Here is a 57,671-nt window from a genome sequence, read left to right as displayed (position 1 = left end):
AGAGACCTTAGCTTAATTTTATAAGCTTTGGTTTTTTCTTTTCTCCTTTGACATCTGTTATGAAAACGGTTATAATTATCACAAAATAACCTTTAAATGAGTCCAGAGAGACTTAAAAGGTCGGACAGTTTGAAACAGCAGGGTTCTCCTGTGATTTTTTGTGCGACCTTGCCATGTGGCGAGGTTTTTTTGATGACATTTTACAGTTTAGAAAGGGTTGTCATGATTTTAGTTGAAGATTTAACCATTGTGAGTCAGCGTGAGATTGCACCTCGTATTTTCGAGATGGTGCTTAAGGGAGAGATGGTTGCGGATATGCAGATTGGACAGTTCGTCCACCTCAAGGTGCCAGACCCAAGTAAGCTCCTTCGTCGTCCGATTTCTATCTCAGAGATTGACTACGACAAGAAAGAGGCGACTATTGTCTATCGTGTGGAACGTGAGGGGACAGCCATTCTGTCTAAGATGGTAGCTGGTCAAACAATTGATACCATGGGGCCTCAGGGAAATGGTTTTGATATTTCCGTTGTCGATGTTGGGCAGAAAGCCCTCCTTGTTGGTGGTGGTATTGGTGTGCCACCTTTGGTTGAGACGGCTAAACAGTTGAAGGCTAAGGGTGTAGAAGTCGTGTCTGTGATTGGTTTTGCTAATAAGGATGCCGTCATCTTGGAGGACAAGCTCAAAGCTTGCGGTGATGTCTATGTGACAACCGATGACGGTTCATACGGTATCAAGGGTTACGTTTCGACGGTTATTGATGGTTTCGACTGGACTCCAGATGCCGTTTACAGTTGCGGAGCGCCAGGTATGCTTAAATATGTCGATAGCAAGTTTGAAAATCATCCTCATGCCTATGTTTCTATGGAAGCTCGTATGGCTTGTGGTATGGGTGCTTGCTATGCCTGTGTGGTCCACGTAAAAGGAGAATCAGATGCCAAAAATCTTCGTGTTTGCGAGGAAGGGCCAGTCTTCCCAACCGGAAAAGTCATCGTCTAGGAGGTTACCATGTCAGAGATTAAATCGGAAAATCGTTTAGCTATTAGCCTTCCAGGGCTCGACTTGAAAAATCCTATTATCCCAGCCTCAGGTTGCTTTGGTTTTGGTCAAGAGTATGCCAAGTATTATGATTTGGACAAACTTGGGTCCATCATGATTAAGGCAACGACTGCTAACCCTCGTTTTGGTAACCCAACGCCCCGTGTGGCAGAGACACCATCAGGCATGCTTAATGCCATTGGACTGCAAAATCCAGGTGTAGATGCTGTCTTGTCTGAAAAACTCCCTTGGTTGCAGGAGCATTATCCAGAGCTTCCCATCATTGCAAATGTAGCTGGATTTTCAAACGAAGAATATGCAGAAGTCTCTCACAAGATTTCCAAAGCCAGCAACGTCAAGGCTATCGAGCTCAATATCTCCTGTCCAAACGTGGACCATGGGAATAACGGACTCCTCATCGGACAAGTCCCAGAGCTTGCCTATGCGGCAGTAAAAGCCAGTGTCTCTCACTCTGATGTGCCCGTCTATGTCAAACTGACACCGAGTGTGGCTGACATCACGAGTGTCGCCAAAGCAGTCGAAGATGCCGGTGCGACTGGTTTTACCATGATTAACACCTTGGTCGGTACACGCTATGACTTGGCTACTCGCAAACCAATTATTGCCAACGGTCAAGGTGGCATGTCAGGGCCAGCTGTCTTCCCAGTAGCCCTTAAACTCATCCGTCAAGTTGCTCTAGCATCAGACCTTCCAATCATCGGTATGGGTGGCGTCGACAGTGCCGAAGCGGCTATCGAAATGTTTATCGCTGGTGCCTCAGCCATCGGTGTCGGAACAGCCAACTTCGCAGATCCATATGCCTGCCCTAAAATCATTGACCGACTCCCTGAAGTCATGGACAAGTATGGCATCACAACACTCGAAGACTTACGTAAAGAAGTTCGAACAGACTTGTTGGGGAAATAGAAGATAAATAGCATTTTTAAGGAATTTAACAAAGGTATAATTACTTTCATCCCCGTTTGACAATCCCATATAAAAGCGCTATAATAGAACAAATTAAACTGAACCTTTAATCGAGTCCAGAGAGGCGAGAAAGGTGTACTGAGATGCTACGGCATCACTAAAGGGTAGGGACTGCCCTGTTTTCGTGCAACCTTCGCTGACTGGCGGAGGTTTTTTGTGTGAAAGGATATAAGAAATGAGAGAAAATCGTCCTGTTATTGCCCTTGATTTCCCTACTTTTGAGGATGTCAAGGCATTCCTTGCTAAGTTTCCTGCTGATGAAAAGCTCTATGTGAAGATTGGTATGGAACTTTACTATGCGGCTGGTCCAGAGATTGTTCGCTATGTTAAAGAGCTTGGCCATAGTGTTTTCCTTGACCTTAAGCTGCACGATATTCCAAATACTGTCAAATCAGCCATGCGTGTTTTGTCTAATCTTGGCGTTGATATGACTAATGTGCATGCGGCTGGTGGTGTGGAAATGATGAAGGCTGCGCGTGAAGGTTTGGGAGATGGTCCAATCTTGATTGCAGTGACACAGTTGACCTCTACCTCTGAGGAACAAATGCGTGATTTCCAAAATATCCAAACGACACTTCAAGAATCAGTGATTCATTATGCTAAGAAGACGGCTGAAGCAGGTCTTGATGGTGTTGTTTGCTCAGCACACGAAGTCGCCAAAATCAAAGAAGCAACAAATGAAGATTTCGTTTGTTTGACACCTGGTATTCGCCCAGCAGGAGCAGCGGTTGGTGACCAAAAACGTGTTATGACACCTGCCGATGCTCGCCAAATTGGTTCAGATTACATTGTTGTTGGTCGTCCAATTACGCAAGCTGATGATCCAGTGGCAGCTTATCACGACATCAAGGCCCAATGGAACGGTCAATAAATTTTCAAAAAGACCTTATTTCATAGGAAAATAGATTGAATTAGGTTATAATAAAGAGTAGAAAACGCTTTACGGAGGATAATAATTATGACATTAGCATCACAAATCGCTTCAGACTTGCTAGATATCAAAGCGGTTTACCTTAAACCTGAAGAGCCATTTACATGGGCGTCTGGTATTAAATCACCAATCTATACGGATAACCGTATTACCTTGTCTTACCCTGAAACACGTACCTTGATTGAAAATGGTTTTGTGGAAAAGATTAAGGAAGAATTTCCAGAAGTAGAAGTGATTGCTGGTACTGCAACTGCTGGTATTCCTCACGGTGCTATCATCGCTGACAAGATGAACCTTCCATTTGCCTATATTCGTAGCAAACCAAAAGATCACGGTGCTGGTAACCAAATCGAAGGTCGTGTGGTTAAGGGCGAAAAGATGGTTGTTGTTGAAGATTTGATTTCAACTGGTGGCTCTGTCCTTGATGCTGTAGCAGCTGCAGAGCGTGAAGGGGCTGATGTTATCGGTGTTGTGGCTATCTTTACTTACGAATTGCCAAAAGCTGAGAAAAACTTTGCGGATGCCGGTGTTAAATTAGTTACTCTTTCAAACTACAGTGAGTTGATTAAAGTTGCTAAGGTTCAAGGATACATCACTGCAGACGGACTCAATCTTTTGAGAAAATTTAAAGAAAATCAAGAAACTTGGCAAGACTAATTCCCAGATTTCAGGCGGAACGTTTCAGGCGTTTCGCTTTTTTTAGTATAATTGATTACAGATTACCTGTAGGGAGAGTATGCGATGTTAATAAATGAATGGTCGGATGCGACAGCAATGGCTGAAGCAGTACGAAATAAGACAGTCAGTCCTCGTGAATTAGTAGAGACCACTATCCGTGAAGCAGAGATGACGAATCCCAAAATTAATGCTATCGTCAGTCAACGCTATGAGAAAGCTTTGGTAGAAGCGGATACAAAAAGTTTTTCAGATAAACCTTTTGCTGGGGTTCCAATTTTTCTCAAGGACCTAGGTCAAGATCAGGCTGGTGAACCTTCGACTGCAGGTTCTCGCTTATTTACAGACTTTCGACCTAAGGAAACGGATAACTATGTTAAGAAACTGGAGGACCTTGGCTTTCTCATCTTGGGGCGTACCAATACGCCTGAGTTTGGTTTCAAAAATATTAGTGATGCCAAGATTCATGGTTCTGTCAATCTTCCTGATGATGTAACACGCAATGCTGGGGGGTCGAGTGGTGGTGCAGCTGCACTTGTAAATTCAGGCATTTCGCCTTTGGCTCCAGCTAGTGATGGTGGAGGCTCTATCCGTATTCCAGCCTCCTTTAACGGCCTCATCGGTCTTAAGCCAACTAGAGGACGTATTCCTGTCGGTCCTGACTCTTTCCGTGGATGGCAGGGAGCTTCTGTCCAATTTGCTTTGACAAAGACTGTTCAAGATACTAAACGGTTGCTTTACCACATGCAGACTTGTCAGATGGAAAGTCCATTTATCTTACCCAAGCTAAGCAAGCAAGCTTTAGACCAGCCAATTAAGCCTTTGAAAATTGCATTCTCGACAGTCTCTCCAATTGGTGGTAAGGTTTCAGAATCTGCTATAAAGGCAACTAAAAAAGCTGTTAGAGCACTGGAAAAGCTAGGACACCAAGTCCACGAATTGACGGAACAGCCCTTAAATGGTATTGAGGCCATGCAGTCTTATTACGTTATGAATAGCGTTGAGACGGCTGCCATGTTCGATGGCATTGAAGCTGCTCTGGGCCGTCAGATGACGCTTGATGATATGGAATTGATGACTTGGGCTATTTTTCAATCTGGACAAAAGATTCCAGCTAAAGTTTACTCCCAAGTCCTCGCTCAGTGGGACCAGTATAGCCATCAGATGGCGAATTTTCATGAGTCTTACGATATTCTTCTGACTCCTACAGTTGCGGATGTGGCACCTAAGCATGGGCAGTTTGCTCTTTCAGAAAGCTTGAATACGAAACTTAAGCACATAGCTGATTACAAGTGGGAAAAGCAACAGGAGCTTATCTGGGACATGTTTGCGGATAGTCTAGATTGGACGCCTTTCACGCAACAGGCTAACCTGACCGGACAACCTTCAATTTCTTTGCCTGTTTATCGTGATGAGCAAGGACTTGCGCTTGGCGTTCAACTGACGGCTGCCAAGGGACGTGAAGACCTTTTGGTACAAATTGCTCAAGAAATGGAAGAAGCTTCGATTTTTAGTTAGAAAATTTTTTCTCAGTTCAATTTTTTGTAAAACCCTTTCAAATAGTGTAGGCTTGTATTATAAGTTTTTAACTTACCTCAATTTTTATTTTTAAGGAGAAAGATATAGATGAAAAAGAAATTTTTCGCCGTTATTAGCCTAGCATTGGCTGCGGTCTTTTTGGTCGCTTGTTCGTCACAAAGTTCAGGCGAGAAGAACTGGGAAAAGATTGAAAAACGTGGGACTATCAAGGTTGCGACTGCAGGAACCCTCTACCCACAAACTTACCATGATGACAAGAATAATTTGACTGGTTACGATGTTGAGATTCTTAAGGAAGTTGGAAAACGCCTCAAGTTGAAGATTGATTTCACTGAAATGGGTGTAGACGGAATGCTTACAGCTGTAAATAGTGGTCAAGTAGACATTGCCAACTACTCACTTGAAGATGACAATAAGAACGTTAAAAAATTCTTGCGTTCTGAACCATACAAGTATTCCTTTACTTCAATGGTAGTCCGTGACTCTGATAACTCAGGCATCTCTTCATGGAAAGATCTCAAAGGTAAAAAAGCAGCTGGTGCCGCAAGTACCAAATACATGAAGATTGCTAAGAAGATGGGGGCTGAACTCGTTGTTTATGACAATGTTACTAACGATGTTTACATGCAAGACTTGGTAAATGGTCGTACAGACGTTATTGTCAACGATTACTACTTGCAAAAGATGGCCGTAGCTGCGGTTAAAGATAAATACCCTGTAAAAATCAACGATGGCATTTACAGTAACCCATATTCAACTAGCTTTACTTTCTCTTTGAAGAATAAAGTCCTTCAAGAAAAAGTTAATAAAGCCATTAAAGACATGAAAAAAGACGGTACTCTTACCAAGATTTCAAAGAAATTCTTTGCTGGTCAAGATGTTACAAAGAAAACTAAAGTAAACTACACTAATATTGATATCTCTGATGTCGAATAATATAAGCGATCCATTAGGGTCGCTTATTTGCTAAAGAAATGTTTAGAAAGATAGACTTATGATTATTGATTTTCAGCTGATTTTTAAAAGTATTCCCTACGTTCTATCAGGATTGCCCTACACTTTAGGAATTTCCATTTTGAGTTTTATCGTTGGGAACTTATTTGCGATTCTCCTTGCCTTTATGCGGATGTCGCAAAAGTCATGGTTAAGATACCCTGCCCGGATTTACATTTCCATCATGCGTGGTGTCCCCATGTTGGTGTCCAGTTGCCCGCTCTGCTTTGTGCCTTTATCGGTTTCTCCAGTGTAAGTGCTGCCTATATGGCTGAGATTCTCCGTTCATCTATTTCTGCTGTAGATAAGGGACAATGGGAAGCTGCTCGCTCCTTGGGACTGCCAAAGAAGTCTATTATTCGTCACATCATCTTACCTCAGGCCATGCGTATTGCAGTAGCACCACTTGGAAATGTCATCATAGATATGGTTAAAAGTTCTTCATTGGCTGCTATGATTACAGTACCAGACATTTTCCAAAATGCTAAGATTATCGGGGGTCGTGAGTATGACTACATGTCTATGTATATCCTGATTGCCTTCATTTATTGGACCTTGAGCTTCACATTGGAATTGCTTCAAAATCATCTTGAAAAACGCTTGGCAACTTACTAATTATTGAGACATAACGATTGAATTTCTAATCAAATAGTGAAAAATATTTAATTCTAATCTTATAATATGTGGTATAATAAAAACGATTTAACATCAGAAAGGTATTTTGGAATGAAGAAGAAAACTGTCGTTGCAACGACTCTCTCAACCTTACTCGTCTCAACTGCAATCTTGGCAAATGCTGTCCAAGCTGACGAGGTAGAAACGAATGCAAATGCTACAACTCCAAGCACAGAAGTAGTAGCTACACCAGCCACTACAAATGCAGCATCGACAGCAGACTCAACTGCATCAAGTGAGTCTGCCGCTCCACTTGTTAGCGCAACATCGACACTTGCAACTCCAACAAGTGAACCTAGTGTATCAGCAGTTCCTAGTGCAAGTGAAACAGCGACATCAACTGCAGCTGCTACACCAGCAACAGAAACAGTGACAAATGCTAGCACAAGTACTAATAATGATACGGTCACAGTCCTTCACACCAACGATGTCCATGGTCGTATGGTGGAGGATGACCGAAATGGTGTTATTGGTGATGCGCTCTTGTCTGGCATCGTCAATGATTATCGCTCAAAAGGAACAACACTTGTCTTTGATTCTGGAGACTCTTTCCAAGGTCTTCCTATTTCAAATAGTTCTAAGGGTGAGGATATGGCTACAGTCATGAATGCGGTCGGCTATGACGCTATGACCGTTGGTAACCATGAATTTGACTTTGGACTTGACCAATTGCGCCGTTTGAGCAAACAGATTAATTTCCCAATCATCACATCTAACGTCTATGTCAATGGTGTTCGTCTTTTCCAACCATCTACAATCGTTGATAAAACACCTGGTGTTGATGGTGATGAAGTCGTTGTTATTGGTGTCACTACCCCTGAAACAGCCACTAAAACACACCCTCGAAACATTGTTGGTGTGACTTTTAAAGATCCTATTTCAGAAGTCGAAGCTGTTATTGATCAAGTCGAATCAAATGCTCGTGCCGAAGGTAAGGATTACAAAACTTACATTGTTCTTGCTCACTTAGGTATTGATACAACAACTCCTGTTGAGTGGCGTGGTTCAACTTTGGCGGAAGCACTTTCAAATTATGCACCACTTAAGGGTAAACGTGTACTTGTTCTCGATGGGCACTCACACACCCTTCATACAGCAACTTACGGCGATAACGTCACTTACAATCAAACAGGTAGCTACCTTAATAATGTCGGCCGTGTTGTCTATAATTCTGACCGTATTTTGTCACATGGAGTGATTACACATGACGAAGCCAAGAAGAATTATCAAGTTAACCCTAAGATTAAAGCAATGCTTGATGATATCCAAGATAAATACAAAGCTGATTCGTCAAAAGTTGTTATTGAAAACAGCCCTGTCAAACTGAGTGGTGACCGAATGGATGTCCGTGTTCGTGAAACCAATCTTGGTAATGTTGTCGCAGATGCTCTCTTGGATTACGGTCAATCTGGTTTTAGCCACAAATCTAATCTTGCAGTGACTAACGGCGGTGGTCTTCGTGAAACGATTGCCAAAGATAAACCTGTGACAAAGGGCGATATTATTGCTGTTCTGCCATTTGGTAACTCTGTTGCTCAAATTCAGGTTACTGGTCAAAACATCTATGATATGTTCGTCAAGTCTCTTGGTTCTATTCTTCAAGTTGATGAAAGTGGTAAAAATGTTCTTGATGAAAATGGTCAACCTTTACTTGAACCTTCAGGTGGTTTCCTTCAAGTAGCAGGAGCTCGTGTTTATTATGACACTACACTTCCTACAGAAAAACGTATCCTTTCTATTGACATTTTAGATCCAGAAACTAAAGCCTACAAACCTCTCGACAAAACTGAAACCTACTATCTTGTAACCAATGATTTCTTGGCTGCCGGTGGTGATGGCTACACAATGCTAGGTGGGCCACGTGAAGAAGGGCCTTCAATGGATTCTATCTTTGCTGATTATTTGGCAACTGCAGACCTTTCTAAATATGCTGTCATTAATCCAAATTCACGTACCATTTCAATTTCAAGCGCTAATTATGCTGCATTGACTAAGAAAGATGAAGCAGAGCAACCTACGCTTAATCCATTAAGTCCAGTTACTCCATCGGATGTTGCTAAAGAACTAACAACAACTAAACCTGTGGTTTCTAAAGTAGTAACGACACCAAACGGTAAAGTCTTCTTTGTGTCAACAACAAATGATGCCCTTAAAGAAACAGAAAAAGTAACCGAAGCTTCAGCTCAAGGCGAAGTTCTTCCTACAACAGGTGACAAGAGCTCACATGCTGGTCTCCTTGGCCTTGGTATGTTACTTACTATCTTTGGACTAAGTGGTAAACACAGAGGTAAAGCGAAAAACTAAGCCAGTAAACATGACAAGAAAAGTAATGGGCTAATTACAGTTGTGAACTTGTCTTTCTTAACACTGTCAAACACCTGAAACCAAGTGTTTCAGGTGTTTTTATATGGTCGAAAACTATTCCAACAATCATAACACCCTATTATAAATGGAATAGTTTGGTTTTATATTAACGTAACTAAAATTATGTAAAACTTCACCATAAAAAGAAAAAGATAACGGAGTATCTTTTTACATAAATTTAGTTATGTCTATTTTCCTAAACAGAATTGACTAAAGAGTTGCGTAATGAGTTCATCTGGAGCAGCATCACCAGTAATTTCACCAAGAATTTCCCAAGTACGTGTCATATCAACCTGTAGTAGGTCAACCGGCATTCCTAATTCAAGACCTTGATTAACGGCTTCAAGACTCTCAAGAGCTTTTTCAATGAGTGAAATGTGACGGGCATTTGAAAGATAGGTAGCATCTTTCTCAACCAAACCAGCATTATCAAAGAAGAGTTGATTGATGCGTTCTTCAATCTTATCAATGTTTTCATTTTTCAAGACTGAAATTGGAATGACATCTTCGGGAAGTTCTTCAAGTTGGATAGCTTGAGGAAGGTCAGTCTTATTTAGGAGAATAATGCGATTGCTATTTTGGCTGATGTCAAGGAGGGTACGGTCTTGCTCAGTTAATGGCTCGGAGTTATTAAGGACAAGAAGAACCAAATCAGCTTCTTCTAGGGCCTTTTTAGAACGTTCTACACCGATTTTTTCGACAACATCGTCAGTATCTCGAATACCAGCCGTATCGATTAACTTAAGTGGAACACCCTTGATATTAACGTATTCTTCAATAACATCACGAGTGGTCCCTTCAATGTCTGTCACGATAGCTTTTTCCTCACGTAGGAGGTTGTTGAGAAGACTTGATTTTCCGACATTTGGACGACCAATAATTGCCGTTGAAAGACCTTCTCGTAGGATTTTTCCTCGTTTGGCAGTGGCAAGAAGATTTTCTAAAAGTACTTGGAACTCTTGCGTTTTTTCGCGGACAAGATTTGTGGTAACCTCTTCAACATCATCATACTCAGGATAATCAATATTAACTTCCACCTGAGCTAAAGTATTAAGGATTTCTTGGCGGGTATTGTTAATGAGATTCTTGAGTGAGCCATCAAGTTGCGAGACAGCAACTGCCATAGCCTTATCAGTCTTGGCGCGAATCAAATCCATTACAGCTTCAGCCTGAGTTAAGTCCACACGGCCATTTAGGAAGGCACGCTTGGTAAATTCACCAGGTTCAGCCATACGAGCTCCAGAACGGATAAGGAGTTGCAGAATTTCATTAGTTACCGCAACTCCGCCGTGTGTGTTGATTTCTACCACATCCTCACGGGTAAAGGTTTTGGGAGCACGCATGACACTGACCATGACTTCATCAATGATGTCATCATTTTCCACGATATGACCATAGTTGATGGTATGAGAATCAACGGTTTCAAGATTCTTCCCTTTGAAAACCTTATTAGCAATGGCAATAGCATCTGTTCCTGATAAGCGAACAATACCGATAGCCCCTTCGCCTAAAGGGGTTGAAATAGCTGTAATAGTATCAAATTCTTTGGTAATTGACATGTTTTATCCTTTGAATATTTCTTTATTTGTGTTAAAACGAATTTATTTCATTGTAACGCAAATAAGCAGTAGTCGCAAGAATTGGCGCTGATAAAGACAAGAAAAAAGAGCCTGAGCTCTTTTCATTATTTATGACGTTCAAAATATGATTTGGTCTCTTTGATAATGATTGGTGAGAGGACCAGAAGGGCAATCAAGTTAGGTAATGCCATCAAGCCGTTTACGATGTCCGCAATTTTCCAAACAACATCGAGTGTTAGGTAGCCACCAAGAGCAACCATGATTACAAAGACAAGACGATAGAATGAGAGGAATTTGGTAGATTTGAAGATAAATTCGAAACAACGTTCCCCATAGTAAGACCAACCTAGAACTGTCGTAAAGGCAAACAAGACTAAAGAAAGTGTTAGGGCAATTTCTCCAAAAGTTCCGAAAACAGAAGAGAAGGCCGCTTGTGTCATTGGTGCACCTTCTAAGCTACCAGACCATTGTCCAGTTACGAGAATAGCAAGTCCGGTAAGGGTACAAATGATGATAGTATCGATGAAGGTACCTGTCATAGAAATCAAACCTTGTTCAACAGGTTCCTCAGTCTTGGCAGCAGCAGCGGCGATAGGGGCAGAACCAAGACCTGATTCATTAGAAAATACCCCACGCGCAATACCAAGTCGCATTGCGACCATAACAGTTGCTCCAGCAAAACCTCCGACAGCAGCTTTACCAGTAAAGGCTGATTGGAAAACCATTTCAAGCACAGGGAACAGCTGATTGAAGTTAGCAAAGATGACAATAAGTGCAGCAATGATGTAAAGACCAGCCATAAATGGCACAACTTTTTCAGATACTTTTGAAATAGATTGAATACCACCGAAAATAATAGCAGCAGTGATAAGGGCTAAGATCACACTGACAATTTTTGGTGACCAATCAAAGCTGTTTTGAAGAGATGCTGTGATTGAGTTAACTTGTGAGAAGGTACCAATACCCAACCATGCGACAAGCACACCGGCAAAGGCAAAGAAGTAGGCCAAAGGCTTAGCGATTGTTTGCCATTTCCCTTTAAAGCCATTGGTAATATAGTACATTGGACCTCCAGAGACATTCCCCTGATCGTCAAGTGTACGGAATTTGATAGCTAAAAGTCCTTCGGCATATTTAGTTGCCATACCGAAGAAGGCAGCAATCCACATCCAGAAAAGGGCACCAGGTCCACCAGTCTTAATGGCTGTTGCAACCCCGACAATATTACCAGTACCGACAGTTGCGGCAAGAGCTGTCGCAAGGGCTGCAAAACTAGAAATATCACCTTCCCCTTTATCTTCAGCAAAGATAAGTTTAAAGGCTTTAGGCAGACGAATGATTTGCAAAAGTCCTAGACGGATTGTAAGGTAGATACCAGTTCCTACAAGAAGGACAAGAAGGGGAGGTCCCCATACAAAGTCATCAATGGAAGTGAAAAAGTCTAACATAAGTTTAGAATCTCCTTAAACCGAGACGCCAAAAAAGAGGTTTGGCTTAACCAGACCTCTGAAAATACAAAGCTATTCATACAAGTTAAAAACTTGCAATGCTTTCTGTCCTTTTACCTGAGAGTTTCGGGTGTTATCCCTTGCCCCTTCGGTGTCTTGTAAACAGCAGTAGCTGCTTCAAGCTCTCTCCAGAAGTCCGTCAATCACCAGTCATCCTGATGATGTCATTCGGTTAATATTTTATTGTGACTATATCTTACCGAAAAAACCGAACACTGTCAATACCTATTTTCTTAATTAGCCCAAAGAATCCGAATATTACGTTTTCATTATTGCACAAGAACAAGTAAATCTCACATAGCTTAGCTATCATATCAAGAATGTCTAGCAAATATCCTAGTTTGAAACAAGCAACTCAAGTTTAGAGAATTTGATGACAATCATGACTACAGTCTGCATTTTCATCGGAAAAATGATAAAATAGTAGAGCTTATTTTTGAGAATGGAGAACATGATGAACCCATTATTAAACGGTATGAATGATAAACAATCAGAAGCAGTTCAAACGACTGAAGGACCTCTTTTGATTATGGCTGGTGCAGGTTCCGGTAAGACACGAGTGCTTACCCACCGCATTGCTTACCTAATTGACGAAAAAATGGTCAATCCTTGGAATATTTTGGCCATCACCTTTACCAATAAAGCAGCTCGTGAGATGCGTGAACGTGCTATGGCTTTAAATCCAGCAACTTCAGAAACTTTGATTGCGACCTTCCATAGTATGTGCGTGCGAATTCTTCGTCGTGAAGCGGACCATATTGGCTATAACCGAAACTTCACTATCGTGGATCCTGGAGAACAACGCACTCTGATGAAGCGTATTCTCAAGAATCTTAATCTTGATCCTAAAAAATGGAATGAGCGTGCTATTTTAGGGACGATTTCCAACGCTAAAAACGACCTTTTAGATGAAGTGGCATATGAACATCAGGCTGGCGACATGTACACCCAAATCGTTGCTAAATGTTACAAAGCCTATCAAGAAGAGCTTCGTCGTAGTGAGGCCATGGATTTCGACGATTTGATTATGATGACTTTGCGTCTCTTTGATAAAAATCCAGATGTTCTTGCTTATTATCAGCAACGTTATCAGTACATTCATGTGGATGAGTACCAAGATACTAACCATGCTCAATATCAGTTAGTGAAACTCTTGGCTTCTCGCTTTAAGAATATCTGTGTCGTGGGTGATGCAGACCAATCAATCTACGGTTGGCGTGGGGCTGATATGCAAAATATTCTTGATTTTGAGAAAGACTATCCCGAAGCCAAGGTAGTTCTCCTGGAAGAAAACTACCGTTCGACTAAGAAAATTCTCCAAGCGGCCAACGAGGTGATTAAGAACAACCGCAACCGCCGTCCTAAAAAACTTTGGACTCAAAATGATGACGGAGAACAAATCGTTTATTACCGTGCTAATGACGAGCGGGATGAAGCTGTTTTCGTAGCTTCAACGATTAATAACGTCGTTCGTGAAGAAGGTAAGAACTTTAAAGACTTTGCAGTCCTCTACCGTACCAACGCCCAATCTCGTACCATTGAAGAAGCCTTGCTCAAGTCTAATATTCCTTATACCATGGTTGGAGGTACCAAGTTCTACAGTCGTAAAGAAATTCGTGACGTCATTTCTTATCTGAACTTGATTGCCAATCCTGCGGATAATATTAGCTTTGAACGTGTCGTGAATGAACCGAAACGTGGGGTCGGTCCTGGTACTCTTGAAAAGATTCGTACCTTTGCCTACGAGCAGGATATGAGTCTTCTAGATGCTTCCGCTAATATTATGTTGTCACCGATTAAAGGGAAAGCAGCTCAAGGCGTTTATGACTTTGCTAATGTTATTCTGAATCTACGTGACCAGCTAGATGACTTAAGTATTACCGAAGTTGTTGAAGCCGTCTTGGACCAATCTGGTTACCTAGACGCTCTTTCTATGCAACAAACGCTTGAAAGTCAGGCACGTATTGAAAATATCGAAGAATTCATGTCTGTAACCAAGAATTTCGACGAAACCAATACAGATGAGACCGAAGACGAGACGGGTATTGACCGTTTAGGACGTTTCTTGAACGATCTGGCTTTGATTGCTGACACGGACGATGGTGATGTCGAAGCAGCAGAAGTAACCTTAATGACCCTCCACGCTGCCAAAGGGCTTGAATTTCCAGTTGTCTTCTTGATTGGTATGGAAGAAGGTGTCTTCCCCTTATCACGTGCTTCAGAAGAGCCAGATGAGCTTGAAGAAGAGCGTCGCTTGGCTTACGTAGGAATTACTCGTGCTGAAGAGATTCTTTTCTTAACTAATGCTAATACTCGAACCCTTTTTGGTAAGACTAATTACAATCGTCCTAGTCGTTTCCTGCGAGAAATTTCAGATGATTTATTACAATATCAAGGTCTTGCACGTCCTGCTAATTCATCTTTTGGCGTTCGTTTTACGAAGGATGAACCGACACAATTTGGTCAAGGAATGAGCTTACAACAAGCGCTTCAGACCAGAAAAGCCAATGCACAACCGCAAAGACGTACTGGCGCTCAGCCATTTTCAAAAGCTACCGGAGGGCTACCATTTGGAAAAACGTCTGACTCAAGCAAGACAGCAACAGACTGGGAAATTGGCGACATCGCCCATCACAAGAAGTGGGGAGACGGAACTGTTCTAGAAGTGACTGGTAGTGGTAAAACCCAAGAACTTAAGATTAAATTCCCAGAGGTGGGACTTAAAAAAGTTCTAGCAAGTGTTGCACCCATTGAAAAGAAATAAAAGGACCGAATGGTTCTTTTTATAAACCCTATCTATCACTCTGATAAGAAATTTCTATTAGACAGCTTGACTTGCTAGGTGTAGAATGAAGGCAACTTTTGTTTTGGAGGAAACACATATGACACGAGAATTTTCATTTGAAACCCTACAATTGCATGCTGGACAAGCCCCTGATAAGGAAGCTAAATCACGTGCGGTTCCTATTTACCAAACAACTTCATACGTTTTTGATAATGCTCAAGAAGGTGAAGATCTCTTTGCCCTTAGAAAACCTGGTAACATTTACACTCGTATTACCAACCCTACTGTAGCAGTCCTTGAAGACCGTATTGCTGCACTAGAAGGTGGTGTTGGTGCCTTGGCAACTGCTTCAGGTATGGCTGCTATCACTTATGTAGTACTTGGTTTGGCACACGCCGGAGATCATGTTGTTGCTGCAACAACGCTTTATGGTGGAACTTTTAACCTCTTGAAAGAAACACTCCCACGTTATGGTGTCACAACAACTTTTGTTGACGTCAACAATCCTGAAGAAGTAGAAGCTGCAATCAAAGACAATACAAAACTTGTCTTGATTGAGTCTTTGGGTAACCCACTTATCAACATTCCAGATTTTGAAAAGATTGCTGACATCGCTCACAGTCATAAGATTCCATTGGTGGCTGACAATACATTCGGTACACCTTGTCTTATTAACGTTATTTCTCATGGTGTAGATATCGTGGTTCACTCTGCGACTAAATTTATCGGTGGACATGGGACAACTATCGGAGGCCTTATCGTCGATTCTGGTAAATTTGATTGGGAAGCTTCAGGTAAATTCCCACAATTGGTGGATGAAGATCCTTCTTACCACAATATCAGTTATACACGTGATGTCGGTGCAGCAGCGTTTATTACTGCCCTCCGTACACAACTTTTGCGTGATACAGGTGCAGCCTTGGCACCTTTCAATGCCTTCTTGCTCTTGCAAGGCCTTGAAACCCTCTCACTTCGTGTAGAACGCCACGTCGAAAATACGAAAAAAATCGTAGATTTCTTGGAAAACCATCCAAAAGTTGAGAAAGTAAACTATCCTGGATTGCCATCAAGTCCTTACTATGACTTGGCACAAAAATACTTCCCTAAAGGACCAGGTTCTATTTTCACTTTCCATGTTAAGGGCGGACAAGATGAAGCTCGTACAGTCATTGATAACCTTGAAATCTTCTCAGACCTTGCCAACGTTGCCGATGCAAAATCATTGGTTGTTCACCCTGCAACAACAACCCATCAACAATTGGCAGAAGAAGATTTGCTTGCCTGCGGTGTCACTCCAAATCAAATTCGAATATCTGTCGGTTTGGAAAATGCAGATGATTTGATTGAAGATTTGAAACTTGCCTTGGAAAAAATCTAAAAGTATTATAATACGAATGGACTCGGCATTTAGCTGGGTCTTTTTCAGATAGCTTGAATCGCATTTTAAATTAGTCTATAACATCGCATTCTTAAAGGATTTAAGCAGCAAACATCTCAACATTTTTAAAATCAAACTATCGATAAATGGTGGTATTATAGTACAACACTTCTATGATAAAGCTCCTCAAAAGTAATTAAATACATGCTTATTATGAAAGCAAGTTAGCAGATAGATATATCTTCTGTGATTATGAAATGTTCTTTGTTAAAAATTTATAAGCAAATGGCTAGTCATGTTCTAGCATTTAAAGTACAATAAAGAAAAACTATTGGAGGAATATTATGCCAACATTTATCGGAAAACCAGTTACAGTAGCTGAAGACAAACAACTTCAAGTAGGAGATACTTTGCGTGATTTTACATTGACTACAACAGATTTAAGTCAAAAATCACTATCAGATTTCGATGGAAAGAAAAAAGTTATCTCTATTGTTCCATCTATTGATACAGGTATCTGCTCAACGCAAACACGTACTTTTAACAAAGAGTTATCAGAACTAGATGATACTGTGGTAATTACTATCTCTGTAGACTTACCATTTGCACAAGCTCGTTGGTGCGGTGCTGAGGGACTTGAAAATGCTATTATGCTTTCTGACTACTACGATAATCACTTCGGAAGAGCGTATGGTGTTCTTATTGAAGAATGGCACCTATTAGCGCGTGCTGTTTTAGTAGCTGATGCTGATAACAAGATTACTTACGTGGAATACCTGGAAAATATTAATACAGATCCAAACTATGAAGCAGCAGTAGCAGCTGTTAAGAGCTTGTAATTAAGAGACCTAGTCTCTTTTTTTATTTTACATTTATTGCAGTTTTTACTTGCAAAAGTATTAGCTTCTTGCTATTATTGTATAACAATACTCATTAAGGATACTCGAATATAAGAAAGGAGATTCAATGACTGAAAAAGAAAGACCTCAATTGATTGTCAATTATGAAGCTAATACTGATAAGCTTATTCGTTTAGGTGATGTTGTTGACCAGTTCAAAGGCAAAGCTGTCCCTGCTAAAGCTGAACCAGGAGAATTTGCTGTTATTAATTTATCCGATATGACACCAAGCGGTATTTCATATAAAGACCTTAAAACTTTTTCTGAAGAACGTCGTAAGCTCTTACGGTTTTTGCTAGAGGATGGTGATGTCCTCATTGCTTCAAAAGGGACAGTGCAAAAAGTAGCTGTTTTTGAGGATCAAGGTAAACGTGAGGTGGTTGCCTCGTCAAATATTACAGTTCTTCGTCCTAAAGAAAAACTTCGTGGGTTCTACATCAAATTTTTCCTTGAGACTGAGATTGGATGTACTTATTTAGATTATGCTGATAAGGGTAAGGCCGTCCTTAACTTATCGACTGCTGACCTCTTGGATATTAAAATCCCTGAGATACCAATTGTTAAGCAAGATTATCAGATTGCCGCTTATTTACGTGGCCGCGCTGATTTCCATCGTAAGATGGTTCGTGCAGAGCAAGAGTGGGAGAATATCCAACATAATGTTACGGAAGCTCTATTTGGAAACTAATTAAAGGCACAGACTCAGGTTTGTTGGCCTTTTTTCATTATTCTCGTGTATAATGGTAGTAGTAAATATGTTATTAGGAGGTCACTATGACAACCAACACTATAGATTTATCACAACCAGTCGCAACCATCATTAAAGAGCATCCAGAGGTTAAGGAGTTACTGATTGATCTCGGTTTCAAGCCCTTGTCCAACCCTGCTATGTTAAATACTGTCGGTAAGGTAACCAGTCTAAAAGCTGGCTCTAAGTTAGCTAATATTCCCCTAGATAAAATTAAGCAAACCTTACTATTCAATGGATATGATGTCATCGGAGACTGATATGGAAAACAATCGTATTCAAATACTCAAAGAAATTCTACTAGATTTGCACCATGGAGCCAGTCCTGAAAGTGTTCAAGAGCGCTTCAATCAACACTTCAAGGGAGTTTCTGCCCTTGAAATCTCTATGATGGAACATGAACTGATGGCATCTGAAGAAGGAGTTACCTTTGAAGATGTCATGAGCCTCTGTAATGTACATGCTAACCTCTTTAAAGGAGCCATTGCAGATGTGGAGGTAGCAGACGCTGATCAAGAAGGCCACCCAGTTTATGTGTTTAAACAAGAGAATTTAGCCCTACGTTCAGCTATTCTCCGTATTCGACGTATCATAGAAAATATCAGTAAGCCTGAAAATGAAGAGTTTAAATCTGACCTAGTAAATGGGCTTAAGCATCAGATGTCATTACTTGGTCAATTCCATAATCATTACACACGTAAAGAAAAGCTCTTCTTTCCAATTATGGAGCGTTACGGTCATGACTCCCCGCCAAAAGTGATGTGGGGTGTAGACGATGACATCCGAAAACTTTTTAGAGTAGCAGAAGCTAAACTCAAAGCACTTCCAGAAAGTACTTTAGAAGAGTTTTCAAAAGCATTTGAAGCCTTTTCGGAAGAGTTTGAAGCTATGATTTTCAAGGAAGAAGCCATCCTACTTATGATTCTGCTAGAAACCTTCACGCAGGATGATTGGCTTTCCATTGCTGAGGAGAGCGATGCCTATGGCTATGCTATTATAAAGCCTACAGCTATCTGGAAGCCTAAGCGAGAGCGTTTTGATGATACTGTACTAGAAGAAAAGTCTAGTCCGAAAGCTGATGAGAATATCGGCAATACTCGTGTCATAGATACCCCTGAAGGGCAATTCACCATCAGCTTCACATCGAAACCAAAGGCTGAAACTGTCGTAGATAGAGAAACCACACAGCCTTTTGGCAATGGTTATCTCTCTGTTGAACAGGCCAATCTCATCCTCAATCATCTCCCTTTGGAAATCACTTTCGTTAATAAAGATGATATTTTCCAATACTATAACGACAATGTTCCAGCCAATGAAATGGTCTTTAAACGAACACCTAGTCAAATTGGACGGAATGTTGAACTTTGTCATCCGCCAAAAGTCCTTGACAAGGTCAAGAAAATCTTTGACTTACTCAGAAGTGGTGAGCGTGACCAAGTACCAATGTGGTTCAAATCTGAACGTCTAGGAAAATTCGTCTACGTCACCTATGCTGCTGTACGAGACGATAAAGGAGACTTTCAGGGCGTCCTAGAGTATGTCCAAGATATCCAGCCTTTCTTTGAGCTAGATAGCGACCTCAAAAGGGATATTGATTAAAAAGAAGAAGTAAATGTGACGTTATAAACATCTGAAGAGGCTAGAGAATTTACTCTTGGCCTCTTTATGTTTCTACCTAGCTCTTTAGGCTTGCTTTTGATATAATTAAAAGTATGATTTCGGGAATTATTAATCTAAAAAAAGAAGCTGGAATGACCAGTCACGATGCAGTATTTAAACTGCGCAAAATTTTACATGAAAAGAAAATCGGACACGGTGGAACCCTAGATCCTGATGTTACTGGTGTTTTACCTATAGCAGTTGGAAAGGCTACTCGTGTCATTGAATACATGACTGAAGCTGGCAAGGTCTATGAGGGTGAAATTACCATTGGCTTTTCGACAACGACCGAAGATGCTAGCGGTGACGTCGTCCAAACAACACCTTTAACAGAGCTGGATGAAGAATCTGTTGATAAAGCCATGTCTAGTTTTGAGGGCCAAATCACACAAACCCCACCGATGTACTCAGCAGTTAAAGTCAATGGGAAAAAACTTTATGAATATGCACGCGCCGGCCAAGAAGTCGAACGTCCACAACGCCAAGTGACAATTACCGAGTTTGTTCGTACCTCACCTATTAAACTTGAAAACGGCACTGCAAGATTTACCTTCCGTGTTGCTTGTAGCAAAGGAACTTATGTCCGTACCTTATCTGTCGACTTAGGTGCTAAACTTGGTTATGCTAGCCACATGTCTGCTTTGCGTCGAACAGCTTCAGCAGGGTTAACGTTAGATTTAGCCCTAACCCTCTCACAAATTTCAGAAATGGTAGAAGCAGGGGATGAGTCTTTCTTACTCCCTATCGAATTTGGTGTTCAGGACCTACCGGCTGTGCAAGTCACTGAAGAAGATGCCAAAGAAATCTCATTTGGTCGCTTTATTTCCTTAGAGAGCCAAGAACCTCTGGTAGCTGCCTTTTTGGGTGACAAGGTTCTAGCCATCATGGAAAAGCGACATCACGTCTATAAACCTAGAAAAGTATTAATCCAATGAAAGTAACGTCTATTAATGATTATAAAGATATCCATCAGGAGAAGGAAACAGTCCTTGTCTTAGGCTATTTCGATGCGCTTCACCGTGGTCATAAAGTCCTGTTTGATAAGGCACGTCAGATTGCTGATGAGAAACAGCTTGAAGTAGCTGTCCTTACCTTTAACGAGAGTCCGCAACTGACATTCCAACGCTATACAGATGACCTCCTTCTTCATATCACTGCACCTCAAAGACGTTGTAATCTTTTTGAAGCTTACGGAACAGATCAACTTTATTTAACAGATTTCAATAGTGATTTCGCCCGAACCAGTTCTGATGACTTCATTGATCGTTATATTAAGCGTTTGAAGGCTCAAGAGATTGTTGTGGGATTTGATTACAAGTTTGGACACCATCGAACGGATGCAGACTATTTAGCTCGAAATTTTTCCGGAAGGGTACATGTCATTGAAGAGCAACAAAGTGATGGTGAAAAAATTTCATCAACTCGTGTTCGCCAGTTGATTAGAGAAGGTAAGGTTAAAGAGGCAAATGACCTCTTGGGACATGAATTCTCTACACGAGGTATTGTGGTCCACGGAGATGCGCGTGGACGCACTATTGGTTTTCCAACGGCCAATCTAGCACCAATTGATAGAACCTTTCTACCAGCTGATGGGGTTTACGTTGCTGACGTCGTCATTGATGGAAAACGCTATCGTTCTATGACCAGCTTGGGTAAAAATGTCACCTTTGGAGGGACAGAACTGCGTCTTGAAGCCAACATCTTTGATTTTGAAGGCGACATCTATGGGAAAACGATTGAAGTCTTCTGGCTAGAATATATCCGTGATATGGTTAAGTTTAATAGCATAGATGAACTTTGTGGACAATTGAATGCAGACAAAAAAAATCGCAGAAAATTTTAAGAAAGCGTAGCCAAAACTATACAAATATTGTATAATAATTAGGAATGTTAAAGTGAAAGGGGCGTTTGCATGGTAACTTTATTTTTATCACCTAGCTGCACCAGCTGTAGGAAAGCAAGAGCCTGGTTGACCAATCATGAAGTTGCTTTTAACGAACACAATATTATCACAAGCCCATTAACCCACGATGAGTTGATGAGGATTTTGTCTTATACAGAAAATGGTACAGAGGATATCATTTCAACCCGTTCAAAAGTCTTTCAAAAATTAAACATCGATGTAGATGATTTAACTATCAAGGAACTTATTCAATTGATTTCTGAATATCCAAATCTTCTTCGTCGACCTATCATTATGGATAACAAACGCATGCAAATTGGGTTTAATGAAGATGAAATTCGTGCTTTTTTGCCTCGTGACTATAGAAAGCAAGAACTACGTCAAGCGACCATTCGTGCTGAAATTGAGGGTAACAATGACTAAAGGAAATTATTCCTACCCACTCGATCCATCGTGGAGCACTGAGGAAATTACCACAGTGCTTCATTTTTTGAGTCAGGTAGAAAAAGCATACGAAAGCAAGGTTGATCGTGATCAACTCTTGCAAGCCTATAAAGCATTTAAGATTGTTGTCCCCGGAAAGGCACCTGAAAAGCAACTCGACAAGGCTTTTGAAGAAGCTAGCGGTTTTTCAACCTACCAAGCTATCAAAGCCGCCAAAGCACAAGATAAAGGATTAATCTCACTTGGAAAATAAATTGAGTTTCGCAAAAGAAATCATAAAAGAAGCTGGAGATTTTATTAAAGACAGTTTGTCAAAAACGATAACAGTCGAAGAAAAGACAGCTTTTGATGATTTAGTAACTAATATTGATAAGCAAACACAAGATTTACTCGTTGCTAGGATTCAATCTGCTTTCCCTACGGATCATATTTTTGCAGAAGAAAATGGCCTAGTTCATGATATAAAAGATGGTAATGTCTGGGTCTTGGATCCTATTGATGGAACAGTCAATTTTATTGTTCAACAAGAAAATTTTTGTGTCATGATTGCTTACTACGAAGAGGGCCAAGGAAAATTCGGCCTCATTTATAACGTCATGGCTGATGAGCTTTTCTATGGTGGTGGCCAATTCGATGTTTATTGTAATGATAAGTTACTTCCAGTATATCAAGATCGTCCTTTAAATCGATGTCTAGTTGCTAGTAATGCAGCCATGTTTGCTAAAAATTTTCATGGCCTCCAAAGCTTTATTAATAAAACCTTGGGCGTACGTGTTTATGGTGGTGCCGGTTTAAGTATGTCAAAAGTCCTATCTGGTCAAATTTTAGCCTATTTTTCTATCATTTACCCGTGGGACTATGCTGCAGCAAGTATTATGGGTGAAAAATTAGGTTATCAGCTTGAGACCATTAACGGAGAAGCTCTTGATTACTCTAGTCGTCAAGCGGTAATGCTTGTTCCTAAAGCAAAGCTCAATGACATTAAAACCATTATGAGCTCTAAAGATTAATTGAATAAGTATACTGGACAAATCAGGACCATAAGTCCTCTTGGTTGGTCCAGTTTTTTAATAGAAAGGAAACTATGGAATTTCCATTAGATTTTGTAGAAAAATACACTAACTTATTAGGTAAAGAAGCAGATAACTTCTTCGCATCTTTTGACCAGGAAGCCGTATCTGCCTATCGCACAAATCCTCTTAAAAAGCAGCAGAAAAACTATCCTGATGCTATTCCTGAAACACCTTGGGGTCATTACGGGAAAATTTCTGGGAAATCTTCTGACCATGCGACTGGTTTAGTCTATTCTCAGGAACCTGCAGCTCAAATGGTCGCTCAAGTTGCAGCTCCAACTAAGGGAAGTCGTGTCTTAGATTTAGCAGCTGCTCCAGGCGGAAAATCTACCCATCTTCTAAGCTATCTAGACAATACAGGACTGCTCGTTAGCAATGAAATCAATCCCAAACGTAGCAAGATTTTAGTTGAAAATATTGAACGTTTTGGTGCTAGAAATGTCGTGGTGACTAATACGTCAGCCGATAAACTAGCTAAAGTTTTCAAAAATTACTTTGATACGATTGTCTTTGATGGACCATGTTCTGGTGAAGGGATGTTCCGCAAAGACCCTGATGCAATCCAATATTGGCACAAGGACTATCCGAGTGAGCTAGCACAATTGCAGAAGGACATCTTAACAGATGGTTTGAAGATGCTTGCCCCAGGTGGCCAATTAATCTACTCAACCTGCACCTGGTCCCCTGAGGAGAATGAAGGTGTGGTCTCTTGGATTTTAGAGAATTACCCTGACCTTGAATTGGTAGACATTCCGAAACAAAATGGTATGTGTCATGGAATCAATTTTCCAGAAACAGCTCGTATGTATCCGCATCATTTTAAGGGTGAGGGGCAATTTGTGGCAAAATTTCAAGATCAGCGCCTAACCGAGCAAAAGCGTATCAAAGAAGGGAAATCTAACCTCAATAAGGAGCAGAAGCAACTTTGGGAAGCCTTCGATAAAAAGCACCTTAAAACACATCTAGATGGTTTACTTCAGGTTTTTGGAGATAATCTTTACTTACTTCCTAATGGTCTTCCAGATCTTTCCAAAGTGAAAATCGCTCGTAATGGGTTGCATCTAGGAATCTTCAAGAAGAAACGTTTCGAACCAAGTTTTGCACTCGGAATGGCACTAACCTCTGATGAAGTTGTTTCAAGTCTATCCCTCAATCAAGAGCAGTTTGCCCAGTATGTTTCAGGCAATGTGGTTACTTTAGACCAAGCCCTTCCTAACGGTTGGTATCAATTATTGGTTGATGGCAATGGGTTTGGATTTGCCAAAGTCGTTGGAAATACCGTAAAAAATTACTATCCAAAGGGGTTGAGATACCATATCTGACAGCCTGTAATCAAAGTTTAATGTGACTTAATCATCCTATCCTTGGTATAATTAAAGAGATGTCTTTTAGAAGCCTATATATTACGCTATTTTGTTACAAAAATCTCGGAGGACAAAAATGAAAAAAACAAAAGTCCTTGCAGTGATTTTATCACTAGCAATGGCCACACTAGTCTTAACTGGCTGTGCCTCTTGGATTGACCGTGGTCAGTCCATTACAGCAGTTGGGTCTACGGCTCTTCAACCTTTAGTGGAAGCAGCAGCAGATGGTTTCGCTGAAAAGAGCCCTGAAAAAATTGTTAATGTCCAAGGGGGTGGTTCCGGTACAGGGCTTTCACAAGTTCAATCTGGAGCTGTCCAAATCGGTAACAGCGATCTCTTTGCTGAGGAAAAATCTGGAATAGATGCTAGTAAGCTTGTTGACTTTCAAGTTGCTGTTGCTGGCATTGCCGTTATTACCAATAAAGAAGTTTCTGTTGACAACCTAACAACAGAGCAACTTCGCAAAATTTTCACAGGCGAAATTACAAATTGGAAACAACTCGGTGGACAGGATTTGGATATTACCATCATCAACCGTGCAGCAAGTTCAGGATCACGTGCCACTTTTGATGCTGTCATTATGGACGGAAAATCCCCTATTCGCACGCAAGAGCAAGACTCTAACGGAATGGTTAAGTCAATTGTCGCTCAAACGCCTGGAGCGATTTCATACCTATCATTTGCTTACCTTGATGACTCTGTTAAAACATTGAAGCTTAATGGCTTTGAACCAAAGGCTGAAAATGTTGCAACTAATGATTGGCCAATCTGGTCTTACGAACATATGTATACTAAAGGTAAGCCCGATGGTTATACAAAACAATTCCTAGACTATATGATGAGCGACGAGGTTCAAGAGAACGTCGTTTCAAAAATGGGTTACATTTCCATCCATAGTATGAAAGTAACAAAGGATGCTGATGGTAAAGTCACAAAGAAGAGTGAGGAGTAAGCATGAAAAATGAAGATTTGGTGAAGCAGTTAACATCACCCTCTAAAAATTCACGCCTCGAAAAGTTTGGTAAAACAATCACTTTTCTTTGCCTAGCTTTGATTGTTTTCATTGTAGCAATGATTTTACTATTCGTAGCCCAAAAAGGACTAGCTACTTTCTTTGTCAATAAGGTTAGTTTGATTGAGTTCCTCTTTAGTGGGAATTGGTCACCATCTGAAGGCAAATTCGGGGCGCTGCCAATGATTTTGGGCTCATTCGTGGTTACCCTACTTTCAGCCTTAGTAGCAACGCCATTTGCTATTGGGGCAGCCATCTTTATGACTGAAATTTCTCCTAAGGGGGCTAAATTCCTGCAACCTGCTATTGAACTTTTGGTTGGGATTCCATCTGTTGTATATGGATTCATTGGTCTCCAAGTCGTGGTCCCATTTGTTCGTTTCATTTTTGGTGGTACAGGATTTGGTATCCTTTCAGGTACCTTTGTCTTGTTCGTCATGATTTTACCAACCGTAACCTTTATGACGACAGACACGCTTCGTGCGGTACCACGTCACTATCGTGAAGCCAGTCTTGCCATGGGGGCTACTCGCTGGCAAACCATTTGGCGAGTGACGCTTAATGCGGCTAAACCAGGTATCTTCACGGCCGTTATCTTTGGTATGGCCCGTGCCTTCGGTGAGGCTCTTGCCATCCAGATGGTCGTCGGAAATTCTGCTGTGGTTCCAACTTCTTTAACTACACCGGCAGCAACCTTGACATCTGTATTGACTATGGGAATCGGAAATACCGTCATGGGCACAGTTTCAAACAATGTCCTCTGGTCACTTGCCCTGGTACTCTTATTAATGAGCCTCGGTTTCAATATGTTGGTTAAATTCATTACCCGTGAAAGAAAGAGAAATTATGAACGCTAAAAAAATTGATAAAATTGCCATCGGCACACTCTATGTGATTGCTGGCATTATTGTAACAATACTAGCAGCCTTGATTCTCTATATCTTGGTTCGTGGGTTACCACACATTAGCTGGTCTTTCTTGACAAGTCGATCATCGTCCTACAAAGCCGGAGGAGGAATTGGTGTTCAACTCTACAATTCATTCTTTCTTTTAGTGATTACCTTGATTATTTCTGTCCCTCTTTCAATGGGAGCAGGTATTTATCTTTCCGAATACGCTAAAAAAGGAAGAGTCACAAACTTTGTAAGGACTTGTATTGAGATTCTTTCATCACTACCATCAGTAGTAGTTGGACTTTTTGGTTATTTGATTTTCGTTGTTCAATTTCAGTATGGTTTTTCAATTCTATCAGGTGCCTTGGCACTTACCGTTTTTAACCTACCACAAATGACACGTACTGTTGAAGATAGTCTAAGAACGGTTCACCATACCCAGCGTGAAGCAGGTCTTGCTTTAGGCTTGTCTCGCTGGGAAACCATCTGTTATGTTGTCGTACCAGAGGCCTTACCAGGAATTGTAACTGGGATTGTACTTGCATCTGGCCGTATTTTTGGAGAAGCAGCAGCACTTATTTACACAGCTGGTCAATCAGCACCGGCCCTTAACTGGGGTGACTGGAATCCACTTTCTATCTCTAGTCCGATTTCGATCTTCCGCCAAGCTGAGACGCTTGCTGTTCACATCTGGAAAGTCAATTCTGAAGGGACGACACCTGACGCTACAGCTGTATCAGCTGGTTCAGCAGCAGTACTCTTGATTTTCATTTTGATTTTCAACTTTGGTGCACGTCGTTTAGGGGCCTACCTCCACAAGAAATTAACATCCGCTTAAAGGAGTTACCATGACTAAATACAATTGGGATGAGCGTCATATTATCACCTTCCCAGAGAAGGAGCTCGCTCTTGAAACCAAGGACTTACATGTCTACTATGGCCAAAAAGAAGCCATCAAAGGTATTGATATGAAGTTCGAAAAAAATAAAATTACGGCTCTGATTGGGCCTTCGGGATGTGGAAAATCAACCTTCCTTCGTAGTTTAAACCGTATGAATGATACTATTGATATTGCCAAGGTCACTGGACAAATTCTATATGAAGGCGTCAATGTTAATGCTAATAATATCAATGTTTATGAAATGCGCAAACATATTGGCATGGTCTTTCAGCGTCCTAATCCTTTTGCCAAGTCTATTTATAAAAATATTACCTTTGCCCACGAACGTAAAGGGGTGAGAGACAAACAAACCTTGGATGAAATTGTTGAAACCTCACTTAAGCAGGCTGGACTTTGGGATCAGGTGAAAGATGATCTTCATAAATCAGCCTTTACCCTATCAGGCGGTCAGCAGCAACGGCTTTGTATAGCAAGGGCCATTGCTGTTAAACCACGTATCCTTCTCATGGATGAACCTGCCGCCTCACTGGACCCTCTTGCCACGATGCAACTAGAAGAAACCATGTTCGAACTCAAAGAAAACTACTCTATTATCATCGTAACGCACAATATGCAACAAGCAGCGCGTGCTAGTGATTATACAGCTTTCTTCTACCTTGGTGACCTCATCGAATACGACAAAACTAAGAAAATCTTCCAAGATGCTGCCCTACAGTCAACCAGTGACTATGTCTCAGGACGCTTTGGATAGAAAGGAGCATCTATGACTGAACCAATCATTTCCATCAATGATTTATCGGTGTATTTCAATAAGAAAAAAGCCCTTAATAACGTGACCATGGATTTCTATCCAAATGAAATCACAGCCCTTATCGGACCTTCAGGATCAGGAAAATCAACCTTGCTCCGTTCTATCAACCGAATGGGAGATTTAAACCCTGAGTGGACGCTTACTGGAGCAGTATCTTACAATGGTCATAATGTCTATAGTCCTCGAACGGACACTGTTGAGCTACGAAAGCAAATCGGTATGGTCTTTCAACAACCTAATCCCTTCCCCATGTCTATCTATGAAAACGTGGTTTATGGACTTCGTATCAATGGTATCAAAGACAAAGCAGTCCTTGATAAAGCAGTCGAAGAATCTCTAAAAGGTGCTTCAATATGGGAAGAAGTAAAAGACCGTCTCCATGAATCAGCTCTCGGCCTTTCGGGAGGACAACAACAACGTATCTGTATCGCAAGGGTTCTTGCAACATCACCAAAGGTTATCCTACTTGACGAGCCAACATCAGCTTTGGACCCTATCTCGGCAGGAAAAATCGAAGAAACCCTCTACAACCTAAAAGACCAGTACACTTTGTTGCTTGTTACTCGTTCTATGCAACAAGCTAGTCGTATCTCCCAACGAACAGGCTTTTTCCTTGATGGACAACTCATTGAATATTCATCGACTAAGCATATGTTCCTTAATCCACAACACAAAGAAACAGAAGATTACATTACCGGTAAGTTCGGTTAAGAAAGGACGGATTCATTACCAATTATGATGTTACGAACACCCTTCGAAGAAGAATTAGCAAAACTCCACAATCAATTTTATGCCATGGGTACCGAAGTTGCTGCTCAGCTCAAAAAAGCAGTACGTGCCTTCATCAGCCATGACCGTGAATTGGCTAAAGAAGTTATTGAAAACGATGAAATTGTCAATAACTACGAAACCAAACTTGAGAAAAAATCGCTTGAAATTATTGCCCTTCAGCAACCTGTATCAAGTGATTTACGTACTGTTATCACTGCACTAAAAGCATCTAGTGATGTCGAGCGTATGGGTGACCATGCCGTTGCCATCGCAAAGGCGACCATCCGTATTAAGGGTGAAAACCGAATGACTGATATTGAAGCTGAGATCAAGAAAATGGGGAAAGCAGTCCGCCATATGGTTGAAGAAGCTCTTGAAGTTTACTTGAATGCTGACGAAAAGCGTGCTTATGAAATCGCAGCTTCAGATGAAATCATTGACAACTTTTTCCGTGATATCCAATCCATGACGGTAGAAGGTGTCCGGAAAAATCCAGATGCAGCCTTCGCTGCTAAAGAATATTTCCAAGTACTCATGTATTTGGAACGCATTGGTGACTACGCCCGTAATTTATGCGAATGGGTCGTCTATCTCAAATCTGGTAAAATCATTGAACTGTAGGCAAAGCTTGCAATCTATGTTATAATGGGTCTGTATTGAATAAATTCAGGTACTTTTCTTTTAAAGTAAAGTACCTAATATCGAAACATTTGTCAGTCTGTTTCGATACGAAAAGCTAGTTAGGAGTATATACGTATGACAGCATCTGTTGCTCGTTTTATCGAAAGTTTCATCCCTGAAAATTATAATCTTTTCTTGGATATTAATCGTTCTGAAAAGACCTTTACAGGGAATGTTGCCATTACAGGTGAAGCCCTTGATAACCATATCTCCCTTCACCAAAAAGACCTTACCATCCATTCTATTCTCTTGGATAATGAATCACTAAACTTTCAAATGGATGATGCCAATGAGGCTTTCCATATTGAACTTCCAGAGACTGGGGTTTTAACGCTTGTCATTGAATTTTCAGGTCGTATTACAGACAATATGACCGGGATCTACCCATCATATTACACCCACAATGGTGAGAAGAAGGAAATCATTTCAACACAGTTTGAATCTCATTTTGCGCGTGAAGCTTTCCCATCTATTGATGAACCAGAAGCTAAAGCGACCTTTGATTTCTCATTGAAATTTGACGCTGAAGAAGGCGATATTGCCTTGTCAAATATGCCTGAAATCAATAGTCATCTCCGTGAAGAAACTGGCGTTTGGACCTTTGAGACAACACCACGTATGTCAACTTATCTCCTAGCCTTTGGGTTTGGAGCTCTCCAAGGTAAAACCGCTAAAACTCAAAACGGTACAGAAGTCGGCGTCTTCGCTACAGTTGCACAAGCAGCAAACAGTGTTGACTTTGCGCTTGACATTGCCGTTCGTGTCATTGATTTCTACGAAGATTATTTCCAAGTAAAATATCCTATTCCATTGTCTTACCACCTTGCCCTTCCTGATTTCTCAGCAGGTGCTATGGAAAACTGGGGACTTGTTACTTACCGTGAGGTTTACCTTCTTGTAGATGAAAATAGCTCTGTTGTAAGCCGTCAACAGGTAGCCCTTGTTGTTGCCCACGAATTAGCTCACCAATGGTTCGGTAACCTTGTAACGATGAAATGGTGGGATGACCTCTGGCTTAACGAAAGTTTTGCCAACATGATGGAATATGTTTCAGTAGATGCTATTGAACCAAGTTGGAACATCTTTGAAGATTTCCAAACAACTGGTGTTCCACATGCCCTCCAACGTGATGCTACAGATGGTGTCCAGTCTGTCCATATGGAAGTCAATCATCCTGATGAGATTAATACCCTCTTTGACAGTGCCATCGTTTATGCTAAGGGTAGCCGTCTCATGCACATGTTGCGTCGTTGGCTAGGTGATGAAGCCTTTGCTAAAGGACTTAAAGCTTATTTTGAAAAGCACCAATATAATAACACTGTTGGACGTGATCTTTGGGATGCCCTTTCAGATGCTTCAGGAAAAGATGTCTCTAGCTTTATGGATACTTGGTTGGAACAACCAGGTTACCCAGTAGTTAATGCAGAAGTTGTTGATGACACGCTTGTCCTTAGTCAAAAACAGTTCTTCATTGGTGAACACGAGGATAAAGGTCGACTTTGGGAAATCCCATTGAACTCAAATTGGAAGGGTCTACCAGATACACTTTCAGTAGAACGAATTGAGATTCCAAATTATGGTCAACTTGAAGCCCAAAATGAGGGGGCTCTCCGTCTCAACACAGCAAATACAGCTCACTACATCACAGATTACCAAGGACAGCTCTTGGACAATATCCTTGATGAATTTGCACTCCTTGATACTGTAAGTAAACTTCAAATCTTGCAAGAACGTCGTCTCTTAGCTGAAAGTGGACGTATTTCTTACGCAAGCCTAATCACCTTGCTTGATTTGGTTGAAAAAGAAGAAAGCTTCTTGATTGCTCAAGCTAAATCACAAATTCTTAGCGGTTTGAAGCGTTTTATTGATGAAGATACAGAAGCAGAAGTTCATTATAACGCCTTGGTACGTCGTCAATTCCAAAATGACTTTGAGCGTCTTGGTTTTGAAGCCAAAGAAGGCGAGTCAGATGAAGACGAGATGGTACGTCAGACAATGCTTGGCTATTTGATTCAGGCAGACTATCAACCGGCCGTTTTAGCAGCAGCAAGTGTTTTCCAAGCACATAAAGAAAACTTCGAAAGCATTCCAGCAAGTGTCCGAGGTCTTGTCCTTATCAACCAAATGAAACAAGAAAACAGTCTTGAGCTTGTTGAAGAATATGTGAATGCTTACGTTGCAACCAACGATAGTAACTTCCGTCGTCAATTGACTCAAGCAGTCGCTTACCTTAAAAATCAAGAAGGTCTTGACTACGTTTTAGGTCATTTGAAGGATAAAAATGTTGTTAAACCTCAAGATTTGTACCTTTGGTACCTAAGCTTCCTTAATAAATCTTATGCTCAAGAAACCATTTGGAACTGGGCTAAAGAGAATTGGGAATGGATTAAGGCTGCCCTTGGTGGAGATATGAGCTTTGATACCTTTGTTAATATCCCAGCATCGGTCTTTAAAACTCAAGAACGTCTTGATCAGTATATTGCCTTCTTTGAGCCACAAACAAGCGATAAAGGCCTAGAACGTAATATCTTGATGGGAATTAAGACAATTGCCGCACGAGTAAACTTGATTGACAAAGAAAAAGCAGCCGTTGAATCTACACTTAAAGATTATTAGTGAAAACAAACAAGCTTTCCAAAATGGAGAGCTTGTTTTTGCGTGAACTATTTTACATAAATAAAGTTATGTTATTATAAACCACTTTATTGCATAATTAAATTTATGCAAATTACAAAACCATTCCGAGTTGGAATGGCTAGTAGTAAACTTATCATAGATTGTCTAGGGCGTTTTTTTGCTCATCATTAACAATATGCGTGTATAGATCAGTGACCTGAGTAGAAGCATGGCCAAGTTGGTGACTAACTAAAACTTGAGACTTGGTAGCATCATAAAGACGTGTAGCCAAGGTGTGTCGTAATTTGTGGGGAGTCACACGTATCTTGAAGTCCTGAGAATATTTAGCAACCATTTTTTCGATACTTGAAGCATCAATACGGTTAGGTACACCTCGATATTCCGTTAAAAATAGGGCAAGGTCTTGCTTTTCAGCCTTATAGCGTTTATCACGTATACTAAGGTAAGACTCAAGATAAGGTTTTGCAAAACTTGCTACATTAACTGAGTCTCGTTTGCCACCTTTTCGAGTAACATCAATGACCATCATTTTCAGATTGATATCTTTAAGGTCCAGGTTAACAGCCTCAGAAAGTCGAACCCCTGAAGCCAGTAGCAAGGCAATAATTGCTAGATCTCGCTCTTTATTCTTATAAAACGACGATTTTGCGCGATTTGATAGTTTGACTTCGTATTCTTTTTCTACATAATCAAGGAACTCCATGGTTTCATCGCCTAGAAAGAGTTTCTGTTTGATATTCTCAGCTCGAGCAGCTAAAGTTTCTTTCTTTTTCTTAGTAGAAACTTTTTTCATGACGTTACGATAGAAATATGGCTCACCATCAGGACCCTCGACCTCCTCGGTTAAATACTTATAGAGACTAGATAGAGCTGAAAGTGTCCGGTTAATGGTCGTTTGAGAGACACCTTGTTTTGTAGAATAGGTATTTAAAGAGGGACGTTCACGGAGATAAAGGACAAACGATTCCATATCTTTTTTTGTAAGATTTTCTAGGGTTTTGATGTCAATTGAGGCAATCTCATCAGCATCTGAAATGCCTGAGTCAATCAACCAGTCAAAAAAGCGTTTATATTCCTTGAGATATTCATATAAGGTCGTAAAAGAATACGGTACCGATAGTTTCGATTGGTAATATTCCAAGACGAACCACGGCATGAGAGCTTTGTATTCTTCAATTTTTTCCAGTAAAAGTTCACGTTTCATTGGTTTATTTCTCCATAATTACTTAATAGAAGTATATCACACCTATATCTTTCTTTCAAGAAAATTACAGTTTTTCGGAAAGATGTTATAAGGTATTTTTTCTTAGAGGGTTTATAGATTTACCGGTCAGCCTATCTAGAGACTCACTTAGTCAATCAAAAAAGAAAAAACAACCTGGAATTTTCCAGATTGTTAATACAATGATTAAGCTACGATAGCTTTTGCAACCTCCTCGGTTGTCATACGTGAGAAATAATGTGTTGTATCAATAGTTTCAAGTTTAGCCAAGACATCGTCGTACTCGTAAGGTATTCCGACCAACAAGTCTTCAATATCTGATACATCTCCGATACCAAAGAAATCTCCGTAAATCTTAACAGATTTAATGATTGAATTTTCAACATTGGCATAGGTTGAAATTTTACCAGCTGGGTAACGAACATTACGTTCTACTGTGTATTCTGGTGACTGTCCGTAAGTCCAATCCCAAGTATTAAATTGTTTCTCGTAAGACTCTTGAATCTTTGCTAATTCATCTTCAGAAAGGACGTATTCTTCCATGTCAGGATAAAATTCCTTCATTTTTTCCAAGATTTTATCTGAGAATTCGTTTACGGTAATCTTTTCTGGCAATTCGTCTACAATGTTTGTCACACGGGCACGTACAGACTTAACGCCTTTAGATTCAATCTTGTCTTTGCTGACTTTGAGGGCTTGGCCAAGAACGGACATATCAACGTCAAAGAGCAAGCAACCATGGTGCATCATACGACCTTTATAGTAAGCTTGAGCATTTCCACAGAACTTTTTACCATCGATTTCAAGGTCATTACGGCCAGTAAATTCAGCCTTAACACCCAAATCAGCAAGTGTTGCGATTACCGGTTGAGAAAAGGTCTTAAAGTCAAATGCGCCTTCATCTGCCTTATTAGAGATGATGGTATAATTAAGGTTGTTCAAATCGTGATAAACAGCGCCACCACCAGACAAACGACGAACGACCTTAATATTATGAGCATCTGTATATTCTTTGTTAATCTCTTGAATGGTATTTTGGTGTTTCCCAACAATGATAGCTGGACGGTTAATCCAGAGAATGAATAATTCATCTTCATTTACCAATTCACGAAAGGCATAGGCTTCCAAAGCAATATTATAGGCAGGATCATTTGATGTGTTTACAATGTATTTCATGAGGTCTCCTCTTGTAATGTGATACTTATATTATAAAGGAAAACGGTGACAAAGTACACGAAGATGGCTTGGGAGATAACACGTTAACTTGTTACTTTAGTAAATTAAATAGGAATCCATTTTTTAACATTTCTAAATTAAAGACATTGACAATGTGTCCGAAAGCTTCAGCTAGTGGAAGATGAGCGGTTTTCCAGCCTATTCCATCTGTCACCCAAACAAATTCCACATTATCTTCTGATGTGACTACAAACTGGCTTAGTTCTGTAAATTCCCCAGCCACAGCTTTAAGCTTGCTTCCACCTCCACCATAGTAATTTGTTTCAATTAACCACACTTTATGTTTTTCTTCAGAATAGACTGCAACATCGAATCTACGTTGAGATTTATCAACTGGTACATCAATATTCCAGGTATCCTTGATAAAACTTGCAGTTGCTTGAGCTTTATAGGATAGACCGTATGCTTTGCATACTTTTGAGACATTTCTTTCAAGTATACCTTCCATCGTTGTACCACTACGATTTTTACGGCCATTACTATCTAATCCTGTTTCAACTCCATAGACATAGTCAACTAGAGACCGATTGGCTTCATTTTGAAGAAAATTTAAAAGACCAGATCTCTCAATAAAATCGATATAACCTTTGATATTATGTGTATCAATATTTTTAAAATCTAACTGATAAAAACTCATATTATCAGTTTCATCCAGTGATAACACATCAATAACCTTATCACGGCATGCAATTAAACTAGGAATGGCCTTTAATAGTTCTGGTTGTTTTTCAAACAACTCTAGAGCAACGTTATAAATATTTTTCTTACCAATTAAATAATTTAGTGTATTTAATTCAATCTCATACTTTTTAGTTTCTCGATTTACTTTTTCCCAATTCACATAATATTCAGGTGTGCGATTTGTGACAGAAAGAGTCGATAAAAAAATATTAAGACGGTCTGATGGTAAAGATGAAATATATTTGTAGTAATCCATTATTGTAATCTCCTTGAACTATTATTAATTATATGGTCATTTCATTAGTTAAAATGAAGATAATAAATGTTCTTATTCAGTAAAAGTTCTTATATTCATTGGATAGTATTAGAAGTAACTTTATTGTCAAACTTTAGGTACAGGTAATCCAAACTCCTTTAATGGAATATAATTAAACCGATAATAACATCCGACACTATTTACATAATCTAGAACATCTTTATATTTCTTCTTCAAGAACCATTCATCTAGAAGATAATAATACTTTACTTCCTTATTTAATGGAGAAAAAAGCTTCTTATACTGCTTTAGCTTAAAATCACAAGTCTGCAATTTTTCATCTACACTTCCATTAGTATTTTGAGTCTTTTTTTCAATTATGAAAACTGTATTATTATCCATTACAAAAATCGAATCATCTGGCAAAAGTTTTTTTGAAAGAATTTCATTGTATTTTAAATCTACTTCATCAAAATAACGGTATAATCCATGCTTTTGAAATATTTCTGTAACGTACTCTCCTTTATAGGTTACACTCCATCGAGAAACTTTTTTTCGTTTCTTTTTTGTAACTTTGCCATCTTTTCGCTCGATATCAAAATCATTTTCAAAAATTTCATATCCATTTTGCTTTGCGATGAACGTTGGCAAATCCGTTTTTAACTCAAAAGCTAATCCTGTTTTAGTAATTGCACCACCGACTCCACCTTTTATCAATTATTTTCCTCCTTTAAAAAAGATTTATCAGAACATATCATCGAAGCATATTTTTCTCTCTCTAATCTTGCTTGTGCTATTTTTAAATAATCCTTCTCAGAATCTATTCCAATAAAGTACCGTCCTAGCCTCTTAGCCACCACTCCAGTTGTACCACTACCTACAAAAGGATCAAGAATATAATCATTAGGTTTGGTAGATGCTAAAATGATGCGCTCTAAAAGGTACTCCGGCTTTTGTGTTGGATGCTTACCTGCCCATTTTTCAGCTTTCTTAGTTAATGCACCAGTCCAGACATCTTTCATCTGTTTTCCACCATTAAGTTCTTTCATCAATTCATAATTATAATAATGCTTTGCTTTTTTATCATTTTTTCGAGCCCATAATACAGTCTCTGTGGAATGTGTGAAATAACGACAAGATAGATTCGGTGCAGGATTAGTTTTTTGCCATGTTATATTATTTAAAATTTTAAAACCTTCTTGTTCTAAGGCCATCCCAACAGAATATATATTATGAAAACTACCTGAAACCCAAATTGTTCCATTGGGTTTCAAAACTTTTTTTGCTAATCTAATCCAATTTCTATTAAAATCATGCTTTTCTTCAAGAGTATCAATTTTATCCCAGTCTCCTTTGTTTACTGAAACGACTTTACCTCCTGAATTTGAGAAACCTCCATTACTTAAAAAATATGGTGGATCCGCAAAAATCATATCCATACTTTCAGGTTTTATCTTTTTTAAAAACTCAAATGTATCTGCATGTACCAAGATTGCTTTATCTTTATAATAGTATGGTTTGTCCATTACAACACCTCCATACTCATATTCGTAATTATTCATAATTTGTAACGATAATTTCCTTAATTTTCCCACGACTTGTTGGCTTTGCACCATTTGTACGCGAAGCATCCACATAATGGAGATTAAACTCTTGATAAAGATCCTCGACTAATGGACTTGAAGAATTTGATAAAATAACATTAACACCACGGCGTGTTAAATCCCTAACGGTATTTCTTAACCTTACTTGATCTTCATAAGAAAAACCCTCATGAGTATAAGAAGTGAAAGAACTCGTTTCAGACAAAGGAATATAAGGTGGGTCAAAATATACTAAATCACCATCAATGGCATCAGCAACAGCGTTAGCAAAGTCTCCTTGTAAAATTTGAATATTATTAGCGTTTAGATACCCAGATACTTCATAAATCAAATCTTTGTCTAGAATTTTCGGATTTTTATATCGGCCGTACGGGACATTGAATTGATTTTTTGAATTCACACGATAAAGACCATTAAAATCGACTCGTAACATATAAAGAATTCTTGCAGCTCTTTCAACATCAGTCATACTCTCAATACGTCCATCTCTGTCGGCGGAACGAATATTAAGATAATAATCTTTCGAATTTTTATCTCTATGTTCTGCTAATAGATCTATTAACTCATTCGGATTGTCTCGTATCTGTAAATACGAATTTATCAATTCCTCATTAAAGTCATTTATAACTGCATCATGTGGTAAGAGCTTAAAAAGTAGTGCTCCACCACCTATAAAAGGCTCATAATACCTATTAAAATCATCAGGTAATAACTCTGTCAAAATAGGTAATAACTTACGTTTACCACCGGTCCACTTTGTAAAAGGTTTCATTCTTTTATTATAACAAAACATAGATATTGATTACACACTTTTTTAGTTTTTTTTACACATACATAAAAAACAAGACCATTTCTGATCTCGTTTTCCTTCTATGCAACTAGAATATTATTTTGTGTGCCAGATGTCTTTGTCATACTGTTCGATTGTACGGTCAGATGAGAAGAATCCTGCTTCAGCGATGTTGTAAACGACTTTCTTGTTCCATGCATCTTGATCTTCGTAAGCTGCATATACTTCTTCTTTCTTGTCGATGTATTCAGCCAAGTCAATCAATGTCATGAACCAGTCTTTAGAGATAAGTTCTTTGTGGAGACGTTCCAAGCGTTCTTTATCACCAAGTTTAACAAGATCTTTGCTTACGATAAAGTCAACAGCTGCTTTGATGTTAGCATCTTTTTCGTAGTAATCACGTGATACATAACCACCTTTATCGTAAAGGTCGATGATTGTATCAGAGTCTTTACCGAACGTGAAGATGTTTTCTGGTCCTACCAATTCAGCAATCTCAACGTTGGCACCATCCATTGTACCAAGTGTAAGGGCACCGTTAAGCATGAATTTCATGTTACCTGTACCTGAAGCTTCTTTAGAAGCCAATGAGATTTGTTCTGAAATATCTGTCGCTGGGATAAGGTGTTCAGCAACTGTTACGTTGTAGTTCTCAACCAAGTGAACGTTGAGGTATTTGCTTACTTCTGGGTCATTATTAATGAGTTCAGAAAGTGACAAGATCAAGTGGATGATGTCTTGAGCAATAACGTAGGCAGGAGCTGCTTTACCACCAAAGATGATAGTGATTTTACGTTTTGGAAGGTTTCCTTTTTTGATTTCCAAGTATTTGTGGATGACATACAAAGCGTTCATTTGTTGACGTTTGTATTCGTGGAAACGTTTGATTTGAGTATCAATGATTGAGTTTTCATCAAGATCAATACCTTTATTGGCTTTAAGGTAACGTTTAAGAGCCAATTTGTTATCGTATTTGATTTGGGACAAACGTTTGTGTACTGCAGGATCATCCGCAAAAGCAGCCAATTTTTCCAATTGAGTGGCATCAGTAAGGTAATCATCACCAATCAATTCTTTAATGTAATCAGCAAGTTCTTGGTTTGAGAACTCTAACCAACGACGGAATGTAATACCGTTAGTCTTGTTGTTGAAACGGTCTGGATAAAGGTCGTAGAATGGTTTCAACTCAGATGCTTTAAGGATTTCTGTGTGAAGTGCTGCAACACCATTTACGCTTGTAGAGAAGTGGATATCCATGTGTGCCATGTGAACACGGTTGTGTTCGTCAATGATTTGAACGCGTGGATCTTCGAATTTTTCACGAATGATAGCATCCAATTTTTTGATGATAACAACAAGGTGTGGAACAACTTCTTCAAGGTAGTCAAGAGGCCATTTTTCAAGGGCTTCAGCCAAGATAGTGTGGTTTGTGTAACCAACCATTTTGCTTACGATTGCCACTGCTTCATCAAATTCAAATCCATGTTTTTCTGTCAAAAGACGGATCAATTCAGGAATAACCATTGATGGGTGAGTATCATTGATTTGTACGTAAGCGTAATCTGGAAGATCGTGAAGGTTAGATCCACGTTCGATAGCTTCGTCAATCAAAAGTTGAGCAGCATTTGATACCATAAAGTATTGTTGGTAGATACGCAAGAGCTCACCTTTACGAGTTGAATCATCTGGGTAAAGGAAAAGTGTCAAGTTCTTTTGGATTTCGTCTTGATCAAAAGTAATTCCTTTTTCAATCAAACCATAGTCCAAACCATTAATATCAAAGAGGTTAAGATAGTTCTTAGTTTCTTTCTTGTAACCCAAGATGTCCAAACGGTCCAAGCGAGATTTCAAAGTGAAGTTTTTGAATGGAACATCGTAAGAAATGTCTGTTGGTACCAACCATGATTGGTCTTCAATCCAGTAGTTTGGTTCTGCTTCTTGTTTGTTATCTTTAAAGACTTGTTTGAAAAGACCACAGTGGTAGTTAAGACCGACACCTTCACCGTTGATGCCAAGTGTTGACATAGAATCGATGAAACATGAAGCCAAACGTCCCAAACCACCATTACCAAGAGATGGTTCTGGTTCAACGTCTTCAATTTCGCTGATTGATTTACCAGCAGCAGCCAATTCAGCTTTAACATCTTTGTAGATGCCCAAGTTGATCAAGTTGTTAGACAAAAGTTTACCAATCAAGAATTCAGCTGAGATATAGTAAACTTTACGTTTGCTATCGTTTTTAGATTTTGGAGCAGCTGCTTCTTTTACGAATTCCAACAAAAGATAGTAGATTTCTTCGTTTGAAAGGTCCTTAAGATTTTTGTTTTTTGCTTCAACATATTGTGTAAATGTAGCCATTTTAGTTATTACCTCGATTATATCTTTCTGTAATGTCTGTCAAAAATTCTTTCTTATCGACAGTAATTTCACCTGGAAGCATACGCCATTTCCAGTTTTCACCAACTGTGTTAGGGAAGTTGGTACGGCTATTTTCAGGTTTATCAAGGATATCCTGCATAGTCGCAATAGCAGTGTCGCTTACTGTTGCAAAGAGTGTGCGAAGAAGGGCACGTGTGATAGGTTCACCTTGACGGCGGTTGATGTAAGCATCTGTGTAATCACGTTGCTCTTGTGTTAAATTATCGTACCAGCCGTTAACCACTTCGTTATCGTGTGTACCTGTATAGGCAACTGAGTGTTGTGTGTAGACGTGTGGAATGTCAATACTGTTTCCAGTTGTATCATAGAAACCAAATTGTACAATCTTCATTCCAGGATAGCCACAGTCTGCAAGAAGTTGACGTGTCTTATCATCAATATTTCCAAGGTCTTCGGCGATGATGTTAAGGTCACCCAATTCTTTTTTAACCACTTTGAAAAGATCGTAACCAGGTCCTGGAACCCATTCACCATTTTCAGCAGTTTCATCTCCACCAGGAATTTCCCAGAAGTCAGAGAAACCTTTGAAGTGGTCAATACGCAAGTAATCATAAAGTTTGAATGATTCTTGGATACGGAATACCCACCAAGCATAATTTTCAGCTTTGTGTTTATCCCAAGCGTAGATTGGGTTACCCCAAAGCTGACCAGTAGCTGAGAAGTTATCTGGTGGAACTCCGGCAATGTAACGTGGTTTACACTCTGCATCTAGTTTGAAGAGATGTGGTTGCGTCCAAACTTCAACACTATCAGCTGAGATGTAAATTGGCATGTCACCAATGATTTGAATACCATTCTCATTGGCATAAGCTTTAAGTTCAGCCCATTGACTGAAGAATAGGTATTGAACTACTTCGTGATAAGTAATCACTTCAGCAAGTTCCTTACGAAGTTTAGCAAGAGTAGCTTTATCACGTTTAACAGCTTTTTTATCATCCCAATCTTGAAGAGCTTTGTTATTAAAGTGTTCTTTAATAGCCATAAATTCAGCATAATCAGCTAACCAGTTAGCATTTTTAGTTTTAAAAGCTTGGAATTTTTTAGCTTCTTTTTTATCTGCCAAGATAGCTTTTACTGCTTTTTCAAGGATTGGACGACGTGCTTCGTACACTTTAGCATAGTCAATAAACTCAGGATCTGACCCAAAGTCAGCATCTTTAACATCAGCTTTAGTTAAAAATTTGTCACGAATAAGGAAATCCAAATCGATAAAGTGTGTATTTCCCGCTACCGCTGAGAATGATTGGTAAGGTGAGTCCCCATAACTTGTTGTAGTAAGTGGCAAAATCTGCCAGTAAGTTTGTTTTGTCTCTTTTAAGAAATCAACAAAGTCATAGGCTGCTTGACCGAAAGAACCGATCCCGTAGTCACCTGGTAGTGATGTGATGTGCATCAAAACACCGCTTGCTCGTTTGTTCATAAAGTTTACCTCAAATTATTTTTTACACTTATGATTATAATGCAAACGCTTGCATAAGTCAAGAGTTTTTAACAAAAAAATGGGATTTTTTTATATTTTTTTGAATGAATGTTCGTGAAATAAACGCTTTCATATCTAAATTATAGCTTTTTTAGATACACAGGCTCTTAGTTTTCTGAAAAATACGTCAACTTCGAATATAAAAAATAGTCGGAACTAGTTCTGTCTAACCATTTTTTTATGATCCTTTTATATAGATGTTACACTTTCTCTTTCAATGAGATGGAAGGGAATAGTTACTTTCTGAGGCTTAGTATTTTCATCTTTCAGGATAGCAACTAATTTGCGAACACTTTCTTTTCCCAGTTCCTGAATGTTAATGTCATAGGTTGTTAAGAAAGGATGCATGATTTCTGCAAACGAAGAATTGTTAATGGAGATAATAGAATAATCTTTCGGAATCTTTATTCCTTGATTGTTTACCCATTGGATAAGCCGAAGGGCAACAAGATCATCTTTAACAACCAATGCTGTAGGTAGAAAAGTTCGCAAGTGCTTTTTAAACGAATCAATCGTCTGAGATGAGAAAACAAGTTCAGGTAAGCTTTCTATATGCAACTCACTAACAGCATCTTTATAACCTTGATAACGCTCTTGGCCTACCTGACCAAAAAGATCATCTGTGACAAAGCCGATGGTTTGGTGACCTCTGGAATTAAGATACGAAACTGCTTCTTGCCCTATTGCCTTGTTATCATTATCGATATAAGTAACTTTATTAACATTGTCCACTGCTGCTCCAATTACTACAAAAGGTACTTTTTCTTTTAAGAGATAATCTTTAACAGGATCTTTTGTTTCTGAATAGAGGATGATAAATCCATCTGCACGTTTTTGACGATGCATCAGTTTAACTTGCTTAACCAATTCATCTAAAGTTGCTCCTGTAGCGATGCTGACAACCTGAGAATTACAACTAGCTTCTTCGTTAATCGCTGTTAGAATTTCCATATAGAAGGGTTGGCTAATATTTTCACGATTTGTTAAAGGCGGGAGTATAACACCTAAACTGTGTGTTAATCCAGTCGCTAATACTTGCGCAGCTATGTTAGGAACATACCCTAATTCATCCATAGCCGCTCTGACTTTAATCTTGGTTTCTTCTGAAATAGCCGGATTATCTTTTAACGTTCGACTCACTGTCGACGGGCTGACACCAGCCTTCTTGGCAACATCCTTAATTGTAGCCATGTATATCCCTCTCGTTTCTATTCATAATCTAATTTGCTGAAGTGTGAGAATTACCCAATATAATTACTATCAAGGTAATATTATAGCATTTAAGCAAAGAACTTCAAGTATTTTTGCAAGCGATTGCAAAAAATTAATTTTTTAAAACAAATCACTTGACAGAAAGTGAAAACGGTTGCATAATGTATCAGTAAACTAATTTTTTGGAGGAATTCGAAATGAAAAAATGGCAAAAAGTGCTACTTGGTAGTGCAGGATTACTAGTTGCTGGATCGCTCTTGGTAGCTTGTGGGTCTAACTCAAGCAAGAGTTCAAGCTCAGATAGTAAGACTTTGAAACTTTGGGTACCAACAGGTGCTAAGAAGTCATACAAAGACACAGTCGCACAATTTGAAAAGAAATCTGGCTATAAAGTTGACATGGTTGAAATGGAAGATCCAAATGCTCAAGAAAACTTGACTAAGGATGCTTCTACTGCTGCAGATGTCTTCTCACTTCCACATGACCAACTCGGTAAATTGGTAGACGCTGGAGCTATCCAAGAAATCCCAGAGCAATATTCAAAAGAAATTTCTGAACAAGATACTGAACAAGCTGCTGTAGGCGCTCAATACAAGGGTAAAACTTACGCCTTCCCATACGGTATCGAAACACAAGTTACATACTACAATAAGTCTAAACTTAACGAAGAAGATGTCAAATCATATGAAACAATCACTTCTAAAGCAAAATTTGGTAGCAACTTGAAAGAAGTTAATGCTTATGTAACTGGTCCTCTCTTCCTTTCAGTTGGTGACACACTCTTTGGTCAAAATGGTGAAGATGTGAAAGGGACAAACTGGGGTAACGAAGCTGGTGTGAACGTTCTTAAATTCATCGCAGCTCAAAAAGACAACAAAGGATTTGTTAATGTTGATTCAGCTAACATGATGGCTAAATTCGAAGATGGTTCTGTTGATGCCTTCCAATCAGGACCATGGGACTACGCTGCAGCTGCTAAAGCTGTCGGTAAAGACAATCTTGGTGTTGCTGTTTACCCAACAGTTAATATCGGTGGGCAAGACGTTCAACAAAAAGCCTTCATGGGTGTAAAACTTTACGCAGTTAACCAAACACCATCTAAAGGTAACGCTGAACGTATTGCTGCTTCTTACCAACTGGCACAAGCTTTGACAAGCAAAGACAGTCAAAATAACCAATTCACTACTGAATCACGTCATATCATCCCAGCCAACAAAGAAGTTCAAGCTTCTGAAGCCGTTCAAAAGGATGCTCTTGCACAAGCTGTCATTACGATGGGTTCATCTGACCAATACACAACTGTTATGCCTAAACTCAGTCAAATGTCAGTCTTCTGGACTGAAAGTGCTGCTCTTATGAGTGATGCCTATAACGGTAAAATCAAGGAAGATCAATTCCTTACTAAATTACAACAGTTTGATAAAGATTTGGCAGCAGCTAAATAAGAAACCTACAAATGAGATGGTAAAGAGGCAGGTGAAGGTCCTAGCCTCTTTATCTATGACTTATAGACAAAATAAAACCATCACTAATCACACATTTATCTGAGGAGATATCTATGTCACAAACAATTTACGACACAACTCCTATGCGCCAAGTCTTCAAAGAAGGTACATGGGATGTCAAATTATCCTTTCTGGTAATGGGATTGGCAAACTTGGTCAACAAACAGTTTACCAAGGGATTGCTCTTCCTCCTCTCTGAGATTGCCTTTTTAGCAGCATTCGTCATCCAAATTGTCCCTGCTCTCCAAGGCATGATAACTTTGGGTACTCAAGAACAGGGTGAAGCTATTAAAGAAGTTAATGGTATCAAGCTAACTGTGCAAGTTGCTGGAGATAACTCGATGCTCATGTTGATTTTTGGTCTTGCTTCAGTAATCTTCTGTGCAGTATTTGCTTATATTTACTGGTGTAACCTTAAAAGTGCTCGCCATCTCATGGCTCTTAAGCAATCAGGTCGTAAGGTACCTAACTTTATTGAAGACTTTAAGACCTTGGCCGATGGTCGCTTCCATATGGGGCTAATGTCTATCCCATTGATTGGTGTTTTGCTCTTCACCATCTTGCCTTTGATCTACATGATTTGTTTGGCCTTTACAAACTTTGACCACAATCACCCAGCTCCTAAATCACTTTTCGACTGGGTTGGCTTTGCAAGTTTTGGTGAAGTCCTACAAGGTCGTATGGCTGGTACTTTCTTTCCACTTTTGACTTGGACCTTGATTTGGGCGGTTGCCGCAACAGCAACTACTTTCTTCTTCGGTATTGTCCTTGCCCTCTTGCTTAACACTAAGGGGCTAAAATTCAAGAAAGTTTGGCGTACGCTCTTCGTTATTACTATCGCTGTTCCTCAGTTCGTATCACTTCTTTTGATGCGTAACTTCCTTAATGACCACGGTCCTTTGAATGGTTTGCTTCAAACCTTGCATCTTACAAGTGGTCCGATTCCATTCTTGACTGATCCAGTTTGGGCTAAGTTCTCTATTATCTTGGTTAATATGTGGATTGGTATTCCATTCACAATGTTGGTCGCAACTGGTATCATCATGAACTTGCCAACTGAGCAGATTGAAGCAGCTGAAATTGATGGAGCAAGTAAATTCCAAATTTTCAAGAGCATTACTTTCCCACAAATTCTTTTGATTATGGCGCCATCTTTGATTCAACAATTCATCGGTAATATCAATAACTTCAACGTTATCTACTTCCTTACTGGTGGTGGACCTACTAATTCTGAATACTATCAAGCGGGTTCAACTGACCTCTTGGTAACTTGGCTCTACAAACTGACTGTTAGCGCTAAAGACTACAACTTGGCATCTGTTATCGGTATCTTGATTTTCGCCATCTCTGCAACATTCAGTCTCTTAGCCTACACAAGATCATCTTCATTCAAGGAAGGGGCTGCTAAATAATGAAACGTAAGAAAAATCTTTACCTAACTGGTACTTATATTCTATTGACAGTTCTAGCTGTTATCTGGTTGATTCCTATTATCTGGATCTTCCTTACAAGTTTCCGTGGTGAAGGAGCTAATGCGGTACCATACTTCTTCCCTAAGACTTATACTCTTAATAACTACATCAAACTCTTTACCAGCGATGCTTATCCATTTGGAAAATGGTTCATCAATACCTTCATCGTTGCCACATGTACATGTATCCTCTCAACTTTGATTACCGTTGGGATGGCCTATTCACTTAGCCGTATTAAATTCAAACACAGAAATGGCTTCTTGAAATTGGCACTTGTGCTTAACATGTTCCCTGGTTTCATGTCAATGATTGCGGTCTACTACATTTTGAAAGCCCTCAATTTGACACAAACCTTGACATCTTTGGTTTTGGTTTATTCTGCTGGGGCAGCACTTGGTTTCTACATTGCCAAAGGTTTCTTTGATACCATTCCTTACTCATTGGATGAATCAGCAATGATTGACGGTGCAACTCGTCTTCAAATCTTCACTAAGATTACCTTGCCACTGTCTAAACCAATTATCGTCTATACTGCTCTCATGGCCTTCATGGGACCTTGGGTAGACTTCATCTTTGCATCTGTTATCCTCGGTGACGTTAAAGATAAATATACTGTTGCCCTTGGACTCTATCAAATGCTTAACCAAGACGCTATCAATGAATGGTTCCTTCCATTTACCGCAGGTGCTATTATCATCGCCATCCCAATCACCCTTCTCTTTATCTTCATGCAGAAATACTATGTTGAAGGTGTAACCGGCGGATCAGTTAAATAATAAAGGATTAATGATATGACAACTCTTAAACTGGATAAAATTTACAAAAAATACCCAAATGCAACTCACTACTCTGTCGAAGATTTTAGTATCGACATTAAAGACAAGGAATTCATCGTTTTCGTAGGGCCTTCAGGATGTGGTAAATCTACAACTCTCCGTATGGTTGCTGGACTTGAAGAAATCACAGAAGGTAAACTCTATATTGATGGTGAAGTGGTTAATGACAAATCACCAAAAGACCGTGATATTGCCATGGTATTCCAAAACTACGCCCTTTACCCACACATGACTGTTTATGAAAATATGGCCTTTGGTCTTAAACTTCGTAAATACAAAAAAGATGATATCGACAAACGTGTGCGTGAAGCTGCTGCTAGCCTTGGTTTGACTGAGTTCTTGGATCGTAAACCGGCCGACCTCTCTGGTGGTCAACGTCAGCGTGTAGCTATGGGACGTGCCATCGTTCGTGATGCTAAAGTCTTCCTCATGGATGAACCTCTCTCAAACTTGGATGCTAAACTTCGTGTCACTATGCGTGCCGAAATTGCTAAAATCACTCGTAATATTGGGGCAACTACCATCTACGTAACCCACGACCAAACAGAAGCCATGACTCTTGCTGACCGTATCGTTATCATGAGTTCTACTAAGAACCCTGATGGTTCTGGTACTATCGGTCGTATCGAGCAAATTGGTACACCTCAAGAACTTTATAATGAGCCAGCCAATAAATTTGTTGCAGGATTTATCGGAAGTCCTGCTATGAACTTCTTCAATGTCAAAGTTGATGGCAACCGTATCACTAACTCTGAAGGCTTGGATATTGCAATTTCTGAAGGTCAAGCTAAAATCTTGAAAGAAACTGGTTATCAAGGTAAAGAAGTTATCTTTGGTATCCGTCCTGAAGATGTTTCAAGCCGTCCAATCGTTCAAGAAGTATATCCAGATGCCAATGTAGATGCTGAAGTCGTCGTTTCAGAGCTCCTCGGTGCAGAAACAATGCTTTACCTAAAACTTGGAGAAACTGAATTTGCCGCTCGTGTTGATGCGCGTGACTTCCACAATCCAGGTGAAAAAGTTAACCTTACTTTCAACGTTGCTAAAGGTCACTTCTTCGACGCAGAAACAGAAAAACGTATCAGCTTGTAAGATAAAAAAATCAGCTCAAGAGGGCTGATTTTTTGTTTGGCATGATTAAATCACATTCTAACTTTTGCTTCCTGATACTCACTAACCATATCTCTATCAATCTATGATATAATAGCCCTTGGCACCTCGACACCGCCTACGAAGGGAGGTGAATTTGCCTATGATGGATTTACTATTCAAAACTATCATCGGACCTATTGTGGTCGGTGTTATCCTTCGTCTAATCGACAAGTGATTAAACAAGGATAGATAGTGCTAAAAAAGACCCCGAGCTTATGTGGAAGTTAGCTTGGGGTCTTTTCTTGCCTATGATATAGACTTACTATTCAATACAAGAGTATTATGTCATAAAAGCTTATAATTGTCAAGAAACTTGAAGATATTCACTAAGTAGAGATCCTAGTCTTTAGTCTTGTCTTCTTCGTCTTTTTTATCATCATCGGTCTTATTTACAGCCGCTTTAAATTCGGATAGCATTTTACCAATAGATTGACCAAGTTCTGGCAAGCGTTTAGGACCAAAGATGAGGAGGGCTCCTAGGACAATGATGATAAGTCCTGGGGCTCCGATATCACGTAGAATTCCCATGAGATTTCCTTTCTATTTATCTTTATATTTTCTTTGTTTACGTTTATAAATGAGCTTACTAAGCGTTACGCTAACTTCATAAAGTAAGATTAAGGGAGCAGTCATGGCCAAGTCGCTAATAAAGTCAGCTGGTGTCAGAATGACCGCCAAAACCAAGAGAATAAAGTAAGCATAGCGTCTATAGTGTGTCAGAAAAACTGGTGTTATTATGCCGATAGATGTCAAAAAACTCACAACTACGGGAAGTTCAAAGAGAACAGCCAAAGGCACTGTCGTATGCAGTAAAAAACTAAGGTAGTTCTGTGCTGTAATTTGTGTATTAAAGAGCCCTTCGCCTAGTTTTAAAATCACTTCTAAGATAGCTGGACTCACAAAATAATAGCCAAAAGCCAAACCCAATACAAAACAGACAAAGGTTGCTGGGATGTAAGCAAAGATTGCACGCGCTTCATTATCCTTCAAACCAGGTTTCACGAACTGCCATATCTGGTAGGTGGTGAAAGGCAGCGTCACCGAAAAAGCCATGAGACTTGCTAGATTAATGTAAATCCAAAGAATATCGTTAGGTCCTAGAACTAACAAAGGCTTGTCAAATCCTCTTGTCAAATAAGCATAGAGCTCCCCAGCGAACAACAAGGTGATACAAAAAACTAGGAAAAAGCAAATGACTACTGCAATGAAGCGTCTCCGAAATTCCACCAGATGCTCAACAATTGTCATCTCATCCTTATTTCTTACCATGCTGTTTCACCGTCACAAAGACAATAATAACAATAAAGATCAGTTGTGGAATCAAGACTTCCAAGCTTGGATAGATACCAGCCCAATCAATGGTTGGGAAACCACTAAGCAAATGATTAGACATCATATTAGTCAACTGAAGGGCATGAATGCTGACACCGAGCATCTTAAAGGCCAGGACATAAATCAACCAAGTTAAAATAAAGAAGATACGATGTGGTTTAATATAGTGACTCGCTTTAGTCATAGCTACAGCAATGATAACAAGAACTGCAATGGCTAAACCAATACCAACCAAGAAATTAGCTGTCGTGATACGTGGGATAATACCAACATAGAAAAGGATTGTCTCGGCACCTTCACGGAAGACAGCCAAAAAACTGAGGGCAAACATGGACACAAAGCTTCCAGTAGCCGTCACCGTCTTCATCTGGCGGTCCATAAAGTCATTCCACTGTTTAACTGAAGACTTGCTGTGGAGCCATATTCCGATAAGAATCATCATCGCAACTGCAAAGATACCAACGCCACCTTCAATAATTTCACGGTTAGCCCCAGAGGTCACAGCTGGAAAGACAACTTGCAAGATAACAGCTATAACTGCGCTGGCAAGAACACCAGCAAGGGCTCCGCCATAAACCCATTTGAGTCCCTTACGCATCTTGGCTGCCTTAAGAGTTGTCACAAGGGCCATAACGATGAGGAGGGCTTCTACTCCTTCACGCAAGAGAATCAACATGGCATCAAAGGCATTATAAGAAGCGCTTGTATCGATAGCAGATAAATCTGTAATTAAGGCTTGGAGTTTATCTTGATAAGCCTTTTCTTTCCCCTTAACCATGATAACAGGCGTTTCACTCTCCACACGTGTATAGAGGCTAGGATTAGTTGTGCTTACATCTCCTTCAATGGTTGACCAGATAGTGATGAACTTCTTCATCGTTGCCGCAGCTGTTTTATCATCACCTGCTTGGAATTGACCTAAAGCCTTTTTCAAGAGTTTAATACCATCATTAAGGGTTAAACTTGAGTTTGTACTATCAAGAGGAACTCCCTTGATGAAGTCATCAATTCCACCCTTGAGATCATCATAAGATGACTGGATGCTGGTGAAATCAGTAGGCTCCGTCTCAATACTGCTTCGTAAAAGTGAAATGGCCGTCTCAATCTTACCGTAGTAAGCAGTACTATGGTCACGGACAACAGCTTCATTTCGTGTCCAAGCATTATTTAATTCACCGTAAGTTTTGCGGGTTGCAGCCAGGTCTTTAGCCGTAATGGCATCCTGTAAGTTCTTGAAATATGGCTCAAGGCGAGTATTTAGTTTTTCCTTCTCTGCGTCTAAGTCAACAGGATTTTGCTCTTTTTCAAATTTAAGAAGGGCTGACGAGATAGTGGTTAAATCTTCTTCTGTTACATCGCCTTTAATATCAAGAGCCTTGCTGACTTCTTTACCAGCCTTGGAATCGTGATTTTCTTTAGTTTCGAAATCGGACTTAATCTCACCAACCAATTCCTTAGCTTTAGCTTGATCTTTATTTTGAACAGCTGTTGTTGCATCTGTGATTTTGATATAGAGATCACTATAGGATTCAGCAGCTACTGGATAAGTCCAGAATAAGGCCAGTAGCCCCACCAAAACGAGGAGTTTATTCAAAGAGTGCTTGACCAAGGTAGCCTCCTTTCTCCACCCCAGCAAAGCAAGCAAAGAGCCCGCTACCGATATGGGTGATGTACTCGTTCATCTTGTCTACAGCACCAAGATTGGTCTGTATTTTGACAAAACGGTCGGGGTCCTTCTGGTAGGCAATGAAAATCAAACCTGAATCAAACTGGCCAGTTCTCTCATCAATGCCATCTGAATAGGAATAGGAACGACGTAAGATAGGAAGGTTCACTTCTTTAGCCAAACGGACATGCGAATCGACTGGTAGTTTAGATAAATCTACTTCATCAAATTCGTTGGTTTTCCCAAATGGAGCACCCGATTCCTTATAGCGACCAAAAGTGTTTTCCTGCTCCTGCAAGTTGGTACGATCCCAAGTCTCCAAATGCATCTGTACCAGACGAAGAGCCATATAAGAGCCACCCTTCATCCAATCTTTACTATCAGTCCAGACAACCTTGTCAAATTCCTTTTCTGTCGTAACATTAGCAGTTCCGTCCTTGAAACCAAAGAGATTTCGAGGCGTTTCTTTTCGGTCACCAATCGCCGCAAAACCGGACTTGCTCCACTTCATAGTGATGCTATTACGACCTTTGCGGATGAGATTTCGGACCGCATGAAAGGCTACTTGCTCGTCGTCGGCACAGGCTTGAATGACGATATCGCCACCAGTGTATTTGTCCTGCAACTGCTCCTTTGGAAAAGGAGGCAAATCACGAAAGAGCTTGGGACGTTTAGATTCCAAACCTAATTTCTTGAGAAAGCTAGCAGAGACACCAAACGTCAGGCTCAAGCGATAGGGGTTCAGTCCGACCGTTTCCCCTGTATCTTTTGGTGGTAAGAACCCATTGGCACTATTTTTTTGAACCAACTGCCCTTCGACTAATTTACTACTATAATCGGTCCAGTCTTTAAAGAGCTGGATGACTTCTTTTTTGTCCGTCGTGTGAAGATCTAATACCACCAAATAGCAAGCCTTCTGCATAGGAGTCGTAATCCCAGCCTGGTGCTTACCATAAAAAGTGATATCTTCATCACCATCATAAGCCTTTTTACTTGAACTATCCTGATTAGCGAAAAAAGCAGATGCACCAGAAAGACCAAGTGCAAGACCAGCCCCTCCAATACCTGCTTTTTTAAGAAATTCACGACGGTCCATTTTTCGATTTAAAAATTTTTCGTCAGTCATTTTTCTTATTTCCCATCTAGGATAACACCCATTTGTGATAATGGTTCACCAAGTTTCGTTACAGCTTCGGCCAATTCCTTAGTATCTGTTTCACTCAAATCAGTATAAGACTTATAGTTTTTATCATCAATCATGTGTTTGTCCAAAAGTCCATTCACATTCTTGAACTCTGTTTCCAAAGTCTTCACAAGCTTAGCATCTTTCTTCTCAATCAATGGTTTGAAGAGTTCAAAGATTTTTTCAGCCCCTTGAATATTGGCACGGAAGTCGTAGAGATCAGTGTGTGAGAAGACTTCTTCTTCACCTGTAATCTTTTGAGTGGCTACTTCGTTAAGAAGGTCTACAGCTCCTGTCAACATAATATCTGGAGTAACTTTAACAGTTGCAATTTTAGCCTTGAGTTCCTTGATATCCTTAACCAATTGATCTGCATAAGTCGCAGTCCCATCCGTCGTGTTGTCCTGCCACATGATGCGTTCAATACGGTGGAAACCTGACCAGCCGTCTTCTGATTTATTTTCATCCATGTAATCTACCAAACGGTAATCGATTTTCACATCAGACTCACCAAAGCTTTCTGCAATTGGTTCTGAACGTTCGTAAGCCATACGAACTAATGGGTATTGTTTCTTAGCTTCTTCAAGATTTCCTGACTTGAGGGTTTCACTGAATCCCTCAGTATCTTTCAAAAGCTGATCAATTTCGCCTTCTATGAAAGTCTTGTAATCACTTGTAGCCTGCTTCAATTGCTTTTGCTCACTGGCTGTGAGTTTTGAGCTAGTTGAGCTTGAATTACTTGAATTACCAGATTTGGCACAAGCCGTTAACAAAAGACCCGATGCTAAAAGAACAACACCAAGTTTATTTAATTTTTTCATGAATGCCTCCTATTTTCAAGATAGTGTGCGACATCTGTCGATATATATGTGAATCGCCGCTTTCATGTTTATGAAAAACGAACGATGATAAGTCAATAATGATCTCTCGTATGTAAGAGAACATAATTCTAAACTAACAGAAGAAACCTGCACTGTCAACGGTTTTAGCCTATTTAAGAACTATTCTAAAGAGCAGATAAGAATGATTCTAAATAAAAGAAAAACAACAGGAAATAACCTGTTGCTACTTATTATTTTGTACGACGTTTTCTAAGGAATCCTAGGCTAAGAATGCTTAGAAGACCTGCTAAAAAGAGGCCACGATTTGTCTTTTCACCAGTGGATGGCAGTTGCTTATCAGTTTGACGACTAGCTTCAGTCTTAGCCTGACCATTGCCATGATTAACAAGTTCAGCATCTCCAACAAGGTCCTCTTGACTTGAGGTTTTAACAGTTATTTTTGTTAACTCAGTATCTCTATCAGCAAATGACCCGTTCTTTTCAAAAGGCTGATCTACTTCTTCAGTTGGCGTCTGAGCATTAGTCAAACGAATAATAGTCGCTGTTAGTGGATCCAAGGTCAAGATGTGATTGTTGATTGTCACACCTGATAACTCACTAATTCCGGATAAATTGACTTGACTGCCATCTGCCAAAACCAGATAGGATAGGCCATTTGTAATCTTGCTCAAATCAAACTGACGAGCCTTGCTATCAGCATTGACATAGACCAGGTAACGATCACCATTGGAAGCAACAGTTTGGTATCCTAATACCAAATCTTCTTGAGCCACATTGCCCTGACCAGGAACTGTCAATAGTGTCACACGAGTATCCACATCTGCTTTTGATTTGAAATTGAAGGCATCTGTCGACTTACGTAAGGCAATCAAACCTTTGGTAAAGGCGCGAGTTTTCGTATTTTCTGGGAATGCCTGACTATCAGTTGCTTTAGTCCAGTCAAAATGATTGACGGCATCACTAGAATCATAAGAATCATGGATAAAGTACGGATAATCAAATGGATTGCCCTTTTCATCCACTAAGAGATGGGACTTATTCGGCACCTTGTCCTCAGACACAGGATAACGGTAGGCAGGATCACGGAACTGTTTGGTGCGGCCGTATTCCTGACCAGAGTGAATAAATGGTGTTCCTTGAGCAGTCAAGACCATGAGGTTTCCTAGACGCAAGCGACGATGAATTTCAGCATTATTCTCAGGCTTGCTTGGATCCTTCTTGATTGATTGGGCGATGATATCAAAAAGGGTCAAATTATCGTGAGCAGCAATATATTGAATCACATCACCTGGAGAATCAGCCTCGAAGTTAGTTGGTTGTGCCTTGATATTGTCAAAAACCTTATTAATATCACGTTTACCACCTGTAATGAAGGCTGGTGTCCCCTCGTTTGGATAACCTGATTTGAGGGTGTTTCGAATATCATCTGAAAATACAGCTACGGTATCTGTGTCTTTCATCCAAGACTGATCGGCAGGCTGAACAGGGCTATTTTCATCGCCAGTATAAGTCACCCAGCCCTCACCAAGCATAATAAGGTTTGGATTAAGGGCACGTGCTGTATGATAAGCTTGCTCGATACTTTCAGCATCATGGTCACCCATCATATCAAAACGGAAACCATCCACCTTGTATTCCTTCGTCAAATAAGCAATCGAATCAACCAAGACACGACGGCTCATATAGTGAGTTGTTCCAAGACGCCCTCCACCAAAACTCGAACGAGGAGTACCATCAGCATCCATAAAGTGATAATAATTTGGCTCAAGGTCTTCAAAAATAGCTGTCTTTGCTGTGTGATTGTAGACCACATCCAAGATAACACCCATACCGTGGGCATGAATAGCTGCAACTAAATTCTTGAATTCTTCAATACGTTTTGTCGGATCACTAGGGTTTTCAGAATACATACCCGTCAAAGAGAAATAGTTTTGTGGATCATAGCCCCAGTTGTAGTTACTATCGCTTGAGGCATAGGCATCCAAACGCTTGCCATTTTGCAATTCATTAACAAAATAGTAGCTTAATACTGGTAAAAGCTGAATATGGGTGACACCAAGATCTTTAAGATAATCCAAACGCTCTGCAAAGGCTGCGAAGGTACCAAATTGGTGTTTCAATTCAGCTGAGATTGCTTTATCAGAGGTAAAATCACGGACATGAGCCTCATAAATGATGGCATCTTCTCGAGATTTAAAGTTTGGAATCTTAGCGTAGTCAAGATCTTTTGGTCCATAATTAGCAGGATCTACAAAGGCAGCCTTGGCAATCTTATGGTCAGGAACCTTGCTAGCATCGTCACTATTCCAAGCAGCCAAAGACTTAGCATAAGGATCCAAAACGATTACTGACTGATCACCACGTTTAATGCGGTATTGATAGAAATAACCTGTTAAGTTTTCAAGACCAAGGTCAGTCGCAAACAAGTCAGCTTGCCAAGTACCCCGAGGTCCTTTGCTTAGTTTATGTTCAGCAAGAACCATGTCTTGATTATTCTTATCATAGACAATGATATCTACTTGATCTGCACTTGGTGACCAAAGGGTCACATGTGCCTTACTACCATTCTCCTCTAGACGAGCACCCAATTCACCATCGTAACTGTAGAGCGCATCCTTCAATTGCCAACTTTCAGATGTTTTAAAACTATCATTGCCTAGAGTGACCTTGTAAGGTAGATTTTCTGCAGCAAAATCACCTATTAGTTTGGCTTTTTTAAGTTTAGCATCCAAGTCAAGTTGTTTAAGAGTGACGCTATTACCATCCTTATCTGTCACCTTGAGGTCTTTGAGAATGTCTTCAGATGAAACCTCTTCTAGATTGGTGAAGCTAAGTTCGATTTGGCTTGGACTAAGCTGCTGAGCTCCAGTCAAACGCACATCCTTGACAAAGTAAGGGTTGGTGTAGACTGTCGTATCAGTATCTCGTACGAAAAGCTGACGAGTTTTTTTCAAGTCACTAAATTTATAATCATTTGGTTGAATTTTCACATCATCTCCTGTTTTGCTCTCATCTAAGAGTAAAAATCCGATAGATTTAGCAGCCTCGGTTAGCGGAATGTCTAAATAGGCACCATACTTACCATCTAGTTGGAAATTGACACCATCAGGCCAATTACTTGGAGCGTCCTTAACATCACCCCAATACCAGACAGACTTATTACTATAGTCGCCATCCGTACGGAAATAATTGATACGAACGTGGTCCTGAGGGATAGGTTGATAACTGTAAACTTGAAAATCCTTGTCAATCCAGGCCTCATTCATTTGAGGACTTAGAATTTCAACAGTTTTATCTCCTGAAAGGTTCGTTCCAGCGGCATTATTAATCAAGAAGCTAAGCTTTTTGGGAGAAGCAGACAACTTCACATCTAAATAGACGCCATAATCATCCTGTTTGGCTTCTGCAAATGAGGTTGCTCCTGTTGGCCAAGCACCCTTCTGAGATGATGGCGTCTCCACATCATCCCAAGTCCAAAGCCCAAGTGAAGCCTTGTCTGGACTTGGCAACTCTTGGAAATGCAAGCGAATAGTCCCTTCAGCAATAGGGTCCTCAGACGCATTAGTAAGAGGTTGACTATTGTTAGCACTTCCTGTTTTTGGTATGTTTTCAGTTGTTTCATTTAGCTTGTTAGCCACAGTAGGGCTAGTATTTTCTTCTGAAAGAGAAACTGGCTCATTTTCCTTGGACACTGTGGTATTATCAGCTGTTACAGGAGCTGTTGGCGTTTCAATTACTAGACCACTGCTGGTAAGACTAGAATCAGATGGTTCTACCTGTGTACTTGATACAGGTGTTGAAACTTCTTCTGCCTTTACCCCTTGAACCGCAGTAAAGCTCAAAAAAACAGCTCCAATTGTTACAGAAGCCAAACCTAACTTGTACTTACGAAGACTATAACGAAGGACTTTTTCGTTATTAGATTGAGTATTTCTTTTCATTATAACTCCTTTTGATAGCGTTTTCGCATTTTCTAATATACCATTTAGATTACATTTATGCAAGCGTTTTCGCTCTTTGAAAATTAAAAGAGAACCATTAGATTCTCTCAATTTCTTAATTATAAACAGAATAATAACGCTTAATCCCTGCTACAATCGCATTAGCCAAAGTTTCTTGGTAAGCAGACGTCGTTAAGCGAGCTGCTTCCTGTGGATTTGACAAGAAACCTAGTTCTAGAAGGACTGCCGGCGCTGTTGTTTCTCGCAAGACCGCAAAGGTGCGACGCTTAACGCCCTGATTCTGAGCTCCAGTTGCGTTAATAAGGCTAGACTGAATAGCATTTGCCAGGGTATCACTCATGCTCAAACGAGTCGGATTGGCATGATAAGCCGCATTAATACGTGAAGGATATTCCGCAAAAGGTTGGTAATAATAAGTCTCGATACCTTGTGCTGCTGAACTTCCTGAAGCATTGATATGGATACTGACGAAAATATCTGACTCAGAGGCATTGGCAGCACGTGAACGATCTGTTAGGTCGACAAAGGTATCACTTGTGCGTGTGGTCACAACTT

Annotated in this window: 49 protein-coding genes, 1 pseudogene and 1 riboswitch; of the genes and pseudogenes, 32 read left to right on the top strand and 18 right to left on the bottom strand. The window is 39.9% G+C overall.

What is annotated here, in order from left to right; all coding sequences use genetic code 11:
- Positions 1 to 222: 222 nt before the first annotated feature.
- From HMPREF0848_RS03505 to nt5e, 8 genes and pseudogenes are all read left to right on the top strand, one after another.
- Positions 223 to 996 (top strand): dihydroorotate dehydrogenase electron transfer subunit, encoded by a 774-nt coding sequence (locus tag HMPREF0848_RS03505; RefSeq protein WP_037608877.1) that lies wholly within the window; start codon positions 223 to 225, stop codon positions 994 to 996.
- Positions 997 to 1,005: 9 nt separating this feature from the next.
- Positions 1,006 to 1,962, top strand: a complete 957-nt coding sequence (locus tag HMPREF0848_RS03500) for a dihydroorotate dehydrogenase (RefSeq protein ID WP_008534668.1) — start codon at positions 1,006 to 1,008, stop codon at positions 1,960 to 1,962.
- A 235-nt stretch (positions 1,963 to 2,197) separates the two neighbouring features.
- Entirely contained in the window at positions 2,198 to 2,893 is a 696-nt protein-coding gene (gene pyrF / locus HMPREF0848_RS03495) for an orotidine-5'-phosphate decarboxylase (protein WP_008534667.1), read from the top strand.
- Positions 2,894 to 2,980: 87 nt separating this feature from the next.
- Positions 2,981 to 3,610, top strand: a complete 630-nt coding sequence (pyrE, locus tag HMPREF0848_RS03490) for an orotate phosphoribosyltransferase (protein WP_002888403.1) — start codon at positions 2,981 to 2,983, stop codon at positions 3,608 to 3,610.
- Positions 3,611 to 3,694: 84 nt separating this feature from the next.
- Positions 3,695 to 5,146: an amidase gene (locus HMPREF0848_RS03485; RefSeq protein ID WP_008534666.1), complete on the top strand. Its 1,452-nt coding sequence runs from the start codon at positions 3,695 to 3,697 to the stop codon at positions 5,144 to 5,146.
- A 108-nt stretch (positions 5,147 to 5,254) separates the two neighbouring features.
- The gene (locus tag HMPREF0848_RS03480; RefSeq protein WP_008534665.1) at positions 5,255 to 6,103 is read left to right on the top strand and encodes a transporter substrate-binding domain-containing protein; all 849 of its coding nucleotides are present in this window, start codon (positions 5,255 to 5,257) and stop codon (positions 6,101 to 6,103) included.
- A 58-nt stretch (positions 6,104 to 6,161) separates the two neighbouring features.
- Positions 6,162 to 6,775, top strand: a pseudogene (locus tag HMPREF0848_RS03475) (amino acid ABC transporter permease).
- A 111-nt stretch (positions 6,776 to 6,886) separates the two neighbouring features.
- Positions 6,887 to 9,139, top strand: coding sequence for a cell surface ecto-5'-nucleotidase Nt5e (nt5e, locus tag HMPREF0848_RS03470; protein ID WP_008534663.1), 2,253 nt, complete (start codon positions 6,887 to 6,889; stop codon positions 9,137 to 9,139).
- A gap of 248 nt (positions 9,140 to 9,387) precedes the next feature.
- On the opposite strand, the gene mnmE is transcribed toward nt5e, so the two are convergent.
- Complete coding sequence (gene mnmE, locus HMPREF0848_RS03465; RefSeq protein ID WP_008534662.1) at positions 9,388 to 10,758, bottom strand: tRNA uridine-5-carboxymethylaminomethyl(34) synthesis GTPase MnmE; 1,371 nt, start codon at positions 10,756 to 10,758, stop codon at positions 9,388 to 9,390.
- A gap of 125 nt (positions 10,759 to 10,883) precedes the next feature.
- Entirely contained in the window at positions 10,884 to 12,227 is a 1,344-nt protein-coding gene (locus HMPREF0848_RS03460) for an alanine/glycine:cation symporter family protein (protein WP_002888394.1), read from the bottom strand.
- 95 nt (positions 12,228 to 12,322) lie between these two features.
- Positions 12,323 to 12,429, bottom strand: a riboswitch (glycine riboswitch).
- 312 nt (positions 12,430 to 12,741) lie between these two features.
- Between HMPREF0848_RS03460 and pcrA the strand changes: the two genes are divergently transcribed.
- The 19 genes from pcrA (at position 12,742) to HMPREF0848_RS03365 (ending at position 32,225) form a co-directional block, all read left to right on the top strand.
- The gene (gene pcrA, locus HMPREF0848_RS03455; RefSeq protein ID WP_037608874.1) at positions 12,742 to 15,051 is read left to right on the top strand and encodes a DNA helicase PcrA; all 2,310 of its coding nucleotides are present in this window, start codon (positions 12,742 to 12,744) and stop codon (positions 15,049 to 15,051) included.
- Between the two features lie 118 nt (positions 15,052 to 15,169).
- Positions 15,170 to 16,450 (top strand): O-acetylhomoserine aminocarboxypropyltransferase/cysteine synthase family protein, encoded by a 1,281-nt coding sequence (locus tag HMPREF0848_RS03450; protein ID WP_198003203.1) that lies wholly within the window; start codon positions 15,170 to 15,172, stop codon positions 16,448 to 16,450.
- A 344-nt stretch (positions 16,451 to 16,794) separates the two neighbouring features.
- On the top strand, positions 16,795 to 17,289 hold the full coding sequence (gene tpx / locus HMPREF0848_RS03445) for a thiol peroxidase (RefSeq protein WP_008534654.1): 495 nt from the start codon (positions 16,795 to 16,797) through the stop codon (positions 17,287 to 17,289).
- A 127-nt stretch (positions 17,290 to 17,416) separates the two neighbouring features.
- Entirely contained in the window at positions 17,417 to 18,037 is a 621-nt protein-coding gene (locus HMPREF0848_RS03440) for a restriction endonuclease subunit S (RefSeq protein ID WP_008534652.1), read from the top strand.
- 86 nt (positions 18,038 to 18,123) lie between these two features.
- Complete coding sequence (locus HMPREF0848_RS03435) at positions 18,124 to 18,357, top strand: DUF1858 domain-containing protein (protein ID WP_008534650.1); 234 nt, start codon at positions 18,124 to 18,126, stop codon at positions 18,355 to 18,357.
- A gap of 1 nt (position 18,358) precedes the next feature.
- Positions 18,359 to 19,696, top strand: coding sequence for a DUF438 domain-containing protein (locus HMPREF0848_RS03430; RefSeq protein ID WP_008534649.1), 1,338 nt, complete (start codon positions 18,359 to 18,361; stop codon positions 19,694 to 19,696).
- 113 nt (positions 19,697 to 19,809) lie between these two features.
- Positions 19,810 to 20,691 (top strand): tRNA pseudouridine(55) synthase TruB, encoded by an 882-nt coding sequence (truB, locus tag HMPREF0848_RS03425; RefSeq protein WP_002888381.1) that lies wholly within the window; start codon positions 19,810 to 19,812, stop codon positions 20,689 to 20,691.
- Positions 20,688 to 21,599, top strand: coding sequence for a bifunctional riboflavin kinase/FAD synthetase (locus HMPREF0848_RS03420; protein ID WP_008534647.1), 912 nt, complete (start codon positions 20,688 to 20,690; stop codon positions 21,597 to 21,599). Before truB ends, HMPREF0848_RS03420 begins: the two co-directional genes overlap by 4 nt.
- Before the next feature lie 69 nt (positions 21,600 to 21,668).
- On the top strand, positions 21,669 to 22,082 hold the full coding sequence (locus HMPREF0848_RS03415) for a Spx/MgsR family RNA polymerase-binding regulatory protein (protein ID WP_002888379.1): 414 nt from the start codon (positions 21,669 to 21,671) through the stop codon (positions 22,080 to 22,082).
- On the top strand, positions 22,075 to 22,356 hold the full coding sequence (locus HMPREF0848_RS03410) for a UPF0223 family protein (RefSeq protein WP_002888377.1): 282 nt from the start codon (positions 22,075 to 22,077) through the stop codon (positions 22,354 to 22,356). Before HMPREF0848_RS03415 ends, HMPREF0848_RS03410 begins: the two co-directional genes overlap by 8 nt.
- Positions 22,346 to 23,113, top strand: coding sequence for an inositol monophosphatase family protein (locus HMPREF0848_RS03405; protein ID WP_008534646.1), 768 nt, complete (start codon positions 22,346 to 22,348; stop codon positions 23,111 to 23,113). Before HMPREF0848_RS03410 ends, HMPREF0848_RS03405 begins: the two co-directional genes overlap by 11 nt.
- Before the next feature lie 74 nt (positions 23,114 to 23,187).
- Positions 23,188 to 24,498 (top strand): RsmF rRNA methyltransferase first C-terminal domain-containing protein, encoded by a 1,311-nt coding sequence (locus HMPREF0848_RS03400; RefSeq protein ID WP_037608871.1) that lies wholly within the window; start codon positions 23,188 to 23,190, stop codon positions 24,496 to 24,498.
- A 118-nt stretch (positions 24,499 to 24,616) separates the two neighbouring features.
- On the top strand, positions 24,617 to 25,492 hold the full coding sequence (locus HMPREF0848_RS03395) for a phosphate ABC transporter substrate-binding protein PstS family protein (RefSeq protein ID WP_021151881.1): 876 nt from the start codon (positions 24,617 to 24,619) through the stop codon (positions 25,490 to 25,492).
- Between the two features lie 2 nt (positions 25,493 to 25,494).
- Entirely contained in the window at positions 25,495 to 26,409 is a 915-nt protein-coding gene (gene pstC / locus HMPREF0848_RS03390; RefSeq protein ID WP_008534643.1) for a phosphate ABC transporter permease subunit PstC, read from the top strand.
- Positions 26,399 to 27,283 carry a phosphate ABC transporter permease PstA gene (gene pstA / locus HMPREF0848_RS03385; RefSeq protein ID WP_037608869.1) on the top strand — a complete coding sequence of 295 codons (885 nt, stop codon included), beginning with the start codon at positions 26,399 to 26,401 and terminating at the stop codon, positions 27,281 to 27,283. Before pstC ends, pstA begins: the two co-directional genes overlap by 11 nt.
- Before the next feature lie 10 nt (positions 27,284 to 27,293).
- On the top strand, positions 27,294 to 28,097 hold the full coding sequence (pstB, locus tag HMPREF0848_RS03380) for a phosphate ABC transporter ATP-binding protein PstB (RefSeq protein WP_008534641.1): 804 nt from the start codon (positions 27,294 to 27,296) through the stop codon (positions 28,095 to 28,097).
- 12 nt (positions 28,098 to 28,109) lie between these two features.
- Entirely contained in the window at positions 28,110 to 28,868 is a 759-nt protein-coding gene (gene pstB / locus HMPREF0848_RS03375) for a phosphate ABC transporter ATP-binding protein PstB (RefSeq protein WP_002888363.1), read from the top strand.
- 27 nt (positions 28,869 to 28,895) lie between these two features.
- A complete protein-coding gene (gene phoU / locus HMPREF0848_RS03370; RefSeq protein ID WP_037608866.1) occupies positions 28,896 to 29,549 on the top strand; it encodes a phosphate signaling complex protein PhoU in 654 nt (217 codons plus the stop codon).
- Positions 29,550 to 29,684: 135 nt separating this feature from the next.
- Positions 29,685 to 32,225: a M1 family metallopeptidase gene (locus tag HMPREF0848_RS03365; RefSeq protein ID WP_008534640.1), complete on the top strand. Its 2,541-nt coding sequence runs from the start codon at positions 29,685 to 29,687 to the stop codon at positions 32,223 to 32,225.
- 154 nt (positions 32,226 to 32,379) lie between these two features.
- Here HMPREF0848_RS03365 and xerS read toward each other — a convergent pair whose 3' ends face one another.
- The 9 genes from xerS to HMPREF0848_RS03320 form a co-directional block, all read right to left on the bottom strand.
- The gene (gene xerS, locus HMPREF0848_RS03360) at positions 32,380 to 33,450 is read right to left on the bottom strand and encodes a tyrosine recombinase XerS (RefSeq protein ID WP_008534638.1); all 1,071 of its coding nucleotides are present in this window, start codon (positions 33,448 to 33,450) and stop codon (positions 32,380 to 32,382) included.
- A 204-nt stretch (positions 33,451 to 33,654) separates the two neighbouring features.
- A complete protein-coding gene (locus HMPREF0848_RS03355) occupies positions 33,655 to 34,644 on the bottom strand; it encodes a lipoate--protein ligase (protein ID WP_002888352.1) in 990 nt (329 codons plus the stop codon).
- Between the two features lie 91 nt (positions 34,645 to 34,735).
- Positions 34,736 to 35,641 carry a type II restriction endonuclease gene (locus HMPREF0848_RS03350; RefSeq protein ID WP_008534635.1) on the bottom strand — a complete coding sequence of 302 codons (906 nt, stop codon included), beginning with the start codon at positions 35,639 to 35,641 and terminating at the stop codon, positions 34,736 to 34,738.
- Positions 35,642 to 35,767: 126 nt separating this feature from the next.
- Complete coding sequence (locus HMPREF0848_RS03345; RefSeq protein ID WP_008534634.1) at positions 35,768 to 36,358, bottom strand: PD-(D/E)XK nuclease superfamily protein; 591 nt, start codon at positions 36,356 to 36,358, stop codon at positions 35,768 to 35,770.
- Positions 36,355 to 37,203 (bottom strand): DNA-methyltransferase, encoded by an 849-nt coding sequence (locus HMPREF0848_RS03340; RefSeq protein WP_050787995.1) that lies wholly within the window; start codon positions 37,201 to 37,203, stop codon positions 36,355 to 36,357. The genes HMPREF0848_RS03345 and HMPREF0848_RS03340 overlap by 4 nt, the downstream gene beginning before the upstream one ends.
- Complete coding sequence (locus HMPREF0848_RS03335) at positions 37,196 to 38,017, bottom strand: DNA adenine methylase (protein WP_398578564.1); 822 nt, start codon at positions 38,015 to 38,017, stop codon at positions 37,196 to 37,198. The genes HMPREF0848_RS03340 and HMPREF0848_RS03335 overlap by 8 nt, the downstream gene beginning before the upstream one ends.
- A gap of 114 nt (positions 38,018 to 38,131) precedes the next feature.
- Entirely contained in the window at positions 38,132 to 40,393 is a 2,262-nt protein-coding gene (gene glgP, locus HMPREF0848_RS03330; RefSeq protein WP_008534630.1) for a glycogen/starch/alpha-glucan family phosphorylase, read from the bottom strand.
- Between the two features lies 1 nt (position 40,394).
- The gene (gene malQ, locus HMPREF0848_RS03325; RefSeq protein ID WP_008534629.1) at positions 40,395 to 41,894 is read right to left on the bottom strand and encodes a 4-alpha-glucanotransferase; all 1,500 of its coding nucleotides are present in this window, start codon (positions 41,892 to 41,894) and stop codon (positions 40,395 to 40,397) included.
- A gap of 249 nt (positions 41,895 to 42,143) precedes the next feature.
- Positions 42,144 to 43,145 (bottom strand): LacI family DNA-binding transcriptional regulator, encoded by a 1,002-nt coding sequence (locus HMPREF0848_RS03320; protein ID WP_008534628.1) that lies wholly within the window; start codon positions 43,143 to 43,145, stop codon positions 42,144 to 42,146.
- Positions 43,146 to 43,363: 218 nt separating this feature from the next.
- Between HMPREF0848_RS03320 and HMPREF0848_RS03315 the strand changes: the two genes are divergently transcribed.
- From HMPREF0848_RS03315 to HMPREF0848_RS10395, 5 genes are all read left to right on the top strand, one after another.
- Complete coding sequence (locus HMPREF0848_RS03315) at positions 43,364 to 44,611, top strand: extracellular solute-binding protein (RefSeq protein ID WP_037608864.1); 1,248 nt, start codon at positions 43,364 to 43,366, stop codon at positions 44,609 to 44,611.
- A gap of 113 nt (positions 44,612 to 44,724) precedes the next feature.
- Positions 44,725 to 46,083 carry a carbohydrate ABC transporter permease gene (locus HMPREF0848_RS03310; RefSeq protein WP_008534626.1) on the top strand — a complete coding sequence of 453 codons (1,359 nt, stop codon included), beginning with the start codon at positions 44,725 to 44,727 and terminating at the stop codon, positions 46,081 to 46,083.
- On the top strand, positions 46,083 to 46,919 hold the full coding sequence (locus HMPREF0848_RS03305; protein ID WP_008534625.1) for a sugar ABC transporter permease: 837 nt from the start codon (positions 46,083 to 46,085) through the stop codon (positions 46,917 to 46,919). Before HMPREF0848_RS03310 ends, HMPREF0848_RS03305 begins: the two co-directional genes overlap by 1 nt.
- Positions 46,920 to 46,934: 15 nt before the next feature.
- Complete coding sequence (locus HMPREF0848_RS03300; protein WP_002884983.1) at positions 46,935 to 48,071, top strand: ABC transporter ATP-binding protein; 1,137 nt, start codon at positions 46,935 to 46,937, stop codon at positions 48,069 to 48,071.
- 160 nt (positions 48,072 to 48,231) lie between these two features.
- On the top strand, positions 48,232 to 48,306 hold the full coding sequence (locus tag HMPREF0848_RS10395) for a type I toxin-antitoxin system Fst family toxin (RefSeq protein ID WP_083802110.1): 75 nt from the start codon (positions 48,232 to 48,234) through the stop codon (positions 48,304 to 48,306).
- Between the two features lie 164 nt (positions 48,307 to 48,470).
- Here the strand turns inward: HMPREF0848_RS10395 and HMPREF0848_RS03295 are convergent, their stop codons facing one another.
- From HMPREF0848_RS03295 to HMPREF0848_RS03265, 7 genes are all read right to left on the bottom strand, one after another.
- On the bottom strand, positions 48,471 to 48,659 hold the full coding sequence (locus HMPREF0848_RS03295) for a twin-arginine translocase TatA/TatE family subunit (RefSeq protein WP_008534622.1): 189 nt from the start codon (positions 48,657 to 48,659) through the stop codon (positions 48,471 to 48,473).
- A 12-nt stretch (positions 48,660 to 48,671) separates the two neighbouring features.
- Positions 48,672 to 49,400, bottom strand: coding sequence for a twin-arginine translocase subunit TatC (gene tatC, locus HMPREF0848_RS03290; protein ID WP_008534619.1), 729 nt, complete (start codon positions 49,398 to 49,400; stop codon positions 48,672 to 48,674).
- On the bottom strand, positions 49,387 to 51,072 hold the full coding sequence (locus tag HMPREF0848_RS03285) for an FTR1 family iron permease (protein WP_037608862.1): 1,686 nt from the start codon (positions 51,070 to 51,072) through the stop codon (positions 49,387 to 49,389). The genes tatC and HMPREF0848_RS03285 overlap by 14 nt, the downstream gene beginning before the upstream one ends.
- A complete protein-coding gene (gene efeB, locus HMPREF0848_RS03280) occupies positions 51,050 to 52,255 on the bottom strand; it encodes an iron uptake transporter deferrochelatase/peroxidase subunit (RefSeq protein WP_008534616.1) in 1,206 nt (401 codons plus the stop codon). Before efeB ends, HMPREF0848_RS03285 begins: the two co-directional genes overlap by 23 nt.
- A 5-nt stretch (positions 52,256 to 52,260) precedes the next feature.
- Positions 52,261 to 53,133, bottom strand: coding sequence for an iron uptake system protein EfeO (efeO, locus tag HMPREF0848_RS03275; protein WP_008534615.1), 873 nt, complete (start codon positions 53,131 to 53,133; stop codon positions 52,261 to 52,263).
- 251 nt (positions 53,134 to 53,384) lie between these two features.
- Positions 53,385 to 57,095: a pullulanase gene (locus tag HMPREF0848_RS03270; protein ID WP_008534614.1), complete on the bottom strand. Its 3,711-nt coding sequence runs from the start codon at positions 57,093 to 57,095 to the stop codon at positions 53,385 to 53,387.
- A gap of 115 nt (positions 57,096 to 57,210) precedes the next feature.
- Positions 57,211 to 57,671 (bottom strand): N-acetylmuramoyl-L-alanine amidase family protein (locus HMPREF0848_RS03265; RefSeq protein ID WP_008534613.1); only part of this gene is annotated, 461 nt, incomplete at its 5' end.

Source organism: Streptococcus sp. C150 (assembly GCF_000187445.1).
Classification (GTDB): domain Bacteria; phylum Bacillota; class Bacilli; order Lactobacillales; family Streptococcaceae; genus Streptococcus; species Streptococcus raffinosi.
This window is presented reverse-complemented; position numbering and strand designations above follow the sequence as displayed.

Bases quoted from the DNA above. Each gene is read 5' to 3' on its own strand.
- HMPREF0848_RS03505 (WP_037608877.1), top strand. From the start codon at position 223: ATGATTTTAGTTGAAGATTTAACCATTGTGAGTCAGCGTGAGATTGCA.
- HMPREF0848_RS03500 (WP_008534668.1), top strand. From the start codon at position 1,006: ATGTCAGAGATTAAATCGGAAAATCGTTTAGCTATTAGCCTTCCAGGG.
- pyrF (WP_008534667.1), top strand. From the start codon at position 2,198: ATGAGAGAAAATCGTCCTGTTATTGCCCTTGATTTCCCTACTTTTGAG.
- pyrE (WP_002888403.1), top strand. From the start codon at position 2,981: ATGACATTAGCATCACAAATCGCTTCAGACTTGCTAGATATCAAAGCG.
- HMPREF0848_RS03485 (WP_008534666.1), top strand. From the start codon at position 3,695: ATGTTAATAAATGAATGGTCGGATGCGACAGCAATGGCTGAAGCAGTA.
- HMPREF0848_RS03480 (WP_008534665.1), top strand. From the start codon at position 5,255: ATGAAAAAGAAATTTTTCGCCGTTATTAGCCTAGCATTGGCTGCGGTC.
- nt5e (WP_008534663.1), top strand. From the start codon at position 6,887: ATGAAGAAGAAAACTGTCGTTGCAACGACTCTCTCAACCTTACTCGTC.
- mnmE (WP_008534662.1), bottom strand. From the start codon at position 10,758: ATGTCAATTACCAAAGAATTTGATACTATTACAGCTATTTCAACCCCT.
- HMPREF0848_RS03460 (WP_002888394.1), bottom strand. From the start codon at position 12,227: ATGTTAGACTTTTTCACTTCCATTGATGACTTTGTATGGGGACCTCCC.
- pcrA (WP_037608874.1), top strand. From the start codon at position 12,742: ATGAACCCATTATTAAACGGTATGAATGATAAACAATCAGAAGCAGTT.
- HMPREF0848_RS03450 (WP_198003203.1), top strand. From the start codon at position 15,170: ATGACACGAGAATTTTCATTTGAAACCCTACAATTGCATGCTGGACAA.
- tpx (WP_008534654.1), top strand. From the start codon at position 16,795: ATGCCAACATTTATCGGAAAACCAGTTACAGTAGCTGAAGACAAACAA.
- HMPREF0848_RS03440 (WP_008534652.1), top strand. From the start codon at position 17,417: ATGACTGAAAAAGAAAGACCTCAATTGATTGTCAATTATGAAGCTAAT.
- HMPREF0848_RS03435 (WP_008534650.1), top strand. From the start codon at position 18,124: ATGACAACCAACACTATAGATTTATCACAACCAGTCGCAACCATCATT.
- HMPREF0848_RS03430 (WP_008534649.1), top strand. From the start codon at position 18,359: ATGGAAAACAATCGTATTCAAATACTCAAAGAAATTCTACTAGATTTG.
- truB (WP_002888381.1), top strand. From the start codon at position 19,810: ATGATTTCGGGAATTATTAATCTAAAAAAAGAAGCTGGAATGACCAGT.
- HMPREF0848_RS03420 (WP_008534647.1), top strand. From the start codon at position 20,688: ATGAAAGTAACGTCTATTAATGATTATAAAGATATCCATCAGGAGAAG.
- HMPREF0848_RS03415 (WP_002888379.1), top strand. From the start codon at position 21,669: ATGGTAACTTTATTTTTATCACCTAGCTGCACCAGCTGTAGGAAAGCA.
- HMPREF0848_RS03410 (WP_002888377.1), top strand. From the start codon at position 22,075: ATGACTAAAGGAAATTATTCCTACCCACTCGATCCATCGTGGAGCACT.
- HMPREF0848_RS03400 (WP_037608871.1), top strand. From the start codon at position 23,188: ATGGAATTTCCATTAGATTTTGTAGAAAAATACACTAACTTATTAGGT.
- HMPREF0848_RS03395 (WP_021151881.1), top strand. From the start codon at position 24,617: ATGAAAAAAACAAAAGTCCTTGCAGTGATTTTATCACTAGCAATGGCC.
- pstC (WP_008534643.1), top strand. From the start codon at position 25,495: ATGAAAAATGAAGATTTGGTGAAGCAGTTAACATCACCCTCTAAAAAT.
- pstA (WP_037608869.1), top strand. From the start codon at position 26,399: ATGAACGCTAAAAAAATTGATAAAATTGCCATCGGCACACTCTATGTG.
- pstB (WP_008534641.1), top strand. From the start codon at position 27,294: ATGACTAAATACAATTGGGATGAGCGTCATATTATCACCTTCCCAGAG.
- pstB (WP_002888363.1), top strand. From the start codon at position 28,110: ATGACTGAACCAATCATTTCCATCAATGATTTATCGGTGTATTTCAAT.
- phoU (WP_037608866.1), top strand. From the start codon at position 28,896: ATGTTACGAACACCCTTCGAAGAAGAATTAGCAAAACTCCACAATCAA.
- HMPREF0848_RS03365 (WP_008534640.1), top strand. From the start codon at position 29,685: ATGACAGCATCTGTTGCTCGTTTTATCGAAAGTTTCATCCCTGAAAAT.
- xerS (WP_008534638.1), bottom strand. From the start codon at position 33,450: ATGAAACGTGAACTTTTACTGGAAAAAATTGAAGAATACAAAGCTCTC.
- HMPREF0848_RS03355 (WP_002888352.1), bottom strand. From the start codon at position 34,644: ATGAAATACATTGTAAACACATCAAATGATCCTGCCTATAATATTGCT.
- HMPREF0848_RS03350 (WP_008534635.1), bottom strand. From the start codon at position 35,641: ATGGATTACTACAAATATATTTCATCTTTACCATCAGACCGTCTTAAT.
- HMPREF0848_RS03340 (WP_050787995.1), bottom strand. From the start codon at position 37,203: ATGAATAATTACGAATATGAGTATGGAGGTGTTGTAATGGACAAACCA.
- HMPREF0848_RS03335 (WP_398578564.1), bottom strand. From the start codon at position 38,017: ATGAAACCTTTTACAAAGTGGACCGGTGGTAAACGTAAGTTATTACCT.
- glgP (WP_008534630.1), bottom strand. From the start codon at position 40,393: ATGGCTACATTTACACAATATGTTGAAGCAAAAAACAAAAATCTTAAG.
- malQ (WP_008534629.1), bottom strand. From the start codon at position 41,894: ATGAACAAACGAGCAAGCGGTGTTTTGATGCACATCACATCACTACCA.
- HMPREF0848_RS03320 (WP_008534628.1), bottom strand. From the start codon at position 43,145: ATGGCTACAATTAAGGATGTTGCCAAGAAGGCTGGTGTCAGCCCGTCG.
- HMPREF0848_RS03315 (WP_037608864.1), top strand. From the start codon at position 43,364: ATGAAAAAATGGCAAAAAGTGCTACTTGGTAGTGCAGGATTACTAGTT.
- HMPREF0848_RS03310 (WP_008534626.1), top strand. From the start codon at position 44,725: ATGTCACAAACAATTTACGACACAACTCCTATGCGCCAAGTCTTCAAA.
- HMPREF0848_RS03305 (WP_008534625.1), top strand. From the start codon at position 46,083: ATGAAACGTAAGAAAAATCTTTACCTAACTGGTACTTATATTCTATTG.
- HMPREF0848_RS03300 (WP_002884983.1), top strand. From the start codon at position 46,935: ATGACAACTCTTAAACTGGATAAAATTTACAAAAAATACCCAAATGCA.
- HMPREF0848_RS03295 (WP_008534622.1), bottom strand. From the start codon at position 48,659: ATGGGAATTCTACGTGATATCGGAGCCCCAGGACTTATCATCATTGTC.
- tatC (WP_008534619.1), bottom strand. From the start codon at position 49,400: ATGGTAAGAAATAAGGATGAGATGACAATTGTTGAGCATCTGGTGGAA.
- efeB (WP_008534616.1), bottom strand. From the start codon at position 52,255: ATGACTGACGAAAAATTTTTAAATCGAAAAATGGACCGTCGTGAATTT.
- efeO (WP_008534615.1), bottom strand. From the start codon at position 53,133: ATGAAAAAATTAAATAAACTTGGTGTTGTTCTTTTAGCATCGGGTCTT.
- HMPREF0848_RS03270 (WP_008534614.1), bottom strand. From the start codon at position 57,095: ATGAAAAGAAATACTCAATCTAATAACGAAAAAGTCCTTCGTTATAGT.